At 43.6% G+C, this 55815-nt stretch carries 73 protein-coding genes and 2 other annotated features (1 of these 75 only partly in view); of the genes, 71 read left to right on the top strand and 2 right to left on the bottom strand.

Going from position 1 to position 55815, the window contains the following annotated elements:
• The 70 genes from M4I42_RS06800 to M4I42_RS06455 form a co-directional block, all read left to right on the top strand.
• A protein-coding gene (locus M4I42_RS06800; protein ID WP_268851458.1) for a CtsR family transcriptional regulator crosses the window boundary here: on the top strand, positions 1-34 show its 3' end. 428 nt of this gene lie to the left of the window's left edge; 34 of the gene's 462 nt are visible here — the last part of the coding sequence; the start codon falls outside the window, past its left edge; the stop codon is at positions 32-34.
• 17 nt (positions 35-51) lie between these two features.
• Positions 52-597 carry a UvrB/UvrC motif-containing protein gene (locus M4I42_RS06795; RefSeq protein ID WP_268851457.1) on the top strand — a complete coding sequence of 182 codons (546 nt, stop codon included), beginning with the start codon at positions 52-54 and terminating at the stop codon, positions 595-597.
• Between the two features lie 2 nt (positions 598-599).
• On the top strand, positions 600-1691 hold the full coding sequence (locus M4I42_RS06790; RefSeq protein ID WP_268851456.1) for a protein arginine kinase: 1092 nt from the start codon (positions 600-602) through the stop codon (positions 1689-1691).
• Positions 1688-4120 carry an ATP-dependent protease ATP-binding subunit ClpC gene (clpC, locus tag M4I42_RS06785; protein WP_268851455.1) on the top strand — a complete coding sequence of 811 codons (2433 nt, stop codon included), beginning with the start codon at positions 1688-1690 and terminating at the stop codon, positions 4118-4120. Before M4I42_RS06790 ends, clpC begins: the two co-directional genes overlap by 4 nt.
• Before the next feature lie 78 nt (positions 4121-4198).
• A complete protein-coding gene (radA, locus tag M4I42_RS06780; RefSeq protein ID WP_268851454.1) occupies positions 4199-5578 on the top strand; it encodes a DNA repair protein RadA in 1380 nt (459 codons plus the stop codon).
• A gap of 109 nt (positions 5579-5687) precedes the next feature.
• Positions 5688-6782 (top strand): PIN/TRAM domain-containing protein, encoded by a 1095-nt coding sequence (locus tag M4I42_RS06775; protein ID WP_268851453.1) that lies wholly within the window; start codon positions 5688-5690, stop codon positions 6780-6782.
• A 16-nt stretch (positions 6783-6798) separates the two neighbouring features.
• Positions 6799-7470 carry a 2-C-methyl-D-erythritol 4-phosphate cytidylyltransferase gene (ispD, locus tag M4I42_RS06770; RefSeq protein ID WP_268851452.1) on the top strand — a complete coding sequence of 224 codons (672 nt, stop codon included), beginning with the start codon at positions 6799-6801 and terminating at the stop codon, positions 7468-7470.
• A 17-nt stretch (positions 7471-7487) separates the two neighbouring features.
• Positions 7488-7964, top strand: coding sequence for a 2-C-methyl-D-erythritol 2,4-cyclodiphosphate synthase (ispF, locus tag M4I42_RS06765; RefSeq protein ID WP_268851451.1), 477 nt, complete (start codon positions 7488-7490; stop codon positions 7962-7964).
• A gap of 70 nt (positions 7965-8034) precedes the next feature.
• Positions 8035-9504, top strand: a complete 1470-nt coding sequence (gene gltX, locus M4I42_RS06760) for a glutamate--tRNA ligase (RefSeq protein WP_268851450.1) — start codon at positions 8035-8037, stop codon at positions 9502-9504.
• Positions 9500-9725 (top strand) — a binding site (T-box leader). (Overlaps the previous gene by 5 nt.)
• Before the next feature lie 53 nt (positions 9726-9778).
• Positions 9779-10441 (top strand): serine O-acetyltransferase, encoded by a 663-nt coding sequence (gene cysE, locus M4I42_RS06755; RefSeq protein WP_268851449.1) that lies wholly within the window; start codon positions 9779-9781, stop codon positions 10439-10441.
• On the top strand, positions 10422-11819 hold the full coding sequence (gene cysS / locus M4I42_RS06750; protein WP_268851448.1) for a cysteine--tRNA ligase: 1398 nt from the start codon (positions 10422-10424) through the stop codon (positions 11817-11819). The genes cysE and cysS overlap by 20 nt, the downstream gene beginning before the upstream one ends.
• A 7-nt stretch (positions 11820-11826) precedes the next feature.
• Complete coding sequence (locus M4I42_RS06745; protein ID WP_268851447.1) at positions 11827-12246, top strand: Mini-ribonuclease 3; 420 nt, start codon at positions 11827-11829, stop codon at positions 12244-12246.
• Between the two features lie 2 nt (positions 12247-12248).
• Positions 12249-12986 carry a 23S rRNA (guanosine(2251)-2'-O)-methyltransferase RlmB gene (gene rlmB, locus M4I42_RS06740; protein ID WP_268851446.1) on the top strand — a complete coding sequence of 246 codons (738 nt, stop codon included), beginning with the start codon at positions 12249-12251 and terminating at the stop codon, positions 12984-12986.
• Positions 12987-12991: 5 nt separating this feature from the next.
• The gene (locus M4I42_RS06735) at positions 12992-13501 is read left to right on the top strand and encodes an NYN domain-containing protein (protein ID WP_268851445.1); all 510 of its coding nucleotides are present in this window, start codon (positions 12992-12994) and stop codon (positions 13499-13501) included.
• A 68-nt stretch (positions 13502-13569) separates the two neighbouring features.
• Entirely contained in the window at positions 13570-14220 is a 651-nt protein-coding gene (gene sigH, locus M4I42_RS06730; RefSeq protein ID WP_268851444.1) for an RNA polymerase sporulation sigma factor SigH, read from the top strand.
• Between the two features lie 72 nt (positions 14221-14292).
• A complete protein-coding gene (gene rpmG / locus M4I42_RS06725; RefSeq protein WP_268851443.1) occupies positions 14293-14442 on the top strand; it encodes a 50S ribosomal protein L33 in 150 nt (49 codons plus the stop codon).
• Positions 14443-14492: 50 nt separating this feature from the next.
• Complete coding sequence (gene secE / locus M4I42_RS06720) at positions 14493-14675, top strand: preprotein translocase subunit SecE (RefSeq protein WP_268851442.1); 183 nt, start codon at positions 14493-14495, stop codon at positions 14673-14675.
• Positions 14676-14796: 121 nt separating this feature from the next.
• Complete coding sequence (gene nusG, locus M4I42_RS06715; protein WP_268851441.1) at positions 14797-15330, top strand: transcription termination/antitermination protein NusG; 534 nt, start codon at positions 14797-14799, stop codon at positions 15328-15330.
• Between the two features lie 301 nt (positions 15331-15631).
• Positions 15632-16057, top strand: coding sequence for a 50S ribosomal protein L11 (gene rplK, locus M4I42_RS06710; protein ID WP_027410223.1), 426 nt, complete (start codon positions 15632-15634; stop codon positions 16055-16057).
• A gap of 111 nt (positions 16058-16168) precedes the next feature.
• On the top strand, positions 16169-16870 hold the full coding sequence (rplA, locus tag M4I42_RS06705) for a 50S ribosomal protein L1 (RefSeq protein WP_268851440.1): 702 nt from the start codon (positions 16169-16171) through the stop codon (positions 16868-16870).
• 47 nt (positions 16871-16917) lie between these two features.
• Positions 16918-17067, top strand: a sequence feature (ribosomal protein L10 leader region).
• A 38-nt stretch (positions 17068-17105) separates the two neighbouring features.
• Positions 17106-17606: a 50S ribosomal protein L10 gene (rplJ, locus tag M4I42_RS06700; protein WP_268851439.1), complete on the top strand. Its 501-nt coding sequence runs from the start codon at positions 17106-17108 to the stop codon at positions 17604-17606.
• Between the two features lie 59 nt (positions 17607-17665).
• Positions 17666-18034, top strand: a complete 369-nt coding sequence (rplL, locus tag M4I42_RS06695) for a 50S ribosomal protein L7/L12 (RefSeq protein ID WP_268851438.1) — start codon at positions 17666-17668, stop codon at positions 18032-18034.
• Between the two features lie 95 nt (positions 18035-18129).
• Positions 18130-18762 carry a class I SAM-dependent methyltransferase gene (locus M4I42_RS06690; RefSeq protein WP_268851437.1) on the top strand — a complete coding sequence of 211 codons (633 nt, stop codon included), beginning with the start codon at positions 18130-18132 and terminating at the stop codon, positions 18760-18762.
• Positions 18763-18967: 205 nt separating this feature from the next.
• On the top strand, positions 18968-22525 hold the full coding sequence (rpoB, locus tag M4I42_RS06685; protein ID WP_268851436.1) for a DNA-directed RNA polymerase subunit beta: 3558 nt from the start codon (positions 18968-18970) through the stop codon (positions 22523-22525).
• Positions 22526-22576: 51 nt separating this feature from the next.
• The gene (rpoC, locus tag M4I42_RS06680) at positions 22577-26179 is read left to right on the top strand and encodes a DNA-directed RNA polymerase subunit beta' (protein ID WP_268851435.1); all 3603 of its coding nucleotides are present in this window, start codon (positions 22577-22579) and stop codon (positions 26177-26179) included.
• A gap of 122 nt (positions 26180-26301) precedes the next feature.
• Positions 26302-26550, top strand: coding sequence for a 50S ribosomal protein L7ae-like protein (locus M4I42_RS06675; protein ID WP_268851434.1), 249 nt, complete (start codon positions 26302-26304; stop codon positions 26548-26550).
• A 102-nt stretch (positions 26551-26652) separates the two neighbouring features.
• A complete protein-coding gene (rpsL, locus tag M4I42_RS06670) occupies positions 26653-27075 on the top strand; it encodes a 30S ribosomal protein S12 (protein WP_268851433.1) in 423 nt (140 codons plus the stop codon).
• Between the two features lie 46 nt (positions 27076-27121).
• Entirely contained in the window at positions 27122-27592 is a 471-nt protein-coding gene (gene rpsG / locus M4I42_RS06665) for a 30S ribosomal protein S7 (protein WP_183255689.1), read from the top strand.
• Positions 27593-27744: 152 nt separating this feature from the next.
• Entirely contained in the window at positions 27745-29823 is a 2079-nt protein-coding gene (fusA, locus tag M4I42_RS06660; RefSeq protein WP_183185504.1) for an elongation factor G, read from the top strand.
• 132 nt (positions 29824-29955) lie between these two features.
• On the top strand, positions 29956-31143 hold the full coding sequence (gene tuf, locus M4I42_RS06655; protein ID WP_268851432.1) for an elongation factor Tu: 1188 nt from the start codon (positions 29956-29958) through the stop codon (positions 31141-31143).
• Positions 31144-31419: 276 nt separating this feature from the next.
• Positions 31420-31728, top strand: a complete 309-nt coding sequence (gene rpsJ / locus M4I42_RS06650; protein WP_003247558.1) for a 30S ribosomal protein S10 — start codon at positions 31420-31422, stop codon at positions 31726-31728.
• Between the two features lie 32 nt (positions 31729-31760).
• The gene (gene rplC / locus M4I42_RS06645; protein WP_066322070.1) at positions 31761-32396 is read left to right on the top strand and encodes a 50S ribosomal protein L3; all 636 of its coding nucleotides are present in this window, start codon (positions 31761-31763) and stop codon (positions 32394-32396) included.
• A 27-nt stretch (positions 32397-32423) separates the two neighbouring features.
• A complete protein-coding gene (gene rplD, locus M4I42_RS06640; RefSeq protein WP_268851431.1) occupies positions 32424-33047 on the top strand; it encodes a 50S ribosomal protein L4 in 624 nt (207 codons plus the stop codon).
• Positions 33047-33334 carry a 50S ribosomal protein L23 gene (gene rplW / locus M4I42_RS06635; protein WP_268851430.1) on the top strand — a complete coding sequence of 96 codons (288 nt, stop codon included), beginning with the start codon at positions 33047-33049 and terminating at the stop codon, positions 33332-33334. The genes rplD and rplW overlap by 1 nt, the downstream gene beginning before the upstream one ends.
• A gap of 27 nt (positions 33335-33361) precedes the next feature.
• Positions 33362-34192 (top strand): 50S ribosomal protein L2, encoded by an 831-nt coding sequence (rplB, locus tag M4I42_RS06630; RefSeq protein ID WP_183185508.1) that lies wholly within the window; start codon positions 33362-33364, stop codon positions 34190-34192.
• 57 nt (positions 34193-34249) lie between these two features.
• Entirely contained in the window at positions 34250-34528 is a 279-nt protein-coding gene (gene rpsS, locus M4I42_RS06625; protein ID WP_003397663.1) for a 30S ribosomal protein S19, read from the top strand.
• A 20-nt stretch (positions 34529-34548) separates the two neighbouring features.
• Positions 34549-34890 carry a 50S ribosomal protein L22 gene (gene rplV / locus M4I42_RS06620; RefSeq protein ID WP_066322065.1) on the top strand — a complete coding sequence of 114 codons (342 nt, stop codon included), beginning with the start codon at positions 34549-34551 and terminating at the stop codon, positions 34888-34890.
• 3 nt (positions 34891-34893) lie between these two features.
• A complete protein-coding gene (gene rpsC, locus M4I42_RS06615) occupies positions 34894-35550 on the top strand; it encodes a 30S ribosomal protein S3 (protein ID WP_066322063.1) in 657 nt (218 codons plus the stop codon).
• Positions 35551-35552: 2 nt separating this feature from the next.
• Entirely contained in the window at positions 35553-35987 is a 435-nt protein-coding gene (gene rplP / locus M4I42_RS06610; RefSeq protein WP_066322060.1) for a 50S ribosomal protein L16, read from the top strand.
• Positions 35977-36177, top strand: a complete 201-nt coding sequence (gene rpmC, locus M4I42_RS06605; RefSeq protein WP_268851429.1) for a 50S ribosomal protein L29 — start codon at positions 35977-35979, stop codon at positions 36175-36177. The genes rplP and rpmC overlap by 11 nt, the downstream gene beginning before the upstream one ends.
• A gap of 25 nt (positions 36178-36202) precedes the next feature.
• Positions 36203-36466, top strand: a complete 264-nt coding sequence (rpsQ, locus tag M4I42_RS06600; protein WP_003397674.1) for a 30S ribosomal protein S17 — start codon at positions 36203-36205, stop codon at positions 36464-36466.
• 48 nt (positions 36467-36514) lie between these two features.
• Positions 36515-36883 carry a 50S ribosomal protein L14 gene (gene rplN / locus M4I42_RS06595; protein WP_066322058.1) on the top strand — a complete coding sequence of 123 codons (369 nt, stop codon included), beginning with the start codon at positions 36515-36517 and terminating at the stop codon, positions 36881-36883.
• A 37-nt stretch (positions 36884-36920) separates the two neighbouring features.
• Positions 36921-37232: a 50S ribosomal protein L24 gene (gene rplX / locus M4I42_RS06590; protein ID WP_066322055.1), complete on the top strand. Its 312-nt coding sequence runs from the start codon at positions 36921-36923 to the stop codon at positions 37230-37232.
• A 27-nt stretch (positions 37233-37259) separates the two neighbouring features.
• Entirely contained in the window at positions 37260-37799 is a 540-nt protein-coding gene (rplE, locus tag M4I42_RS06585) for a 50S ribosomal protein L5 (protein ID WP_268851428.1), read from the top strand.
• Positions 37800-37832: 33 nt separating this feature from the next.
• Positions 37833-38018: a 30S ribosomal protein S14 gene (gene rpsN / locus M4I42_RS06580; protein ID WP_003397678.1), complete on the top strand. Its 186-nt coding sequence runs from the start codon at positions 37833-37835 to the stop codon at positions 38016-38018.
• Positions 38019-38051: 33 nt separating this feature from the next.
• Positions 38052-38450 carry a 30S ribosomal protein S8 gene (gene rpsH / locus M4I42_RS06575; protein ID WP_183255665.1) on the top strand — a complete coding sequence of 133 codons (399 nt, stop codon included), beginning with the start codon at positions 38052-38054 and terminating at the stop codon, positions 38448-38450.
• Positions 38451-38480: 30 nt separating this feature from the next.
• Positions 38481-39020, top strand: a complete 540-nt coding sequence (rplF, locus tag M4I42_RS06570; protein ID WP_268851427.1) for a 50S ribosomal protein L6 — start codon at positions 38481-38483, stop codon at positions 39018-39020.
• Between the two features lie 32 nt (positions 39021-39052).
• Positions 39053-39415, top strand: a complete 363-nt coding sequence (gene rplR / locus M4I42_RS06565) for a 50S ribosomal protein L18 (RefSeq protein WP_268851426.1) — start codon at positions 39053-39055, stop codon at positions 39413-39415.
• Positions 39416-39434: 19 nt separating this feature from the next.
• Entirely contained in the window at positions 39435-39935 is a 501-nt protein-coding gene (gene rpsE / locus M4I42_RS06560; protein ID WP_066322042.1) for a 30S ribosomal protein S5, read from the top strand.
• Positions 39936-39948: 13 nt separating this feature from the next.
• Positions 39949-40137, top strand: coding sequence for a 50S ribosomal protein L30 (rpmD, locus tag M4I42_RS06555; RefSeq protein WP_183255659.1), 189 nt, complete (start codon positions 39949-39951; stop codon positions 40135-40137).
• Between the two features lie 23 nt (positions 40138-40160).
• Entirely contained in the window at positions 40161-40601 is a 441-nt protein-coding gene (rplO, locus tag M4I42_RS06550) for a 50S ribosomal protein L15 (protein ID WP_268851425.1), read from the top strand.
• Positions 40601-41893 carry a preprotein translocase subunit SecY gene (secY, locus tag M4I42_RS06545; RefSeq protein ID WP_268851424.1) on the top strand — a complete coding sequence of 431 codons (1293 nt, stop codon included), beginning with the start codon at positions 40601-40603 and terminating at the stop codon, positions 41891-41893. The genes rplO and secY overlap by 1 nt, the downstream gene beginning before the upstream one ends.
• A 58-nt stretch (positions 41894-41951) precedes the next feature.
• Positions 41952-42602, top strand: a complete 651-nt coding sequence (locus M4I42_RS06540; protein ID WP_268851423.1) for an adenylate kinase — start codon at positions 41952-41954, stop codon at positions 42600-42602.
• Positions 42602-43348, top strand: coding sequence for a type I methionyl aminopeptidase (gene map, locus M4I42_RS06535; protein ID WP_268851422.1), 747 nt, complete (start codon positions 42602-42604; stop codon positions 43346-43348). The genes M4I42_RS06540 and map overlap by 1 nt, the downstream gene beginning before the upstream one ends.
• Before the next feature lie 15 nt (positions 43349-43363).
• Positions 43364-43696, top strand: coding sequence for a KOW domain-containing RNA-binding protein (locus tag M4I42_RS06530; protein WP_268851421.1), 333 nt, complete (start codon positions 43364-43366; stop codon positions 43694-43696).
• Positions 43674-43892 (top strand): translation initiation factor IF-1, encoded by a 219-nt coding sequence (gene infA / locus M4I42_RS06525; RefSeq protein WP_003247618.1) that lies wholly within the window; start codon positions 43674-43676, stop codon positions 43890-43892. The genes M4I42_RS06530 and infA overlap by 23 nt, the downstream gene beginning before the upstream one ends.
• Before the next feature lie 33 nt (positions 43893-43925).
• Positions 43926-44039 (top strand): 50S ribosomal protein L36, encoded by a 114-nt coding sequence (rpmJ, locus tag M4I42_RS06520; protein WP_000868344.1) that lies wholly within the window; start codon positions 43926-43928, stop codon positions 44037-44039.
• A 22-nt stretch (positions 44040-44061) separates the two neighbouring features.
• A complete protein-coding gene (gene rpsM / locus M4I42_RS06515) occupies positions 44062-44427 on the top strand; it encodes a 30S ribosomal protein S13 (RefSeq protein WP_044895215.1) in 366 nt (121 codons plus the stop codon).
• Positions 44428-44452: 25 nt separating this feature from the next.
• The gene (rpsK, locus tag M4I42_RS06510; RefSeq protein ID WP_003397692.1) at positions 44453-44842 is read left to right on the top strand and encodes a 30S ribosomal protein S11; all 390 of its coding nucleotides are present in this window, start codon (positions 44453-44455) and stop codon (positions 44840-44842) included.
• Positions 44843-45012: 170 nt separating this feature from the next.
• Positions 45013-45957 carry a DNA-directed RNA polymerase subunit alpha gene (locus M4I42_RS06505; RefSeq protein WP_268851420.1) on the top strand — a complete coding sequence of 315 codons (945 nt, stop codon included), beginning with the start codon at positions 45013-45015 and terminating at the stop codon, positions 45955-45957.
• A 61-nt stretch (positions 45958-46018) separates the two neighbouring features.
• Positions 46019-46381, top strand: coding sequence for a 50S ribosomal protein L17 (gene rplQ, locus M4I42_RS06500; RefSeq protein ID WP_268851419.1), 363 nt, complete (start codon positions 46019-46021; stop codon positions 46379-46381).
• A 249-nt stretch (positions 46382-46630) separates the two neighbouring features.
• Positions 46631-47470: an energy-coupling factor ABC transporter ATP-binding protein gene (locus tag M4I42_RS06495; RefSeq protein WP_268851418.1), complete on the top strand. Its 840-nt coding sequence runs from the start codon at positions 46631-46633 to the stop codon at positions 47468-47470.
• Positions 47446-48312, top strand: a complete 867-nt coding sequence (locus M4I42_RS06490; protein WP_268851417.1) for an energy-coupling factor ABC transporter ATP-binding protein — start codon at positions 47446-47448, stop codon at positions 48310-48312. The genes M4I42_RS06495 and M4I42_RS06490 overlap by 25 nt, the downstream gene beginning before the upstream one ends.
• A complete protein-coding gene (locus M4I42_RS06485; RefSeq protein ID WP_268851416.1) occupies positions 48309-49103 on the top strand; it encodes an energy-coupling factor transporter transmembrane component T family protein in 795 nt (264 codons plus the stop codon). Before M4I42_RS06490 ends, M4I42_RS06485 begins: the two co-directional genes overlap by 4 nt.
• A 13-nt stretch (positions 49104-49116) precedes the next feature.
• Positions 49117-49860 (top strand): tRNA pseudouridine(38-40) synthase TruA, encoded by a 744-nt coding sequence (gene truA, locus M4I42_RS06480; RefSeq protein WP_268851415.1) that lies wholly within the window; start codon positions 49117-49119, stop codon positions 49858-49860.
• A 152-nt stretch (positions 49861-50012) separates the two neighbouring features.
• A complete protein-coding gene (gene rplM, locus M4I42_RS06475; RefSeq protein ID WP_183255637.1) occupies positions 50013-50450 on the top strand; it encodes a 50S ribosomal protein L13 in 438 nt (145 codons plus the stop codon).
• Positions 50451-50471: 21 nt separating this feature from the next.
• Positions 50472-50864, top strand: a complete 393-nt coding sequence (gene rpsI / locus M4I42_RS06470) for a 30S ribosomal protein S9 (RefSeq protein ID WP_268851414.1) — start codon at positions 50472-50474, stop codon at positions 50862-50864.
• 119 nt (positions 50865-50983) lie between these two features.
• Entirely contained in the window at positions 50984-51424 is a 441-nt protein-coding gene (locus M4I42_RS06465) for a DUF2521 family protein (protein ID WP_268851413.1), read from the top strand.
• Positions 51425-51488: 64 nt separating this feature from the next.
• A complete protein-coding gene (cwlD, locus tag M4I42_RS06460; protein ID WP_268851412.1) occupies positions 51489-52196 on the top strand; it encodes an N-acetylmuramoyl-L-alanine amidase CwlD in 708 nt (235 codons plus the stop codon).
• A gap of 103 nt (positions 52197-52299) precedes the next feature.
• Complete coding sequence (locus M4I42_RS06455; RefSeq protein WP_268851411.1) at positions 52300-53316, top strand: Mrp/NBP35 family ATP-binding protein; 1017 nt, start codon at positions 52300-52302, stop codon at positions 53314-53316.
• A 75-nt stretch (positions 53317-53391) separates the two neighbouring features.
• Here M4I42_RS06455 and gerD read toward each other — a convergent pair whose 3' ends face one another.
• A complete protein-coding gene (gerD, locus tag M4I42_RS06450; RefSeq protein WP_268851410.1) occupies positions 53392-54000 on the bottom strand; it encodes a spore germination lipoprotein GerD in 609 nt (202 codons plus the stop codon).
• 151 nt (positions 54001-54151) lie between these two features.
• On the opposite strand from gerD, the gene M4I42_RS06445 reads away from it, so the two are divergent.
• A complete protein-coding gene (locus M4I42_RS06445) occupies positions 54152-54751 on the top strand; it encodes a KinB-signaling pathway activation protein (RefSeq protein ID WP_268851409.1) in 600 nt (199 codons plus the stop codon).
• 32 nt (positions 54752-54783) lie between these two features.
• Here the strand turns inward: M4I42_RS06445 and pdaB are convergent, their stop codons facing one another.
• Complete coding sequence (pdaB, locus tag M4I42_RS06440; RefSeq protein WP_268851408.1) at positions 54784-55545, bottom strand: polysaccharide deacetylase family sporulation protein PdaB; 762 nt, start codon at positions 55543-55545, stop codon at positions 54784-54786.
• Positions 55546-55815: the final 270 nt, after the last annotated feature.

The following is a 55815-nucleotide window of genomic DNA, read 5'->3' as shown; positions in this document are numbered from 1 at the left end:
AAAAGCGATGTTGATCTCGCTAAAATATAAATAAAGGAAGAGGTGAATCACTTGATATGTCAAGAATGTAAGCAACGACCGGCCACGATGCATTTTACGAAAATCATTAATGGCGAAAAAACAGAAATTCATCTTTGCGAACATTGCGCCCAAGAACACGGAAATGTTTTTATGTTCCCTGAGAACTCAGGTTTTTCCATTCATAATTTATTATCCGGTTTATTGAACTTTGAATCTCCAATAAAAGAAACAATGCCCAATGCATTTCAAGGCATGGATCTTTTACAGTGTGAACGTTGCAATATGACGTATCATCAGTTCACTAAAATTGGCCGGTTTGGCTGTTCGCATTGTTATCACGCCTTTGCTAAACAGTTGCAGCCGATATTGAAACGGCTTCATAGCGGTAATACTATTCATGCAGGAAAGATCCCGAAGCGAATTGGCGGCACTATTCATGTTCGCAAACAAATTGAGCAGTTAAAGCAACGGCTTCAAGAACTGATCATGAAAGAAGAATTTGAAAAAGCGGCTGAAGTTCGCGACCAAATCCGCTCGCTTGAAGCGCAATTAAGCGAACATGGAGAGGGGGAATGAACATGTCGCTTGAAAAATTTTTGAACAGAGCAGTGAGTTCGTGGATGAGCCAAGAAGGTCCGGATTCAGATATTGTATTAAGCAGCCGAATTCGCTTGGCGCGCAATATTGTCGACTATGAGTTCCCGACGGTCTTCAGCAATGAGGAAGCGCAACAAATTGTGAACATCTTTGAACAACACTTTTCTCAGCAATCATGCCGCTCGCTTGGCCGGTTTGAGCTATTGAAAATGAACGAACTTCAGCCGATTGAAAAAAGGGTATTAGTCGAGAAGCATTTGATTAGCCCTCATTTAGCAGAAGATTGCCCATTTGGCGCATGCTTGCTTTCGGAAAATGAAGAAGTAAGCATTATGATTAACGAGGAAGACCATATTCGCATTCAATGTTTATTTCCAGGATTCCAATTAACAGAAGCGTTAGAAATGGCGAATGAGCTTGATGATTGGATTGAGTGGTATGTGAATTATGCGTTTGACGAAAAAAGAGGATATTTAACAAGCTGCCCGACAAATGTCGGAACTGGATTGCGGGCATCTGTCATGATGCATCTTCCGGCGCTGATTTTAACACAACAAATGAATCGGATTATCCCAGCCATTAACCAACTCGGGCTTGTTGTGAGGGGAACATATGGAGAAGGAAGCGAAGCGCTAGGGAACATATTCCAAATTTCTAACCAAATTACGTTGGGTAAGTCAGAAGAAGACATTGTAGAAGATTTAAAGAGCGTTGTGCAGCAATTAATTGCGCAGGAAAGAATGGCAAGAGAGGCATTAGTCAAAACTTTAAACATACAATTAGAAGACAGAGTCTTCCGTTCCTACGGAATATTAGCGAATAGCCGTGTGATTGAATCGAAAGAAGCTGCCCAATGTTTATCGGATGTCCGTCTAGGAATTGACTTAGGATACATCCGAAATATTTCGCGCAATATTTTAAATGAGTTAATGATTCTAACACAACCAGGCTTTTTGCAACAATACGCCGGTGGAGCGTTACGACCAAATGAGCGGGATGTTCTTCGGGCTAGATTGATTCGAGAACGTTTAAAAATGGAAGAAAGAAAAGCAATGGAGGGTGATGAAGCATGATGTTCGGTAGATTTACGGAACGGGCGCAAAAAGTGTTGGCGTTAGCTCAAGAAGAAGCTGTGCGCCTCGGTCATAATAATATTGGAACAGAACATATTTTGCTCGGACTTATTCGCGAAGGAGAAGGAATTGCCGCTAAAGCATTAATTGCGTTAGGGTTAGGACCAGATAAAATTCAGAAGGAAGTGGAAACGTTAATTGGTCGAGGACATGAGTCTTCGCAAACGATCCATTATACACCGCGTGCGAAAAAAGTGATCGAACTTTCGATGGATGAAGCAAGAAAGCTTGGACATTCGTATGTAGGAACAGAACATATTTTGCTCGGACTTATTCGCGAAGGAGAAGGAGTGGCAGCTCGCGTTCTCAATAACTTAGGAGTGAGCTTGAATAAAGCGCGGCAACAAGTGTTGCAATTATTGGGAAGCAACGAGTCCATTTCCGGACATCAAGGGAGTTCTTCCCACGTCAGCACGCCAACGCTAGACAGCCTCGCTCGCGATTTAACAGCGATTGCCCGTGAAGGTAGCTTAGATCCGGTGATTGGAAGAAGCAAAGAAATTCAACGTGTGATTGAAGTATTAAGCCGCCGTACGAAAAATAACCCTGTTTTAATCGGGGAACCGGGTGTCGGCAAAACAGCAATCGCGGAAGGATTGGCACAGCAAATTGTCAATAATGAAGTTCCAGAAACGCTTCGCGATAAACGAGTGATGACGCTTGACATGGGAACGGTAGTCGCAGGAACGAAATACCGCGGTGAATTTGAAGATCGTTTGAAAAAAGTGATGGATGAAATTCGGCAAGCCGGAAATATTATTTTATTCATCGACGAACTTCATACATTGATTGGTGCAGGTGGCGCGGAAGGAGCTATTGATGCTTCCAATATTTTGAAGCCATCGCTTGCCCGCGGGGAATTACAATGTATTGGAGCGACGACATTAGATGAATATCGAAAATATATCGAAAAAGATGCTGCATTAGAACGTCGCTTTCAGCCGATTTATGTCGATGAACCAACTGTCGAGGAATCCATTCAAATTTTAAAAGGATTGCGTGACCGATATGAAGCGCATCATCGCGTATCGATTTCTGACGAAGCGATTATTCAAGCGGTGAAGTTGTCAGACCGTTACATTACCGACCGTTTTCTTCCAGATAAAGCGATTGACTTAATTGATGAAGCTTGTTCGAAAGTTCGCCTTCGTTCTTTCACAACGCCGCCAAACTTAAAAGAATTAGAACAAAAATTAGAAGAGGTTCGCAAAGAAAAAGATGCGGCGGTGCAAAGTCAAGAGTTTGAAAAAGCGGCGTCTTTGCGCGATACGGAGCAGCGATTGCGCGAGCAGCTAGAGGAAACGAAACGAGCATGGAAAGAAAAGCAAGGAAAAGAAAACTCTGAAGTGACGGTTGAAGATATTGCTATGGTTGTATCGAGCTGGACGGGAATTCCGGTTTCGAAGCTGGCGCAAACGGAAACAGAACGGCTATTGAAACTTGAAGAAATATTGCATTCGCGCGTCATCGGGCAAGAAGAGGCAGTGAAAGCAGTAGCGAAAGCGGTGCGCCGTGCTCGTGCAGGACTGAAAGATCCGAAACGCCCGATCGGTTCGTTTATTTTCCTAGGTCCAACAGGTGTCGGAAAAACAGAGTTGGCGCGGGCGTTAGCGGAAGCGATGTTTGGCGATGAAGATGCTTTGATTCGTATCGACATGTCGGAATATATGGAGAAACATTCTACTTCTCGTCTTGTTGGCTCACCTCCTGGATATGTCGGATATGAAGAAGGGGGCCAATTAACGGAAAAAGTACGCCGCAAACCGTATTCGGTTGTTTTATTAGATGAGATGGAAAAAGCGCATCCGGACGTCTTTAATATTTTATTGCAAGTGTTGGAGGATGGACGTTTAACGGATTCAAAAGGAAGAACGGTTGATTTTCGTAATACGATTGTCATTATGACATCAAACGTTGGGGCGGATGCGTTGAAACGCAACAAATATGTTGGTTTTAACGTCCAAGACGAAGGAGAAAAATATAAAGACATGAAAGGTAAAGTAATGGATGAGCTGAAAAAAGCGTTCCGTCCAGAGTTTTTGAACCGTATTGATGAAATCATCGTCTTCCATGCGCTTGAAAAACAACATTTAGCACAAATTGTGAATTTAATGGCGGAACAGCTTGTAAAACGATTAAAAGAACAAGATATCGACCTAGAATTGACGCAAGCAGCGATCCAAAAAATTGCTGAAGAAGGATACGATCCAGAATACGGTGCGCGTCCATTGCGCCGAGCGTTGCAAAAACATATCGAAGACCGTTTATCAGAGGAGTTGTTGAAAGGAACAATTGCAAAAGGACAAAAAGTCGTTGTTGATGTGAAAGACGGAGAATTCGTCGTATTATCGGAACAAACCGTTCAGTAAAAATAAGGCAACAAGGTATGCGGCGACCGTTAGGCGCATACCTTGTTTTGCATTTGTTTGGAGAAAGGAATTTACGATATGAAGAAAAAAACGAAATTTGTTTGCCAAGAATGTGGATACGAATCCGCCAAATGGATGGGAAAATGTCCCGGATGCCAAGCGTGGAACACGATGGTAGAAGAAACGGAGCGGACGAAACCGGCGACAAGAGGGGTGTTTGTTCACTCTTCTCCTAGCACCATTTCTAAACCTGTATCCATTACGACGATTACGACAGCGCAAGAACCGAGAATTACGACAGATCTTTCCGAGTTTAATCGAGTATTAGGTGGAGGAATTGTTAAAGGTTCGCTTGTATTAATCGGCGGTGATCCTGGGATCGGGAAATCAACGCTTCTTTTGCAGGTGTCGTCGCAACTAGCCGCAAAGCATCATAAAGTGTTGTATATTTCTGGGGAAGAATCGGTGAAACAAACGAAATTGCGGGCAGATCGCCTTGGCGTTTCTGCTCACGATTTATACGTCTTATCAGAAACAGATTTAGAATATATTCACCAAGCGATTGAAGAAATTCAACCCCATTTCGTCGTCATCGATTCGATTCAAACGATTTACCGCGCGGAAATTACGTCCGCACCAGGAAGCGTTTCTCAAGTAAGAGAATGTACGGGAGAATTGATGAGAATTGCGAAAACAAAAGGTATTGCCATTTTCATCGTCGGGCATGTTACAAAAGAAGGATCGATTGCTGGCCCGAGAATTTTAGAACATATGGTAGATACCGTTCTTTATTTTGAAGGAGAACGGCATCATACGTACCGGATTTTACGAGCAGTGAAAAATCGGTTCGGGTCGACGAATGAAATCGGCATTTTTGAAATGAGAGAGTCCGGCTTGTTGGAAGTTGAAAATCCATCAGAAGTATTTTTAGAAGAACGGTCTGGTGGAGTTGCCGGCTCAACGGTTGTCGCTTCCATGGAAGGAACGAGACCTGTGCTAGTTGAAATTCAAGCGTTAATTTCGCCAACAAGTTTTGGAAACCCACGACGAATGGCAACGGGAATCGATCACAATCGGGTGTCGTTGTTAATGGCGGTGCTGGAAAAACGGGTCGGCCTGCTTTTACAAAACCAAGATGCGTATTTAAAAGTGGCGGGCGGCGTGAAGCTAGACGAACCAGCCATTGATTTGGCGGTAGCGGTGAGCATTGCTTCTAGTTTTCGCGATCAGCCGACGAACCCATCGGATGTGATCATTGGCGAAGTAGGACTGACAGGGGAAGTACGTCGCGTTTCTCGCATCGAACAACGGGTACAAGAAGCGGTTAAGCTCGGATTCCAACGCATTATCCTTCCGAAAAATAATCTCGGCGGATGGAGTGTGCCAAAAGGAATTGAAGTTATTGGTGTGTCTCATGTGGCGGAAGCGCTGGAGTACACGCTAGGGCGTCAAAAATAACAGGAACGTTACAAATATGTATCAAATTTTTTAAAAAGATTAAAAACTGTGTTATGATTGGTTTCAAACATTGGAAACTGTTTATAATGATAATAGAGGAGGTGAAAGAATGTTAAAAAGAATCGTTCAATTGTTTTTTTTAGTGATCGGAGGAACGCTTGGGATTATGTTTCTTCCTGATTTGCTTGCGTTAATGAAGGTGGAGCATCTTTCTATTTTAAATAATCCATATATGTTGGCGATTGTTGGGGCACTTATTTTCTTTATTATGACTTTTTGGGCTGTAGATTACGTTGTCGATGTCATTCGCTGGATGGAAGAATCGCTTGTGAAAGCGCCTGTGACAGATATTTTGTTCGGTAGTTTAGGCCTTATTTTTGGCCTGGTTGTTGCTTTTTTAGTCGTTATGCCGCTAAAGGCTTTTCAGTTTCAAGTGGTGAACACGGTGTTACCGGTCTTTTTAACGATTTTGCTCGGCTATTTAGGGTTTCAAGTAGGGTTTAAAAAACGGCATGAGCTAATGAGTTTATTTTCGATCTCTAATCGGATGGCGAAGAAAAAAGGAAACGAAGAAGAAAATGAAAGCCAAAAAGGCCGTGCCTTAAAAATTTTGGATACAAGTGTCATTATTGATGGACGGATTGCGGACATTTGCCAAACGGGCTTTTTAGAAGGGACAATTGTCATTCCGCGATTCGTATTAGAGGAGTTGCAGCATATTGCGGATTCTTCGGATGTATTGAAAAGAAACCGCGGCCGTCGAGGATTAGATATTTTAAATCGCATTCAAAAAGAATTGGAAATGAAAGTAGAAATTTATGAAGGCGATTTCGATGACATTCAAGAAGTGGACAGTAAATTAGTAAAGCTAGCAAAATTAACATCAGGCGTCGTTGTCACGAATGATTTTAATTTAAACAAAGTATGCGAACTGCAAAATGTGCGGGTGCTCAATATTAACGATTTAGCCAATGCCGTGAAACCAGTCGTTCTTCCGGGGGAAGAGCTAAATGTCCAAGTGATTAAAGACGGAAAAGAGCATAATCAAGGCGTGGCTTATTTAGACGACGGGACGATGATTGTCGTTGAGGACGGAAAAGAATATATCGGCAAACGTGTTGACGTACTCGTCACAAGCGTGTTACAAACATCTGCGGGGAGAATGATTTTTGCGAAATTAAAACTTCTTCAAAAGGCGCTATAGTTAAGGGGAATTTACGATGGTTTATCAAGTTGTTATTCCTGCGGCAGGGCAAGGAAAACGGATGAAAGCTGGCATCAACAAACAGCTGCTCGAACTTTGCGGCCAGCCAGTGATCATCCATACGTTAAAAGTGTTTGAACAAGACGGTTGGTGTCAAGGCATCATCATCGTTATTAACGAAGCGGAACGGGAACGATTTTACGAATTACTCGAAAAGTTTCAAATCAAAAAAGTGGTTTCCGTCGTCAGCGGTGGTGCAGAACGGCAGCATAGCGTTTACAATGGACTTAAAGCGGTAAGTAGCGAGCTTGTTTTGATCCATGATGGTGCCCGCCCATTCATTACGACTGAAAAAGTTCATGAATTAGTAAAAGAAGCAAACGAGCATGGCGCAGCGGTTCCCGCTGTGCCAATGAAAGACACCGTCAAACGCGTTCGGCAAGGATTTGTCGAGGAAACGGTGGATCGCTCTAGCTTGTGGGCGGTACAAACTCCACAAGCTTTTCGTGTTTCGCTTATTTTAAAAGCCCATGAACAAGCAAAACAGGAAGGCTATCTTGGCACGGACGATGCGAGTCTTGTGGAGCGCATGGGGAAAAAAGTTAAAATAATCGAAGGGGATTATCGCAATATTAAGCTAACGACCCCGGATGATTTATTATTTGCGGCAGCGATTTTATCGTCATAAGAAAGAAAGGTGACTATATGTTTCGAATTGGACAAGGGTTTGACGTTCATCAGTTCGTCGAAGGCCGTCCGTTGATCATCGGCGGCATTGAAATTCCGTACGAAAAAGGGTTGCTTGGCCATTCGGATGCAGACGTATTATTGCATGCGGTGGCAGATGCTTGTTTAGGCGCAATTGGTGCCGGCGATATCGGCAAACATTTTCCAGATACCGATCCACAATATAAAAACGCTGATTCGGCGTTGCTTCTACAACACGTATGGAATCTTGTCAAAAACGAAGGATATCAGCTCGTTAACGTTGATTGTACGATCATTGCACAAAAGCCGAAAATGGCGCCGTATATTGAAAGCATGAAAGAAACAATTGCGCGGTTATTAGAAGGAGATCCATCCCAAGTAAACGTGAAGGCGACGACGACGGAGCGGCTCGGATTTACTGGACGAGAAGAGGGGATTGCTGCTCAAGCAATCGTATTACTGCAAAAGCAATAATCGTTTTGAACTTTATAACCGAATCATTTAAAATAACAAGTACACAGTACAAATTGATGGAGGTTGTTGTATGTCGTATGAAGTAAGGGTGCGTTATGCGCCGAGCCCGACCGGCCATTTACATATCGGCGGCGCTCGCACAGCGCTGTTCAACTATTTGTTTGCCCGCCATCATAACGGGAAATTTATTGTTCGTATTGAAGATACAGATATTGAACGGAATGTAGAAGGCGGAGAACAATCTCAGCTGGAAAATTTAAAATGGCTTGGCATCGAATATGATGAATCGGTCGATAAAGATGGAGGATATGGACCGTACCGCCAAACAGAGCGGCTTGATATATATCGTCAATATACAAATGAATTGTTAGAAAAAGGATATGCGTATAAATGTTTTTGTACGCCGGAAGAGTTGGAGCAGGAGCGTGAGGCGCAAAAAGCAGCTGGCATCGCTGCGCCACAATATAGCGGAAAATGCCGTCATTTGACGCCGGAACAAATCAAGCAGCTTGAAGCGGAAGGAAAACCGTATACGATCCGCGTTAAAGTGCCAGAAGGAAAAGTGTATGAATTCGAAGACATGGTTCGCGGCCGCGTATCGTTTGAATCAAAAGATATTGGCGATTGGGTTATTGTGAAAGCGAACGGCATTCCGACTTATAACTTTGCGGTCGTCATTGACGATCACTTAATGAAAATTACGCATGTATTTCGCGGCGAAGAACATTTATCGAATACGCCGAAACAGCTGATGATTTATGAATATTTCGGTTGGGAAGCACCGCAGTACGCGCATTTGACGCTCATTGTAAATGAAAATCGAAAAAAATTATCGAAGCGCGATGAATCGATTATTCAATTTGTATCCCAGTATAAAGAACTCGGATATTTACCAGAGGCGATGTTTAACTTCTTTGCTTTATTAGGATGGTCACCAGAAGGGGAAGAAGAAATTTTCACAAAAGAGGAACTGATTCGGATTTTTGACGTTTCTCGTTTATCGAAATCGCCGTCGATGTTTGATAAACAAAAGTTGACATGGATGAATAATCAATATATTAAGAAGCTCGATTTAGATCGGCTTGTGGAATTATCCCTTCCTCATTTAGTAAAGGCAGGGCGCTTACCGGAGCAAATGAGCGAAGAACAAAAAGACTGGGCGCGTCATTTAATCGCGTTATATCAAGAACAAATGAGCTATGGCGCTGAAATTGTCGAGTTGTCAGAGTTGTTCTTTAAAGAAGAGATTGAGTATAATGAGGAAGCGAGAGAAGTGCTTTCTGAAGAACAAGTGCCGGAAGTGCTCCGTGCGTTTTTAGAAGAAATCAACCAGCTAGAATCATTTACAGCTGATGCGATTAAAGCGTCCATTAAATCTGTACAAAAAACAACGGGACAAAAAGGGAAAAAGCTATTTATGCCGATTCGTGTGGCAACAACGGGACAAACGCACGGTCCAGAATTGCCGTTAGCCATTCAATTGCTAGGCAAAGAAAAAGTCGTTCAACGGTTAGGCAAAGCGATTCATTCTATAAGTTAAAGCGTAGACGAGGAGAAGTAAAAAACATTGGCATGACAGAGAGAGTCACCTTGGCTGGAAGTGACTTATGTTCGATGTTTTTGAAATGCCCCTCGGAGCCTCCTTTCGAACCAGAGACGTTCTGTAGTAGAGTGGAGCGGATTCTCTTCCGTTATAAGAGTTGAGTGAGCTAACTTTTTCGTTGGCTAAACAGAGTGGAACCGCGCTTCGGCGTCTCTGTGTGAGGAGCACAGGGACGCTTTTTTATTATATTGAGAAACTGGAGGGAGGACCATTGTTTAAAACATTAAAAGAAGATATCGAAGTGATTTTTGAGCAAGACCCAGCGGCAAGAAGTTATTTGGAAGTCATTTTAACGTATTCTGGGCTGCATGCGATTTGGGCGCATCGAATTGCTCATGCGTTTTATAAACGGAAATTTTATTTTATCGCTAGACTGATTTCACAAATTAGCCGCTTTTTCACAGGCATCGAGATTCATCCAGGGGCAAAAATCGGCCGGCGTTTTTTTATCGACCACGGCATGGGGGTTGTCATTGGGGAAACGTGCGAAATTGGCGATAACGTGACCGTATATCAAGGAGTTACGTTAGGTGGAACAGGAAAAGAGAAAGGGAAGCGCCATCCGACGATTAAAGACAACTGTTTAATCGCTACCGGCGCGAAAGTGCTCGGCTCCATTACGGTTGGCGAGAACTCGAAAATCGGGGCAGGATCGGTCGTATTAAAAGATGTACCACCAAATTCGACCGTTGTCGGCATCCCTGGCAAAGTCGTTGTGCGCAACGGGGTAAAAGTAAAAGACTTAAACCATACCGATTTACCGGATCCGATTGCCGATCGACTAAAGGAATTGGAAGAAGAAATTGAAAAATTGCGGACGGAATTAAAAGAATTAAAAGAAAGGAAGACAAACCATGAGCATTCGGCTTTATAATACACTTACACGGAAAAAGGAAGTATTTGAACCGCTCGAACCGAATAAAGTCAAAATGTACGTATGCGGTCCGACCGTGTATAACTATATTCATATCGGAAACGCCCGCCCGGCTATCGTCTTTGATACGATCCGCCGCTATTTAGAATTTCGTGGCTATAACGTTCAATACGTCTCTAACTTTACGGATGTAGACGATAAGCTCATTAAGGCAGCACGGGAATTGGGCGAAGACGTTCCAACGATCGCCGAACGTTTTATTGCTGCGTATTTTGAAGATATTGCTGCTTTAGGATGCAAAAGAGCGAACGTTCATCCGCGCGTGACGGAAAATATTGACGTGATTATCGAATTTATTGAACAGCTCATCCAAAAAGGGTATGCATACGAAGTCGATGGCGATGTATATTACAAAACGAGAAATTTTGCAGAGTATGGGAAACTGTCGCATCAATCGATTGATGAACTGCGTGCCGGCGCGCGCATCGAAGTAGGCGAAAAAAAACAAGATCCGCTGGACTTCGCTTTATGGAAAGCGGCGAAAGAAGGGGAGATTGCTTGGGATAGTCCGTGGGGAAAAGGGCGGCCGGGCTGGCACATTGAATGCTCGGCGATGGCGCGCAAATATTTAGGCGATACGATTGATATTCATGCCGGCGGACAAGATTTGACGTTCCCGCATCACGAAAACGAAATTGCCCAGTCGGAAGCATTGACAGGAAGAACGTTTGCGAAATATTGGCTGCATAACGGTTATATTAACATTAATAACGAAAAAATGTCGAAATCGCTTGGCAACTTCGTGCTTGTGCATGATATCGTGAAACAAATTGATCCGCAAGTGTTGCGTTTCTTTATGCTTTCGGTGCATTACCGCCATCCGATTAACTATAGCGAAGAGCTATTAGAAAGCACAAAAAACGGATTAGAGCGGTTAAAAACCTCGTATTTCAATTTAAAACATCGCCTAGCAAGCAGCAGCAATTTAACCGATGATGATGAGCAATGGCTCAAGCAAATTAATGAATGCCGCAATGCCTTTATTCGAGAGATGGACGATGATTTCAATACGGCCAACGCCATTGCCGCGTTATTTGAACTATCGAAACAAGCCAATGTATATTTGCTTGAAAAGAACACATCAGAAACGGTAATTCACGCCTTTTTGCAGACGTTTGAACAATTGCTTGACGTATTAGGCATTTTTTTAAAAGAGGAACTTTTGCTTGATGAGGAAATTGAAGCGCTTATCCAAAAACGGAATGAAGCTCGGAAGAATCGCGATTTTGCGTTAGCGGACCAAATTCGCGAGGAATTAAAGGCGAAAAATATTATTTTAGAAGACACACCGCAAGGAACAAGATGGAAAAGAGGCTAAACGGACGATGAATTTCTTGCCGGAAATTAAAGACGTGAAGCAATTAAATGGCCTTGCTCTCGCCTATATCGGGGATGCCGTCTACGAACTGTATGTACGGCATCGCCTTCTTGCGAAAGGAAACGTCAAACCGAATCAGTTGCATCGACAAGCCATTCGCTATGTATCAGCGAAAGCACAGGCAAAAGTCGTTTTGGCATTGTTGGAGCAAGCGGTATTAACAGAGGAGGAGCAAGCGATCATTCGTCGCGGTCGCAATGCCAAGTCGGTGACGACTCCGAAAAATACAGATGTCCAAACATACCGATATAGCACGGCATTTGAAGCATTGATCGGCTATCATTTCCTGGGAAATAATGAAGAGCGAATGGAAGAACTCATCGCCTATTCGTTTGACATTGTCGAAAGTCAAGAAAGGAAGTTGTAACAATGGACCTTATTATCGGGAAAAATCCTGTCATGGAAGCATTAAAATCGGACAGAGAAGTCAATAAAATTTGGATTGCTGACGGATCGCAACGGGGAACGATGCAGTCGATTATTCAGTTGGCGAAACAACGAAATGTGCTTGTACAATACGTACCAAAACAAAAGCTTGACCAAATGACGAATGGAAATCATCAAGGAGTGGTGGCACAAGTAGCTGCTTATCACTATTACGACGTCGACGAATTATTTCGCCGTGCAGCGGAAAGAAACGAGCAACCTTTTCTCTTGTTGTTGGACGAGTTAGAAGATCCTCATAATTTAGGATCCATTATGAGAACAGCGGATGCAGTAGGTGCACACGGCATCATTATTCCGAAGCGCCGTTCGGTCGGTTTGACGCAAACGGTAGCTAAAGCTTCGACAGGGGCGATTGAGCATATTCCGGTTGCACGCGTCACCAACTTGGCGAGAACGATCGATGAGTTGAAAGAAAGAGGTGTGTGGATTGTTGGTACAGATCCGAAAGGTCAAGATGACTATCGCCAACTGGACGGAACGATGCCGCTAGCGCTTGTCATTGGTAGCGAAGGAAAAGGAATTGGTCGGTTGATGTTGGAGAAATGTGACTTTTTAATTAAACTGCCGATGCGAGGGCACGTCACTTCTTTAAACGCATCTGTTGCGGCGAGCTTATTAATGTATGAGGTGTATCGTAAACGATATCCTTTGGGAGAATAATTTCGATGGATATTTTAATTGTAGATGGTTACAACATTATTGGCGCTTGGCCGGAGCTGCGCAAGTTAAAAGAGCATGACTTGGCGTCAGCACGGGATTTATTAATCGCGAAAATGGCCGAGTATCAAGGGTTTACCGGCAATAAAGTCATTATCGTTTTCGATGCACACCTCGTACAAGGAATCGAGAAGAAGTATACGAACCACCAAGTCGATGTCATTTTTACAAGAGAACATGAAACCGCGGACGAACGAATCGAAAAATTAGCGAAACAATTGATTAATGTTCGCACAAAAGTTTATGTGGCGACATCTGATTACACCGAACAATGGACGATTTTTGGGCAAGGTGCATTGCGGAAATCCGCACGGGAACTGTTAGTGGAGATGGAGGCAATTGAGCGGAGCATTGCGAAAAAAGTCGAAAAAATTCATGAGCAGAAGCCGTTGTCCAGAATTCCTCTGACAGATGAAATCGCAAAAATTTTCGAAAAATGGAGAAGAGGCGAAAAATGAATGGTTGACGCTGTAAAAATTTGTGTTGTATAATAATTCTAGCGATTTGTGCGGTCGGGGGGATCGGCGTGGGCGAAGGCTTCAAAAGTAAGCACGACAGAAAATTGGAGCAGTTGGAAGATGAAGAGTTGGTTGAACGTGTTCATCAAGGGGACAGCGATGCTCTGGATTTTTTAATTCATAAGTATCAAAATTTCGTGCGGGCGAAAGCGCGTTCTTATTTTTTAGTAGGCGCAGATCGCGAGGATATCGTTCAAGAAGGAATGATTGGGCTATATAAAGCGATCCGTGATTTTAAAGAGGACAAGCTGACTTCGTTTAAGGCGTTTGCAGAATTGTGTATTACACGGCAAATGATTACCGCCATCAAAACGGCAACGAGGCAAAAGCATATCCCGCTCAACTCCTATGTTTCCCTTGACAAACCGATTTATGATGAGGAATCAGATCGGACATTAATGGACGTCATTTCGGGAGCGAAAGCAACCGATCCAGAAGAGCTTATTATTAACCGTGAAGAAGTAGATGATATCGAAGTCAAAATGGCCGAATTATTGAGCGATCTAGAACGAAAAGTTCTCGTGTTATATTTAGATGGCCGGTCGTACCAAGAAATTTCTGAAGAGCTCAACCGTCACGTCAAATCGATTGATAATGCTTTGCAGCGGGTCAAACGAAAGTTAGAGAAGTATTTAGAGCTTCGGGAGATCAGTTTGTAATATGAAGTCATTGACAGCGAAATATTGGTATGATAAATTTTTATGGACATCTTGTAGAACGGTGGGACAGCGATGCGCAAAAAAGTAGTACTAGCTTGCAGTCAATGCAACAGCCGCAATTACTCGACGATGAAAAATGTCGTTGCTACTCAAGAGCGCTTGGAGATGAAGAAATTTTGTAAAGTATGCAATGACCATACACTCCACCGTGAAACGAAGTAAAAACGGGAATAGAAAGTATAGGCAGCTCGAAGTAGTTGGAGGTTACTATCATGCAACGAGTCGTGAAATTTTTTAATGAAGTCGCACGGGAAATGAAACGGGTCAGTTGGCCAAAACGTAAAGAATTAGTGAACTATACGATTACAGTATTAGCCACTGTTGCGTTTATGACTGTCTTTTTCGCTGTTGTCGATCTAGGAATTTCTTCTTTAATTCGTTTTGTGCTTGAATAACGATCATTTTCGTATGGTATAATGAAAGAGAATAAGGTAGACGATCGAAAGCCCGGAAACGGGTTTTTGTTTTGTTTATAAAATGTTGTCTAGGGAGGGAAGGACGTTTAAGTCCCAGCTGATGGAGAAAAACTGGTATGTCATTCATACGTATTCAGGATATGAAAATAAAGTAAAAGCCAACTTGGAAAAAAGAGTGGAATCAATGGGGATGCAAGATAAAATTTTTCGAGTGGTTGTTCCGGAAGAAGAAGAAACGGATATGAAAAACGGAAAGAAAAAAGTAACGAAACGAAAAGTATTTCCAGGATATGTATTAGTCGAAATGATCATGACGGACGATTCGTGGTACGTCGTACGGAACACGCCAGGGGTTACAGGATTTGTCGGATCGAGCGGAGCAGGATCGAAGCCGACGCCGCTTCTTGAGGAAGAAGTTCACGTTATTTTAAAACGCATGGGCGTGTCGTTAACAGAGATTGACTTTGATTATGAATTGAAAGAAACGGTGCGAGTGAAAGAAGGACCGTTTACTAATTTCACAGGCACGATTGAAGAATTTGATATGGATAAACGGAAAGTGAAAGTTCATGTCAATATGTTCGGGCGCGAAACGCCGGTCGAACTAGACTTTTCCCAAATTGAAAAAATATAAGATGAAATAACTTGCAATCAAAAAGGAAAAGTGATACTATTTTATAGTCAGTATACCTCGTGATAGAGGCTGATATCATTCAACCGTTTATAAACCGATAAATACAATTTTCTATTCACGTAGCAATGAACTTATACGCTATGGAAGCGTCATGAGGGAGCTTTCGGAATAGAGAAGCGTTCTCCTATGCCGAAATTAGGAGAAAACAGGGGGAGGTTACGCCCTTGCATTTGCTCGTAACCTAATCGAGTGGGAGGGGAAATCCCTAATACCACATCACGGACTTAAGGAGGTGTGTCTCGTGGCTAAAAAAGTAATCAAAGTCGTGAAGCTACAAATCCCTGCAGGTAAAGCGAACCCGGCACCACCAGTTGGTCCAGCGTTAGGTCAAGCTGGTGTTAACATTATGGGATTCTGTAAAGAATTCAATGCTCGTACAGCTGACCAAGCAGGTTTGATCATTCCTGTTGAAATTACGGTATACGAGGACCGTTCATTTACATTCATTACGAAAACTCCGCCTGCTGCTGTATTACTTAAAAAAGCAGCTGGTATCGAGTCAGGTTCCGGCGAACCAAACCGTAATAAAGTAGCGACAATCAAACGCGACAAAGTGCGTGAGATTGCTGAGACGAAAATGCCAGACTTAAATGCAGCGAGCATTGAAGCTGCAATGCGCATGGTTGAAGGTACAGCCCGCAGCATGGGCATTGTTATCGAAGACTAATGTGACAATAAGCTGGCTAGGGAAGGTTGCGACTACAAGGATTTGTTCCTTTTCGCAACCTTTATTCGTGGGAGGTTATTCCGCTAAAACCACAATGAGGAGGAAATTCAAATGGCTAAAAGAGGAAAAAAATATGTAGAAGCGGCGAAATTAGTAGACCGCTTTAAAGCGTACTCTGTCACAGAAGCAATCGAGCTTGTAAAGAAAACAAGCATCGCGAAATTTGATGCAACGGTTGAAGTTGCGTTCCGCTTAGGAGTAGATCCGAAGAAAGCAGACCAACAAATCCGTGGTGCTGTTGTATTGCCGCACGGTACAGGTAAAGTACAACGTGTGCTCGTATTTGCAAAAGGCGAAAAAGCGAAAGAAGCAGAAGCTGCAGGCGCTGATTATGTTGGCGATACGGATTACATCAATAAAATCCAACAAGGTTGGTTTGATTTTGATGTCATCGTTGCTACTCCGGACATGATGGGTGAGGTAGGTAAATTAGGTCGTATTTTAGGTCCTAAAGGCTTAATGCCAAACCCGAAAACAGGTACAGTTACGTTTGACGTAGCAAAAGCTGTAAAAGAAATCAAAGCTGGTAAAGTGGAATACCGCGTTGATAAGGCAGGTAACATCCACGTTCCAATCGGAAAAATTTCATTTGACAGCGAAAAGCTTGTTGACAACTTCACAACGATTTACGAAACAATCTTAAAAGTAAAACCAGCTGCAGCGAAAGGTACGTACGTGAAAAACGTAACGGTTACTTCGACAATGGGACCTGGAATTAAAGTAGATCCTTCAACATTTGCTGTAGCACGATAAACGGTTGACTTTTTAAGTTCCGTTTAGTATGATATACATTGTTTGAAAAACGAATATCATTTGTACCGTAGACAGTAGGTGCTCCTAAAGAGCTTAATTTCCTACCGAGGTGTTACTGAAATAGAAAAAGTGCCGTATATAGGCGCTTTTAAGGTACCTCCATGTCTACGTTGGCATGGAGGTTTTTTGCGGTATAAGTGGTGTCGGATTTTTATGATCTACAGGAGGTGTAAGGATGAGCAGCGCAATCGAACTCAAAAAGCAAGTGGTAGCGGAAATTGCTGATAAATTCCGCGCAAGCAAATCGACAATCATCGTAGACTATCGCGGTCTAAACGTGGCGGAAGTAACAGAGCTCCGCAAACAGCTTCGTGAAGCAGGCATCGAGTTCAAAGTGTACAAAAACACGTTAACTCGCCGTGCGCTTGCAGAAGTTGGGTTAGAAGGATTAGACGAAGTGCTTACAGGACCAAATGCGATCGCGTTCAGCAACGATGATGTGGTTGCGCCTGCGAAAATTTTAAATGACTTCGCAAAAACGCACGAAGCATTAGAAATTAAAGCAGGTGTCATCGAAGGAAACGTTGCGACGGTCGAGGAAGTAAAAGCACTTGCAAACCTTCCTTCTCGCGAAGGCTTGCTTTCTATGTTGCTTAGCGTTCTTCAAGCACCAATCCGCAACTTCGCGCTTGTTACAAAAGCAGTTGCTGAGAAGAAAGAAGAACAAGGTGCATAAAGCGTCTGGATTTTAACTTTCACTACAATGGAAAATCATATTAAGGGAGGAATATTACAATGACTAAAGAACAAATCATTGAAGCGGTTAAGAATATGACTGTTTTAGAATTAAACGACTTAGTAAAAGCAATTGAAGAAGAGTTCGGTGTAACTGCTGCTGCTCCTGTAGTAGTTGCTGGCGGTGCTGCTGCTGGCGGCGAAGCTGTTGCGGAAAAAACAGAATTCGATGTTATCCTTACAGATGGCGGCGCACAAAAAATCAAAGTTATCAAAGTTGTGCGTGAACTTACTGGCCTCGGCTTAAAAGAAGCAAAAGATTTAGTAGACAACACTCCAAAGCCAGTTAAAGAAGGCGTTTCTAAAGAAGAAGCTGAAGAAATCAAAGCTAAACTTGAAGAAGCTGGCGCTAGCGTAGAAGTGAAGTAATCTCGCCTAGACGAAAAAAGCTCGCTAATTATAGCGGGCTTTTTTACTATTATTGAAAATTGGGTACGATGATAAAAAAGGAAAGGGTGATGTCATTGAGTGAACATTATTATTCCAAAACGCCTTCTTCTTCACATAACCCGCAAACATGGAACTTTACATTAAGAGGAAATGAACTGACGTTTACAACCGACAACGGTGTTTTTTCTAAGCGAGAAGTTGATTTCGGTTCACGGCTATTAATCGAAACATTTGCAGAGCCAGCGATCGATGGCGCTATTTTAGATGTCGGTTGCGGCTACGGGCCGATTGGGTTGGCAGTGGCTAAGTCGTTTCCGAACCGTCAAGTGGAAATGATCGATATTAACGAACGAGCAATTGAATTAGCGAACAAAAATAAACAAATCAACCGGATCAGTAACGCGGTTGTTTATGAAAGTGATTTATTTGGAAACGTAGGAGATAAAACGTTCGCTGCGATTTTAACGAATCCACCGATTCGCGCGGGGAAAAAGATCGTTTATTCGATTTTTGAACAAAGTGTGCACCACCTTCTTCCACAAGGGGAATTGTGGGTCGTCATCCAAAAGAAGCAAGGGGCGCCGTCTGCGTTGGAAAAACTGCAATCATTGTTTACAGACGTAGAAGTGGTGGCAAAGAAAAAAGGGTATTATATCATAAAGGCAAAAAAAGATGGACAGTTTTTTTTACCTATGATAGCATTATAAAATGCCAAATATGTAACCTTATTCGGTTATTCGATGTATAATTTTATTTTCGATGGGAAAAATTATAAAATCAATAAATAGGTGAAAATGTGGTTTTCTTATTATAGAAACCATTTTTCTTTTGTCTGATAGTAAGGCAAATATTTCTTGTTTAGAAAAGCTGCCTTCTATTTTCATCAATGCTTGAATTTGAGGGGTGAATCAGTTGACAGGTCAACTAGTTCAATATGGACGACACCGCCAACGAAGAAGTTACGCGCGTATCAGTGAAGTACTCGAGTTACCAAACCTTATCGAAATTCAGACCTCCTCTTACCAATGGTTTCTTGATGAAGGTCTGAGAGAAATGTTCAAAGAAATTTCTCCGATCGAAGACTTTTCCGGAAATCTTTCCCTTGAATTTGTTGATTATAGTCTGGGGGAACCGAAATATTCGGTGGAAGAATCAAAAGAACGCGATGTGACATATGCAGCACCGCTTCGCGTGAAAGTACGCCTAATTAATAAAGAAACAGGCGAAGTGAAAGAACAAGATGTATTCATGGGAGACTTCCCTCTCATGACGGAAACGGGGACGTTCATCATCAACGGTGCAGAACGTGTCATTGTTTCTCAGCTTGTCCGCTCCCCGAGCGTATATTATAGCGGAAAAATAGATAAAAACGGGAAACGTGGATTTTCCGCGACTGTCATTCCGAACCGCGGCGCATGGCTAGAGTATGAAACGGATGCGAAAGATGTTGTATACGTTCGCATTGACCGCACCCGCAAATTGCCTGTTACCGTCCTTTTACGTGCGCTTGGATTCGGCTCTGACCAAGAAATTATTGATGTAATCGGTGAAAACGAATATCTTCGCAACACGTTAGAAAAAGACAATACAGAAAGCACAGAAAAAGCGTTGCTTGAAATTTACGAACGCTTGCGTCCGGGCGAGCCACCGACAGTGGAAAACGCCAAAAGTTTGTTGATTTCTCGTTTCTTTGATCCGAAACGTTATGATTTAGCAAGCGTAGGACGTTATAAAATTAACAAAAAACTCCACATTAAAAATCGACTTTTCAATCAACGTCTTGCAGAAACGCTCGTCCACCCTGAAACAGGCGAAATTATTGCCGAAAAGGGAGCGCTGATTGATCGCCGGACGTTAGACCGGATTTTGCCTTATTTAGAAAACGGCATTGGCTTTCGTACATATAAGCCTGCCGGTGGTGTAATAGATGAAGAGTTTACGTTGCAATCGATTAAAATTTATGCGCCGAATGATCCGGAAGGCGAGCAAGTGATCCATGTCATTGGCAACGGATACATTGCGGAAGACGTCAAACACATTACACCGAGCGATATCATCGCCTCGATCAGCTACTTCTTTAACCTTCTTCACGGAGTAGGCGATACAGATGATATCGACCATCTAGGCAACCGTCGCCTTCGTTCGGTCGGCGAGTTGTTGCAAAACCAATTCCGCATCGGTTTATCGCGCATGGAACGCGTTGTTCGTGAGCGCATGTCGATTCAAGATACGAATACGATCACACCACAACAGTTGATTAATATTCGACCGGTGATCGCGGCAATTAAAGAGTTTTTCGGAAGCTCTCAGCTTTCGCAGTTTATGGACCAAACGAACCCGCTTGCAGAATTAACGCATAAACGTCGTCTTTCTGCGCTAGGACCAGGCGGTTTGACTCGCGAACGCGCGGGCTTTGAAGTTCGTGACGTTCACTATTCTCATTATGGACGCATGTGTCCGATTGAAACGCCGGAAGGTCCGAACATCGGGTTAATTAACTCGCTTTCGACATATGCGAAAGTAAACAAATTTGGATTTATTGAAACACCGTACCGTCGCGTCGATCCTGAAACGGGAAAAGTGACAAACCGCATTGACTATTTAACGGCAGATGAAGAAGACAATTACGTGGTTGCACAAGCAAACGCACGAATTGCGGAAGATGGCACGTTCTTGGATGAAGATATTGTGGCGCGTTTCCGCGGAGAAAACATCGTCGTAAAACGCGACCGCGTCGACTATATGGACGTATCGCCAAAACAAGTCGTATCAGCGGCGACTGCGTGCATCCCATTCTTAGAAAACGACGACTCGAACCGCGCGCTCATGGGAGCGAACATGCAGCGCCAAGCTGTTCCGTTATTGCAACCAGAAGCGCCGATTGTCGGAACAGGAATGGAATATGTGTCGGCGAAAGACTCTGGAGCAGCAGTCATTTGCAAGCATCGCGGAATTGTCGAGCGGGTGGAAGCGAAAGAAATTTGGGTTCGCCGCTTAATTGAAGTCGATGGCAAAGAAGTAAAAGGCGATCTTGATAAATACCGCCTCCTGAAATTCGTTCGCTCTAACCAAGGAACGTGTTACAACCAACGCCCGATCGTGAAAAAAGGCGATATCGTGGAAAAAGGTGAAATTCTTGCGGACGGTCCTTCCATGGAAAAAGGCGAACTCGCACTCGGCCGTAATGTGCTTGTTGCCTTCATGACATGGGACGGCTACAACTACGAAGATGCCATTATTATGAGCGAGCGTCTTGTCAAAGACGATGTTTACACATCGATTCATATTGAAGAATACGAATCTGAATCACGCGACACAAAACTTGGACCAGAAGAAATTACACGTGATATCCCGAACGTTGGGGAAGACGCACTACGCAACTTGGACGAACGTGGAATTGTGCGCATCGGTGCGGAAGTGAAAGACGGCGACTTGCTTGTCGGCAAAGTAACACCGAAAGGAGTCACGGAGCTAACGGCAGAAGAGCGTCTATTGCATGCAATCTTTGGTGAAAAAGCTCGCGAAGTGCGGGATACGTCGCTTCGTGTACCGCACGGTGGCGGCGGAATCGTGTTGGATGTAAAAGTCTTTAACCGTGAGGACGGAGATGAGCTTCCTCCTGGCGTGAACCAACTTGTGCGTGTATACATCGTGCAAAAGCGGAAAATTTCCGAAGGCGATAAAATGGCTGGTCGCCACGGGAATAAAGGGGTTATCTCAAGAATCCTTCCGGAAGAAGATATGCCGTTCTTGCCAGATGGTACGCCAGTTGATATCATGTTAAACCCATTAGGCGTTCCGTCGCGGATGAACATCGGACAGGTGCTCGAGCTGCACCTTGGTATGGCAGCGAAGAAGCTTGGCCTTCATGTCGCTTCTCCGGTATTCGATGGCGCTCGTGAAGAAGATGTATGGGCAATTTTAGAAGAAGCTGGGATGGCTCGTGATGCCAAAACCGTTCTATACGACGGTCGGACAGGTGAGCCGTTTGATAACCGTGTATCGGTCGGGATTATGTATATGATCAAACTGGCGCACATGGTAGACGATAAACTTCATGCTCGTTCGACAGGACCGTACTCACTTGTGACGCAACAGCCGCTTGGCGGTAAAGCGCAATTCGGTGGTCAGCGTTTCGGTGAGATGGAGGTATGGGCGCTCGAAGCATACGGCGCAGCATATACATTGCAAGAAATTTTGACCGTCAAATCAGACGACGTCGTCGGTCGTGTGAAAACATACGAAGCGATTGTCAAAGGCGAAAATGTTCCAGAACCTGGAGTTCCGGAATCATTTAAAGTATTGATTAAAGAGCTGCAAAGCTTAGGGATGGATGTCACGATTCTTTCTAGCGACGAGAAAGAAATTAGCATGGAAAACTTCGATGACGATGACGATGTGCAATCAGCTGATGCAATGACAGTTGGCATCGTATCAGAAAAAGAAGAAGAAGCGGTAACAAAAGAATAAGCGATAAGGCAATAAGGGTAAAACCTGGAGATTGAGAGGGAGGTAGGCCCCTTGCTAGATGTAAATAATTTTGAGTATATGAAAATCGGTCTTGCTTCACCAGAAAAAATCCGTTCGTGGTCGTATGGTGAAGTGAAGAAACCGGAAACGATCAACTATCGTACATTAAAACCGGAAAAAGACGGATTGTTCTGCGAGCGCATTTTCGGTCCGACAAAAGACTGGGAATGCCATTGCGGAAAATATAAGCGCGTACGTTATAAAGGTGTCGTTTGCGACCGCTGTGGCGTGGAAGTGACCCGCGCTAAAGTGCGTCGCGAACGCATGGGTCATATTGAACTAGCTGCTCCTGTTTCACATATATGGTACTTTAAAGGAATTCCAAGCCGCATGGGACTTGTTTTAGACATGTCCCCGCGCGCTTTGGAAGAAGTCATTTATTTTGCTTCGTACGTGGTGACAGAGCCGGGAGATACGCCGCTTGAGAAAAAGCAGCTCCTTTCTGAAAAAGAGTACCGGGCTTATCGCGAAAAATACGGCAACTCCTTCCAAGCATCGATGGGAGCAGAAGCGATAAAAAAACTTCTACAAGATATCGACTTGGAAAAAGAAGTAGAAGCGTTAAAAGAAGAATTAAAAACGGCGCAAGGACAACGTCGTGCGCGGGCAATTAAACGGCTAGAAGTGCTTGAAGCGTTCCGTAATTCAGGCAATGATCCTGCATGGATGGTATTGGATGTTCTTCCGGTTATTCCACCGGAATTGCGTCCGATGGTCCAACTAGACGGCGGCCGGTTTGCGACATCGGATTTAAACGATTTGTACCGTCGCGTCATTAACCGAAACAATCGTTTAAAGCGTTTGTTAGATCTCGGTGCACCAAACATTATCGTGCAAAATGAAAAGCGGATGCTTCAAGAAGCGGTGGATGCGTTAATTGATAACGGTCGTCGCGGCCGTCCGGTAACGGGCCCAGGCAACCGCCCATTAAAATCGTTATCGCATATGCTAAAAGGTAAGCAAGGCCGTTTCCGTCAAAACTTGCTCGGAAAACGCGTGGACTACTCTGGCCGTTCGGTAATCGTCGTCGGTCCGAACTTAAAAATGTATCAATGTGGATTGCCGAAAGAAATGGCGCTTGAGCTGTTCAAGCCATTCGTCATGAAAGAGCTAGTGGAACGTGGGTTAGCGCACAATATTAAAAGCGCGAAACGGAAAATTGAGCGCGTGCATCCGGAAGTATGGGACGTATTAGAATCGGTCATTAAAGAACATCCGGTGCTTCTAAACCGCGCCCCAACATTGCATAGACTTGGAATTCAAGCATTCGAACCGACGCTTGTTGAAGGTCGTGCGATTCGCCTGCATCCACTTGTATGTACGGCGTACAACGCTGACTTTGACGGTGACCAGATGGCGGTGCACGTTCCGTTATCGGCGGAAGCGCAAGCAGAAGCTCGGTTATTGATGCTTGCGGCGCAAAACATTTTGAACCCGAAAGACGGCAAACCAGTTGTTACTCCTTCGCAAGACATGGTATTAGGAAACTACTACTTGACAATGGAACGCGAAGGGGCAATTGGCGAGGGAATGATTTTCAAAGATACGGATGAAGCGCTGCTTGCTTACCATAGCGGCTACGTCCATCTCCATACTCGGATTGCGATCCATGCCGGTTCGTTGAAAAACGAAACATTTACAGAAGAACAAAACAACAAATTGCTCATTACAACTGTTGGAAAATTGATTTTTAACGAAATTTTACCGAAATCATTCCCGTACATTAACGAACCGACGCAAGAAAATATTGAAGAAAGAACACCGGATAAATATTTCCTTGATAAAGGCGTAAACGTCAAAGAAGAAATTCGCAAGCGTGAACTTGTTCCGCCGTTCAAAAAGAAAGTGCTTGGAAATATTATCGCGGAAGTGTTCAAGCGTTTCAAAATTACGGAAACATCGAAAATGCTTGATCGCATGAAAGATCTTGGCTTTAAGTATTCGACAAAAGCTGGTATTACGATCGGTGTAGCTGATATCGTCGTCTTGCCAGAAAAACAAGAAATTTTACAAGAAGCGCAAACGAAAGTCGATACGGTCTTAAAGCAGTTTAGACGCGGTTTAATTACCGACGAAGAACGTTATGAGCGCGTCATTTCGATCTGGAGCGCTGCGAAAGATAAAATCCAAAGCAAATTGATGGAATCGTTAGATAAGCGCAACCCGATCTTTATGATGAGCGACTCTGGTGCCCGCGGTAACGCTTCGAACTTTACGCAGCTTGCCGGCATGCGCGGTTTGATGGCGAACCCAGCCGGACGAATTATCGAGTTGCCAATCAAATCGTCGTTCCGTGAAGGGTTGACAGTATTGGAGTACTTCATTTCTACGCACGGTGCGCGTAAAGGGCTAGCAGACACGGCGTTGAAAACAGCAGACTCTGGATACTTAACGCGCCGTCTTGTCGATGTTGCTCAAGACGTGATCGTTCGTGAAGATGATTGCGGTACAGACCGCGGCATGCTTGTTAGAGCGCTGACGGATGGAACAGAAGTCATTGTAAAGCTAGAAGAACGCCTAATCGGCCGTTATGCAAGAAAGACGGTAAAACACCCGGAAACAGGCGAAGTTATCGTTCGCGAAAACGAAATGATTACAGAAGATATCGCCAATGCAATTATTAAAGCAGGCATTGACAAAGTATGGATTCGCTCTGCGTTTACATGTAACACACGTCACGGCGTATGTAAAAAATGTTACGGACGCAACCTTGCGACCGGCGCGGAAGTGGAAGTGGGCGAAGCAGTCGGAATTATCGCTGCGCAGTCGATCGGTGAACCGGGTACGCAGTTGACGATGCGTACATTCCATACAGGCGGGGTAGCCGGAGACGATATTACCCAAGGTTTGCCGCGTGTTCAAGAGTTGTTTGAAGCGCGCAATCCGAAAGGTCAAGCCGTCATTTCCGAAATTGACGGGGTTGTCGTTTCCATTAACGAAACACGCGACCGTCAGCAAGAAATCGTTGTGAAGGGCGAAGTGGAAACTCGCACGTATACGGCTCCGTATAACGCAAGACTAAAAGTTCAAGAAGGCCAACATGTCGAACGCGGTCAAGAGTTGACAGAAGGTTCGATCGACCCGAAAGAACTGCTCAAAATAAAAGACATTACAGCGGTGCAGGAATACTTGTTGCGTGAAGTGCAAAAAGTATACCGGATGCAAGGGGTAGAAATTAGCGATAAGCACATTGAAGTAATGGTTCGTCAAATGCTTCGCAAAGTTCGCGTCATCGATGCTGGGGATACGGACGTGCTTCCGGGGACATTGTTGGATGTTCATCAGTTTACCGATGCGAATGCCAAAGTGTTGCTAGAAGGAAAACGTCCAGCGACAGCCCGTCCAGTACTGCTTGGAATCACGAAAGCATCGCTTGAAACGGATTCGTTCTTGTCTGCTGCTTCGTTCCAAGAAACGACACGCGTCTTGACCGATGCGGCGATTAAAGGAAAACGTGACGAATTGCTTGGCTTAAAAGAAAACGTCATTATCGGTAAGCTCGTCCCTGCAGGAACGGGAATGGCGCGCTATCGGAAAATCAAGCCGGTCGCGAAAAAGCAAGCAAATGAGCAAATGACAACATCCAATAAATAAACACTACGTTACCGGCAAGCAAAAACTTGCCGGTAACAAATTTAACAGTTGACAATGCCATAAGAAAATGTTAATGTAATAAAGGTGTTCCAAAAACCTGGTACTTTGGAGGATATTTTAAGATGTCTTATGAAAAAGTATTACAGGCGCAACAATTTGTAGTCGGAACCAAGCAAACAGTGCGTGCTCTGAGAGAAGGAAACGTACGGGAAGTGATTGTAGCCGAAGATGCCGACCCGGCAATTATCAATAAAATTATCGAAGCGGCAAAAGAGGCGAACGTTCCTATTACGAAAGTAGACTCGATGAAAAAACTTGGGAAAGCGTGCAAAATCCAAGTGGGAGCGGCAGCTGTTGCGATCATTCGTTAAAACTGTTTTTGTGGGTTTACTACAAAAACTTTGTTTTTGCATAAATTATGAGCCACCTGGATGTGTGGGCTTGAACTTATGTGTGAAGGGAGGAAATTTATCATGCCTACAATTAATCAGCTAGTACGCAAAGGCCGTACGAAAAAAGTAGTAAAATCTAAATCCCCTGCTTTAAATAAAGGGTACAACAGCTTCAAAAAAGTACAAACAAACGTTGCGTCTCCACAAAAACGCGGTGTATGTACACGTGTAGGAACAATGACACCGAAGAAGCCAAACTCAGCGCTTCGTAAATATGCTCGTGTACGCTTGTCAAACGGTATCGAGGTAACAGCATACATTCCTGGTATCGGCCACAACTTACAAGAGCACAGCGTTGTATTAATTCGTGGTGGACGTGTAAAAGACTTGCCAGGGGTACGCTATCACATCGTTCGTGGGGCGCTTGACACTGCTGGTGTAGCGAACCGTATGCAAGGTCGCTCGAAGTACGGTGCGAAGAGACCAAAAGCGCCTAAAAAATAATTAATCGTTAAAAATTAGGATTTTTTTCTTGAAGGGAGGAAAAACTATGCCACGTAAAGGTCCGGTTCCAAAAAGAGATGTGTTACCAGATCCGATTTACAACTCTAAACTTGTAACACGTTTGATCAACAAAATTATGATCGACGGCAAAAAAGGAAAAGCGCAAAAAATTCTTTACACAGCATTTGATATTATCCGTGAACGCACTGGCAAAGATCCAATGGAAGTATTCGAGCAAGCATTGAAAAATGTTATGCCTGTTCTTGAGGTGCGCGCTCGCCGTGTAGGTGGTGCGAACTACCAAGTGCCGGTGGAAGTTCGTCCAGATCGCCGTACAACATTAGGTCTTCGCTGGTTAGTCAACTACGCTCGTCTTCGTGGAGAAAAAACGATGGAAGAGCGTTTAGCGAATGAAATTTTAGATGCGGCAAACAATACAGGTGCAGCAGTGAAAAAACGCGAAGATACGCACAAAATGGCGGAGGCAAACAAAGCGTTTGCTCACTATCGTTGGTAATCATTTTTTCACAATGAAGCTATTCTTTTTTATTGTATAATAGGAAATAGGTGAAGGCGGTGGGGCTTCCTGCTGCATGCTCACCTATATTCCTATATTTGCAACCTTTTATCAAACACGATATTTACCTAAAGGAAGGAGAAAAAACCAAGATGGCAAGAGAGTTCTCCTTAGAAAACACTCGCAATATTGGTATCATGGCCCATATTGATGCCGGTAAAACAACAACAACGGAACGTATCCTTTTCTACACAGGACGCGTTCATAAAATCGGTGAAGTCCATGAAGGTGCTGCGACGATGGACTGGATGGAGCAAGAACAAGAGCGCGGGATTACGATCACGTCTGCGGCAACAACAGCGCAATGGAAAGGTCACCGTATTAACATCATCGACACACCAGGACACGTAGACTTCACTGTAGAAGTGGAGCGCTCATTGCGCGTTTTAGACGGTGCGGTAGCGGTACTTGACGCGCAATCTGGGGTAGAGCCGCAAACAGAAACAGTATGGCGTCAAGCGACTACATACGGTGTTCCGCGTATCGTATTCGTCAACAAAATGGATAAGATCGGTGCAGACTTCCTATATTCTGTAAAAACGCTTCATGATCGTTTGCAAGCGAATGCGCACCCGGTTCAATTGCCAATCGGTGCAGAAGATCAATTCTCCGGCATCATTGACCTTGTCGAAATGTGTGCGTATCACTATCATGATGAATTAGGGAAAAACATTGAACGCATCGAAATTCCAGAAGATTATCGCGATATGGCGGAAGAATATCGCGGCAAATTAATCGAAGCAGTTGCAGAGCTTGATGAAGAATTAATGATGAAGTATCTAGAAGGGGAAGAAATTACAAAAGAAGAGCTTAAAGCAGCGATTCGTAAAGCGACAGTTTCTGTTGAATTCTTCCCAGTATTCTGCGGTTCTGCGTTTAAAAACAAAGGTGTTCAATTAATGCTTGACGGCGTCGTCGACTACTTACCTTCTCCAGTAGACATCCCTGCGATTAAAGGGGTTGTTCCAGATACAGAAGAAGAAACAGTACGTGAATCTCGTGACGATGCTCCGTTTGCAGCACTAGCGTTCAAAATTATGACAGACCCTTACGTTGGTAAGTTGACGTTCTTCCGCGTTTATTCCGGTACGTTAGATTCGGGTTCATACGTGTTGAACTCAACAAAACGCAAACGTGAACGGATCGGTCGTATTTTGCAAATGCACGCCAACCACCGTCAAGAAATTTCAAAAGTTTATGCTGGTGATATCGCAGCAGCGGTAGGGTTAAAAGATACAACGACTGGTGACACATTGTGCGATGAAAAAGCTCCTGTCATCCTAGAGTCGATGACATTCCCAGAGCCAGTTATCCAAATCGCAATTGAGCCGAAGTCAAAAGCGGACCAAGACAAAATGAGCACAGCGTTGCAAAAACTTCAAGAAGAAGACCCAACATTCCGCGCATGGACAGACCAAGAAACAGGTCAAACGATCATCGCGGGAATGGGCGAGCTTCACCTTGACATTATCGTTGACCGTATGCGTCGCGAATTTAAAGTCGAAGCAAACGTTGGTGCTCCACAAGTAGCATACCGCGAAACATTCCGTAAATCGGCGCAAGTCGAAGGTAAATTCGTGCGTCAATCTGGTGGTCGCGGTCAATACGGTCACGTTTGGATCGAATTCTCGCCAAATGAAGAAGGAAAAGGATTTGAATTTGAGAACGCGATCGTCGGTGGGGTTGTTCCAAGAGAATACATCCCAGCGATTCAAGCAGGTCTTGAAGATGCGATGCAAAATGGGGTTCTGGCTGGATATCCAGTTGTCGATATTAAAGCAAAACTATTCGATGGTTCTTACCACGATGTCGACTCAAGTGAAATGGCGTTCAAAATTGCTGCTTCGCTTGCATTGAAAAACGCGGCAACAAAATGTGATCCAGTATTGCTCGAACCAATTATGAGAGTCGAAGTCATCGTTCCTGAAGAATATTTAGGTGACATTATGGGTGACATCACATCTCGTCGCGGCCGCGTAGAAGGTATGGAAGCACGCGGTAACGCTCAAGTTGTTCGCGCGATGGTTCCACTGTCTGAAATGTTTGGATATGCAACGTCATTGCGTTCCAACACACAAGGTCGCGGAACATTCACCATGGTGTTCGACCATTATGAAGAAGTTCCGAAGAGCATCGCTGAGGAAATCATCAAAAAAAATAAAGGTGAATAATTGATTTTCCAGCGCTGTTCAAGTATAAATACTTATGTAAGACTTGGAAGCGGACATGCTTGCATGTGCGTTTCCAAGCATCCTATATACTTAATCTAAATATGAAATTTATATTTAAGGAGGATATTTCTAATGGCTAAAGCGAAATTCGAACGCACGAAACCACACGTTAACATTGGTACAATTGGCCACGTTGACCACGGTAAAACAACTTTAACAGCAGCAATCACAACAGTTCTTGCAAAACAAGGGAAAGCAGAAGCGCGTGCTTATGACCAAATCGACGCTGCTCCAGAAGAGCGTGAGCGCGGGATCACAATCTCAACTGCACACGTTGAGTATGAAACTGACGCTCGCCACTATGCACACGTTGACTGCCCAGGCCACGCTGACTACGTGAAAAACATGATCACTGGTGCAGCACAAATGGACGGCGCGATCCTTGTAGTATCTGCAGCTGACGGTCCAATGCCGCAAACTCGCGAGCACATTCTTCTTTCTCGTCAAGTAGGTGTACCATACATCGTTGTATTCTTAAACAAATGCGATATGGTAGACGACGAAGAACTATTAGAGCTTGTTGAAATGGAAGTTCGTGACCTATTGTCTGAATACGACTTCCCTGGCGACGAAGTTCCTGTTATCAAAGGTTCTGCATTAAAAGCACTTGAAGGCGACGCTGAGTGGGAAGCAAAAATCATCGAGCTTATGAACGCTGTTGACGAGTACATTCCAACTCCACAACGCGAAGTTGACAAACCGTTCATGATGCCGGTTGAAGACGTATTCTCTATCACTGGTCGCGGTACAGTTGCAACTGGTCGTGTTGAGCGCGGCGTATTAAAAGTTGGTGACGCAGTTGAGATCATCGGTCTTTCTGAAGAGCCAAAAGCTACAACTGTTACAGGTGTAGAAATGTTCCGTAAACTTCTTGACCAAGCAGAAGCTGGTGACAACATCGGTGCACTTCTTCGCGGGGTATCTCGTGACGAAGTACAACGTGGTCAAGTACTTGCAAAACCAGGTACAATCACACCACACACAAAATTCAAAGCGGAAGTTTACGTATTGTCAAAAGAAGAAGGTGGACGTCATACTCCATTCTTCTCTAACTATCGTCCACAATTCTACTTCCGTACAACGGACGTAACAGGGATCATCACTCTTCCAGAAGGCGTAGAGATGGTAATGCCTGGCGACAACGTTGAAATGACAGTAGAACTAATCGCGCCAATCGCGATCGAAGAAGGTACAAAATTCTCGATCCGTGAAGGCGGTCGTACAGTAGGCGCTGGCGTTGTATCTTCTATCATCGAGTAATGAAAGTAAGCAGGTTTGCCCAGGCAAACCTGCTTTTTAGCGTTTTTGCGGGCGGTTGAAACATCGTGGACAGGTGTGTATAATAAAAGAAGTGTGCAAGTATCCGATATTTTACTTGCATTTTGCTTTTCATATCTGTATAATGTTTAATGTTGGTCTTTGACTGCGATGAAGTGGAAGGTTGCTGACACACCCGGCCGCTTTGCCATGGCGAGTGTGAGGAAATTTCCACGGAGAATGTCTATTTTAAAAATAGGCGAAGAAGGAGGGAAAATAATGGCAAAAGAAAAAATTCGTATCCGTTTAAAAGCTTACGATCATCGAATCCTCGATCAATCTGCTGAAAAAATCGTAGAAACAGCAAAACGTTCTGGTGCAAAAGTATCTGGACCGATCCCATTACCAACGGAAAGAACTGTTTATACGATTTTGCGCGCTGTTCACAAGTATAAAGATTCTCGTGAACAATTCGAAATGCGTACACATAAACGCTTGATCGATATCGTAAACCCAACTCCGCAAACAGTGGACTCACTTATGCGTCTTGATTTGCCATCTGGTGTCGATATTGAAATTAAGCTTTAATTGTCAAAATGAACTTATAGGAGGTGTGACGAATGACCAAAGGAATCTTAGGTAGAAAAATCGGGATGACGCAAGTATTCGCGGAAAACGGTGACTTAATTCCTGTAACGGTAATTGAAGCGACTCCGAACGTCGTGCTTCAAAAGAAAACGGTCGAAAACGACGGTTATGAAGCGATTCAATTAGGGTTTGAAGATAAACGTGAAAAATTAGCAAACAAACCGGAAAAAGGACATGCAGCGAAAGCGAATACTGCGCCTAAGCGCTTCATTCGTGAAATCCGCGGTGCAAATGTAGCGGAATATGAAGTTGGTCAGGAAGTCAAAGTTGATATTTTCGCTGAAGGCGATATCGTTGATGTAACAGGAGTTTCAAAAGGTAAAGGATTCCAAGGTGCAATCAAACGCCATGGCCAATCTCGTGGACCAATGGCACACGGTTCACGTTACCATCGTCGTCCTGGTTCGATGGGTCCAATCGCGCCAAACCGAGTATTCAAATCGAAAGAATTGCCAGGTCGTATGGGTGGCGAACGCGTAACGGTGCAAAACTTAAAAATCGTGAAAGTTGATACGGAACGCAACTTGCTTCTTATCAAAGGAAACGTACCAGGTCCAAACAAAGGGCTTGTAGTCATTAAAAGTGCGGTTAAAGCGAAAGTGAAATAACTTTGTTAAGAAAGGAGGAACTATCCAATGCCAAAAGTAGCATTGTACAACCAAAACGGAGCGACTGTCGGAGAAATCGAATTAAATGATTCCGTATTTGGTATTGAGCCAAACAAACATGTGTTATTTGAAGCAGTGATTATGCAACGTGCTTCTTTGCGTCAAGGAACGCACAAAACGAAAAATCGCGCTGAAGTAAGCGGCGGTGGCCGTAAACCATGGCGTCAAAAAGGTACTGGCCGTGCGCGCCAAGGTTCGATTCGCTCTCCACAATGGCGTGGTGGTGGTACGGTATTCGGTCCGGTTCCGCGCAGCTACAGCTATAAATTACCGAAAAAAGTGCGCCGTTTAGCGATTAAATCGGCGTTATCTTCCAAAGTGCTTGAAAACAACATCGTTGTATTAGACAACTTAGCGCTTGAAGCGCCAAAAACGAAAGAAATGGTGAAAATTTTAAATAATCTTTCTGTTGACCGCAAAGCGCTTATCGTTACAGCAGATCTCAACGAAAACATCTTATTATCTGCGCGTAACATTCCAGGTGTAACAGTCGTTACAGCGAACGGAATTAACGTTCTTGATGTGTTAAACCACGATAAGCTTGTCATCACAAAAGCTGCCGTGGAAAAAGTAGAGGAGGTGCTTGCATAATGAAAGATCCTCGCGATATTATTAAGCGCCCCGTTATCACTGAAAACTCAATGAATTTAGTTGCGCAAAAAAAATACACATTTGAAGTTGATGTGAAAGCGAACAAAACGGAAGTAAAAGACGCTGTAGAAGCGATCTTCGGTGTGAAAGTTGAAAAGGTCAACATCATGAACTATAAAGGTAAATTCAAGCGTGTCGGCCGTTATAGCGGACTTACAAACCGTCGTCGCAAAGCGATTGTGACATTAACGCCAGACAGCAAAGAGATCGAGCTATTTGAAGTATAAGTTTAAAAGTGAAGGAGGGAAACCGACATGGCGATTAAAAAATATAAACCAACGTCAAACGGTCGCCGTGGCATGACAGTTCTTGATTTCTCAGAAATCACAACTGACAAGCCAGAGAAATCATTGCTTGCGCCTTTAAAGAAAAAAGGTGGTCGTAACAACCAAGGTAAATTGACAGTTCGTCACCAAGGTGGCGGTCATAAACGTCAATATCGGATCATCGATTTCAAACGCGACAAAGATGGCATTCCAGGACGCGTTGCTACAATCGAGTACGATCCAAACCGTTCTGCGAACATCGCGTTAATTCATTATGCGGACGGTGAAAAACGCTACATCATCGCTCCGAAAAACTTAGAAGTCGGCATGGAAATCATGTCTGGTCCAGATGCGGACATTAAAGTAGGTAACGCATTACCGCTTGCTAACATTCCAGTTGGTACGTTAGTACACAACATTGAATTAAAACCAGGCAAAGGTGGACAGCTTGTTCGTTCTGCTGGTACATCTGCGCAAGTGCTTGGTAAAGAAGGAAAATACGTACTTGTTCGTTTAGCTTCCGGCGAAGTTCGCATGATTTTGGCAACTTGCCGTGCGACAGTCGGTCAAGTAGGTAACGAACAACATGAACTTGTTAATATCGGTAAAGCTGGACGCGCTCGCTGGTTAGGCATTCGTCCAACGGTTCGCGGTTCAGTTATGAACCCAGTCGATCACCCACACGGTGGTGGTGAAGGTAAAGCACCAATCGGACGCAAGTCGCCAATGACTCCATGGGGCAAACCAACGCTTGGATTCAAAACGCGCAAAAAGAAAAACAAATCGGATAAATTTATCGTACGTCGTCGTAAAAAATAACGGGGTTGAACTACGGTTCTTAAGAACCGTAGAACAATCACGAAGGGAGGTTCATTTATGGGTCGCAGCTTAAAAAAAGGTCCTTTCTGTGATGATCATTTAATGAAAAAAATCGAGAAATTAAATGAGACAGGACAAAAACAAGTAATTAAAACATGGTCTCGTCGTTCAACCATTTTCCCACAATTCATCGGACATACAATCGCTGTGTATGATGGACGCAAACATGTGCCAGTGTACATCACAGAGGATATGGTAGGACATAAGCTTGGCGAATTTGCGCCAACTCGCACATACAAAGGCCATGCTGCTGATGACAAGAAGACAAGACGTTAATATGAGAGGAGGCTTTCATTATGCAAGCTAAAGCTGTTGCTAGAACGGTTCGTATTGCTCCTCGTAAAGCTCGCTTAGTGATTGATTTAATTCGAGGAAAGCAAGTAGGTGAAGCAGTAGCCATTCTTCGCCACACACCAAAAGCTGCTTCTCCAATTATCGAGAAGGTATTAAAATCAGCCGTTGCAAACGCAGAACATAACTACGATATGGATGTTAACAATTTAGTGATTACAGAAGCATACGTGGACGAGGGTCCAACGTTGAAACGTTTCCGTCCGCGCGCAATGGGACGTGCAAGCGCGATTAACAAACGCACAAGCCATATTACAATCGTTGTTTCAGAAAAGAAGGAGGGATAATCAGTGGGTCAAAAGGTAAATCCAGTCGGTCTCCGCATTGGTATTATCCGTGATTGGGAATCAAGATGGTATGCGGAAAAAGATTACGCAGACCTTTTACATGAAGACCTTAAAGTACGTGAGTACATTACGAAACGCTTGAGCGATGCAGCAGTTTCACGCGTAGAAATCGAACGTGCAGCAAATCGCGTGAACATCACGATTCATACTGCAAAACCAGGAATGGTTATCGGTAAAGGCGGTACAGAAGTTGAAGCGCTTCGTAAAGCTCTTAGCCAATTAACTGGTAAACGCGTACACATCAACATTTTAGAAATTAAAAAACCAGACTTAGACGCAAAATTAGTTGCCGAAAACATTGCGCGTCAAATTGAAAACCGCGTATCGTTCCGTCGTGCGCAAAAACAAGCGATTCAACGCACAATGCGCGCAGGAGCAAAAGGAATTAAAACGATGGTATCTGGTCGTCTAGGCGGTGCGGACATCGCTCGCTCTGAACATTATAGTGAAGGAACAGTTCCACTCCACACGCTTCGCGCTGACATCGATTATGCAACTGCAGAAGCAGACACAACATACGGAAAAATCGGTGTGAAAGTATGGATTTATCGTGGAGAGGTCCTTCCGACGAAAAAGAAAACTGAGGAAGGAGGAAATTAATCATGTTAATGCCAAAACGCGTAAAATTCCGTCGTGAACATCGTGGACGCATGAAAGGTCGTGCAAAAGGCGGTACGGAAGTACATTTCGGTGAATACGGCTTACAAGCATTAGAATCTGCTTGGATCACGAACCGCCAAATCGAGGCTGCTCGTCGTGCGATGACTCGTTACATGAGACGTGGCGGTAAAGTATGGATTAAAATTTTCCCTTCAAAACCTTACACGGCAAAACCGTTAGAAGTGCGGATGGGTTCCGGTAAAGGGGCGCCTGAAGGTTGGGTAGCGGTTGTAAAACCTGGTAAAGTAATGTTTGAAATCGCGGGTGTTTCTGAAGAAGTAGCACGTGAAGCATTGCGTCTTGCTTCTCACAAACTTCCGATCAAATGCAAGTTCGTAAAACGTGAAGAAATTGGTGGTGAATCTAATGAAAGCTAAAGAAATCCGTGACCTTACCACTGCCGAGATTGAACAAAAAATTAAATCCTTAAAAGAAGAGTTGTTTAACCTTCGCTTCCAATTAGCAACAGGCCAATTGGAAAACACAGCGCGCATTCGTGAAGTGCGCAAAGCTATCGCACGCATGAAAACTGTTATTCGCGAAAGAGAGATCGCTGCTAATAAATAATTGAAATCGAGGGGAGGTTCGCACAATGAGTGAACGCAACAATCGTAAAGTTCTCGTCGGCCGTGTTGTTTCCGATAAAATGGATAAAACAATTACGGTTCTTGTAGAAACTTATAAAAAGCATCCTCTTTACGGCAAGCGCGTAAAGTATTCGAAAAAATATAAAGCACATGACGAAAACAACGTAGCAAAAGTTGGCGACATCGTGAAAATCATGGAAACTCGCCCGCTTTCTGCAACAAAACGTTTCCGTCTTGTGGAAGTAGTCGAAAAAGCTGTTATTGTTTAATGAATATGTTCGGGATGATAGATACAAATCCGAAAGGAGGTTTCGTCAATGATTCAACAAGAAACTCGTATGAAAGTTGCTGATAACTCTGGTGCACGTGAAGTGCTTGTGATTAAAGTGCTAGGTGGTTCCGGTCGTCGCTATGCGAACATCGGCGATGTTGTGGTTGTGACAGTTAAGGACGCAACACCAGGTGGCGTTGTTAAAAAAGGTCAAGTAGTAAAAGCGGTCGTTGTCCGCACAAAACGCGGTGTACGTCGTTCAGACGGTTCTTACATCCGCTTTGACGAGAATGCATGCGTCATTATCCGTGACGATAAGAGCCCACGCGGAACTCGTATTTTTGGACCTGTTGCGCGTGAATTGCGTGAAAAAGACTTTATGAAAATCGTTTCTTTAGCTCCAGAAGTAATTTAATGAAAAGGGAAAGCCTTTCAAGGAGGTGCGAACTGCGATGCATGTAAAAAAAGGTGATAAAGTACAAGTAATCTCTGGGAAAGACAAAGGGAAACAAGGAGTTATTCTTGCAGCGTTCCCTAAGCAAAACCGAGTGCTTGTCGAAGGTGTGAACATCGTTAAAAAACACGCAAAACCATCTCAAGCAAATCCTCAAGGCGGTATCATTAGCAAAGAGGCGCCAATTCACGTTTCGAACGTAATGCCTTTAGACCCTAAAACAGGAACGCCAACTCGCGTAGGATATAAAGTAGTAGATGGTAAAAAAGTACGTTACGCGAAAAAATCTGGTGAAATTTTAGATAAATAATCGTGATGTGAGAAAGGAGGTACTTACATGAACCGCCTAAAAGAAAAATATGTAAAAGAAGTTACTCCTGCTCTCATGAGCAAGTTTAACTATAAATCCGTAATGCAAGTTCCAAAAATCGAAAAAATCGTCATCAACATGGGTGTTGGTGATGCGGTCCAAAACGCTAAAGCGTTGGACAGCGCTGTTGAAGAATTAGCGCTAATCTCTGGTCAAAAACCAGTGGTTACTCGCGCGAAAAAATCAATCGCTGGCTTCCGTCTTCGTGAGGGTATGCCAATCGGTGCGAAAGTAACATTGCGTGGAGAGCGCATGTATGAGTTTTTAGATAAATTAATTTCTGTTTCGCTTCCGCGCGTTCGTGACTTCCGCGGTGTATCGAAAAAAGCGTTCGATGGCCGTGGGAACTATACGTTAGGGATTAAAGAACAATTAATTTTCCCTGAAATTGACTACGATAAAGTCAACAAAGTTCGCGGTATGGACATCGTAATCGTAACAACAGCGAAAACAGACGAAGAAGCTCGTGAGTTATTAACGTTGCTTGGTATGCCGTTCCAAAAATAATGATCCCATTCGTAAAAAGAGGGAGGCGAAAACGTGGCTAAGAAGTCAATGATCGCGAAACAAAAACGCACGCCAAAGTTTAAAGTACAAGCGTACACTCGTTGCGAACGTTGCGGACGCCCGCACTCTGTGTATCGCAAATTTAAACTTTGCCGTATTTGTTTCCGTGAATTAGCGTATAAAGGTCAAATTCCTGGTGTGAAAAAAGCAAGCTGGTAATCAACCCGTGAATTGGGAAGGAGGTAAAACATAATGGTGATGACAGATCCAATTGCAGATATGCTAACTCGCATTCGTAATGCGAACATGGTACGTCACGAGAAACTAGAAGTTCCGGCTTCTAAAATGAAAAGAGAAATCGCAGAAATTTTAAAACGTGAAGGTTTCATTCGTGATGTCGAATACATTGAAGACAACAAACAAGGTATTCTCCGTATTTTCTTGAAATACGGTCCGAATAACGAGCGCGTGATTACTGGTCTTAAACGCATTAGCAAACCTGGTTTGCGCGTATATGCGAAAGCCCATGAAGTACCTCGCGTATTGAACGGTTTAGGTATTGCAATTCTTTCTACGTCTCAAGGGATTTTAACGGACAAAGAAGCGCGTCAAAAAGGAACTGGCGGCGAAGTGTTAGCATACATTTGGTAATTAGTCTTTTCAAGAATGGAGGTGTCAAGTATGTCACGTGTTGGTAAAAAACCAATTGAAATTCCGGCTGGTGTCACAGTCACAATCAACGGCAACACAGTTACAGTAAAAGGACCGAAAGGCGAATTGACTCGCACTTTCCATCCGGACATGACGATTACGTTAGAAGGTAACACTTTAACGGTTACTCGCCCAAGCGATGAAAAAGAGCATCGTACGCTTCACGGTACGACTCGCAGCTTGCTTGCAAACATGGTGGAAGGTGTTTCGAAAGGATACGAGAGAGGTCTTGAATTAGTAGGGGTCGGTTACCGTGCTTCAAAACAAGGGAAAAAACTTGTGCTTAGCGTCGGTTACTCTCATCCAGTAGAAATTGAACCAGAAGAAGGTCTTGAAATCGAAGTTCCTTCACAAACAAAAATTATCGTTAAAGGTGCGGACAAACAACGCGTTGGTGAATTAGCAGCGAATATTCGTGCGGTACGTGCGCCAGAGCCATATAAAGGAAAAGGGATTCGTTACGAAGGTGAAGTTGTACGTCGCAAAGAGGGTAAAACAGGTAAAAAATAATGCTGCTTAGGTAAATGAAAGGAGTGACGGAAATGATCACTAAGCTTGATAAAAACGCAGTTCGGAAAAAAAGACACGCTCGTGTACGTCGAAAAGTATTTGGAACTGCAGAACGTCCACGCTTAAATGTGTTCCGTTCGAACAAGCACATTTACGCGCAAATTATTGATGATGTTAAAGCAGTGACGATTGTTAGTGCGTCAACGTTAGATAAAGAATTCAACTTAGAATCGACTGGAAACGTAGAAGCAGCTCAAAAAGTAGGCGAATTAGTTGCAAAGCGCGCATTAGAAAAAGGAATTAAAAGCGTCGTATTTGACCGCGGCGGATACTTATATCACGGACGTGTAAAAGCACTTGCAGACGCTGCTCGTGAAGCTGGTCTAGAATTCTAATTATAAAGGAGGGACAAAGATGCGTCGCATTGATCCAAACAAACTTGAACTTGAAGAACGCGTTGTTGCCGTTAACCGCGTAGCAAAAGTAGTAAAAGGTGGACGTCGATTCCGTTTCGCTGCTCTAGTCGTTGTTGGAGACAAGAACGGTCATGTCGGATTTGGAACAGGAAAAGCTCAAGAAGTTCCAGATGCAATTCGCAAAGCAATTGAAGATGCTAAGAAAAATTTAATTACTGTACCAATCGTTGGCACAACAATCCCTCATGAAGTGATCGGACACTTCGGTGCAGGCGAAATCATCTTAAAGCCAGCTTCTGAAGGTACAGGGGTTATCGCCGGTGGTCCTGCTCGTGCCGTATTAGAGTTGGCAGGCGTCAGCGACATTTTATCAAAATCGATCGGTTCGAACACACCAATCAACATGGTACGCGCAACAATCGACGGCTTAAAGCAATTGAAACGTGCAGAAGACGTAGCAAAATTGCGCGGTAAAACAGTTGAGGAACTGTTAGGATAAGGAGGGAAATACAATGGCGAAAAAATTAGCGATTACCCTCACTCGCAGCGTGATTGGTCGTCCGGAAGATCAACGCGTAACGGTTAAAACGTTAGGATTACGGAAATTGCATCAAACAGTTGTTCACAACGACAACCCAGCCATTCGCGGAATGATTAATAAAGTGGCTCATCTTGTAAAAGTTCAAGAATTAGAACAATAATGGATATAAGGAGGTGCCTCGCGATGAAACTTCATGAACTACAACCAGCACCAGGCTCCCGCAAAGAACGTAACCGTGTGGGTCGTGGTATCGGTTCTGGTAACGGTAAAACGTCTGGAAAAGGTCATAAAGGTCAAAACGCTCGCTCCGGTGGCGGTGTACGAATCGGTTTTGAAGGCGGTCAAACTCCGCTATTCCGTCGTCTTCCAAAACGCGGCTTTACAAATATTCATCGTAAAGAATATGCGATCGTCAACCTTGACGCGTTAAACCGTTTTGAAGACGGTACAGAAGTAACACCTGAGCTTTTACTAGAAACAGGCGTAGTTAGCAAGCTAAAAGCTGGTGTGAAAATTCTTGGTAACGGTCAAATCGAGAAAAAATTGACAGTAAAAGCACATAAATTCTCCTCTGCTGCAAAAGAAGCGATTGAAGCTGCTGGCGGTAAAACTGAGGTGATTTAATGTTTCGAACAATCTCCAACTTTATGCGCGTGGGTGATATAAGAAAGAAAATCTTATTTACCCTCCTTATGCTGATCGTATTTCGCATTGGAACGTTCATTCCGGTGCCAAGCGTAAATGCGGAAGTGTTAAAAATACAAGACCAGCTGAATGTGTTCGGTGTTCTTAACACATTCGGAGGAGGGGCTTTAAAAAACTTCTCCATTTTTGCAATGGGGGTTATGCCGTACATTACAGCATCCATCATCGTGCAATTGTTGCAGATGGATGTTGTTCCTAAATTTACGGAATGGTCCAAACAAGGAGAAGTCGGACGGCGTAAATTAGCTCAGTTTACCCGCTATTTTACGATTGTACTTGGCTTTATTCAAGCGTTCGGGATGTCATACGGTTTTAACAATATGACAGGAGGGGTATTAATTAAAAACCCTGGAATCACAACTTACTTACTGATCGCAACGGTATTAACAGCAGGGACGGCATTTTTAATGTGGTTAGGGGAACAAATTACGGCAAAAGGTGTTGGAAACGGTATTTCCATTTTGATCTTTGCTGGTATCGTTTCAGGAATCCCATCCACCCTTAACCAAATTTATGCTCAACAGTTTGAAGGAGCAGGCGATCAATTGTTTTTGCGAATTGTAACGGTACTTTTGATCGTATTAGCGATCATTGCGGTGATTGTTGGAGTCATCTATATCCAACAAGCGTTCCGTAAAATTCCGATTCAATATGCGAAACGGTTAGAGGGTCGTAGTCCGGTAGGTGGACACTCTACCCATTTGCCGTTAAAAGTGAATCCCGCGGGGGTTATTCCTGTTATTTTTGCAGTGTCGTTTATTGTTGCTCCACCGACAATTGCATCGTTTTTCGGCTCGAATGATGTAACAACGTGGATTAAGAAAACGTTTGATTATACACAACCAGTTGGTATGATTATATACGTGGCATTAATTATTGCCTTTACGTATTTCTATGCGTTTGTTCAAGTCAATCCGGAACAAATGGCGGACAATCTCAAAAAACAAGGCGGTTACATTCCAGGCATTCGCCCAGGAAGAAACACACAAGAGTATGTCACAAAAGTTCTTTATCGACTTACGTTCGTCGGTTCAATATTCTTAGCAGTAATCGCTGTTCTTCCTGTCTTCTTTGTCAAGTTTGCTGATTTGCCGGCGTCCGCTCGAATTGGCGGAACGAGCTTGCTCATTGTCGTCGGTGTTGCCTTGGAAACGATGAAGCAGCTCGAAAGCCAATTAGTCAAACGGCATTACAAAGGCTTTATTAAGTAGAGAGGTTGGCGGGGAAGTTCATTCCCTCTGCCTCATCTAGAACTGAGGGGGAACAATTATGAACTTAGTTTTAATGGGGCTGCCGGGTGCTGGGAAAGGTACTCAAGCCGAGAAAATTGTGCAAGAATATGGAATTCCTCATATTTCGACGGGCGACATGTTCCGCGCGGCCATGAAAGAAGGGACAGCGTTAGGATTACAAGCTAAGGCATATATGGACCGCGGCGATCTCGTACCAGATGAGGTGACGATCGGCATTGTTCGTGAACGCTTAAGCAAAGACGACTGCCAAAAAGGATTTTTGCTTGATGGGTTCCCACGAACAGTCGCTCAAGCAGAAGCGTTGGAAACGATGTTAGCTGAGCTTGGTCGCTCGATTGACTACGTCATTAACATTGAAGTCGATAAAGGTATTTTAATGGAACGTTTAACAGGAAGACGTATTTGCAAAGAATGCGGTGCGACGTACCATCTCGTATTTAACCCGCCAGCTAAACCGGGTGTTTGCGATAAATGCGGTGGTGAATTGTATCAACGCGCTGACGATAACGAAGAAACGGTGGCGAACCGTTTGGAAGTTAACATGAAACAAACGCAACCGTTGCTCGATTTTTATCGCACGAAAGGGTATTTGCGCAACATTAACGGGCAACAAGAAATCGAGCAAGTATTTGCGGATATTTGCGAATTGCTTGGGGGCTTAAAATAATGATCATTTGCAAAACCCCGCGTGAAATTGACATTATGCGTGAAGCTGGGCGAATCGTCGCTTTGACTCACCAAGAATTGCAAAAACATATTAAGCCGGGAATTACAACAAAAGAGCTAGATCATATTGCGGAAACTGTGATTCGCCAACATGGGGCAATTCCTTCCTTTAAAGGATATAACGGATTTCCGGGCAGCATTTGTGCTTCTGTGAACGAACAATTAGTTCACGGCATTCCGGGAGACCGTGTATTAAAGGAAGGCGATATCATTAGCATTGATATCGGAGCCCAATATAACGGGTATCACGCGGATTCAGCTTGGACGTATCCGGTCGGCGAAATTGCCGAGGAGACGAAAAAATTGCTTGAAGTAACGGAACAATCGTTATATAAAGGAATACAAGAAGCAAAACCAGGCGCCCGCTTATCGAACATTTCTCACGCGATTCAAACATTTGTCGAAGCGTACAATTTTTCCATCGTGCGTGAGTATGTCGGGCATGGAATTGGTCAAAACTTACATGAAGACCCGCAAATTCCACATTATGGTCCACCGAACAAAGGACCACGTTTAAAACCAGGCATGGTGTTATGCATTGAACCGATGGTCAACGCGGGGAGCCGTTATGTAAGGACCCTTGAAGATGACTGGACCGTGGTGACGGTCGACGGAAAAATGTGCGCTCATTTTGAGCATACGATCGCCATTACAGAGACCGGCTATGAAATTTTAACTACCCTCTAATCGAAGGTGAGGTCATTGCATATAGGCTCACCATGTCAAATTGGACAGATTGTGTTCATCACACATGGTCGTGAAGCAGGACAATATGCTGTCGTTGTTGGAATCGTGGATGAGCGGTTTGTTCTGCTTGCTGATGGAAGTAGGCGGAAGTTTGACGTTCCAAAGCGAAAAAATGTGCAGCACATTCAGGTGTTTGACTACATTTCCGCAGAAGTACAAAACAGCATTATTGAAACTGGTCGTGTGACAAACGGCAAATTGCGTTATGCGTTAACGAAATTTGTCAACGAAAATGTTACTGATTCGAAGAAGGGAGAGCCGATCTATGGCGAAGGACGATGTAATTGAAGTGGAAGGAACGGTCGTTGAGACATTGCCAAACGCCATGTTCCGTGTCGAGCTGGAAAATGGTCATACGGTGTTAGCACACGTTTCAGGTAAAATTCGCATGCACTTCATTCGCATTTTACCTGGAGATAAAGTTACGGTAGAATTATCTCCGTACGATTTAACTCGTGGCAGAATTACGTATCGTTATAAATAATGAGTACTCCGCATGAATAAGGAGGTAAAGATCATGAAAGTCAGACCATCAGTGAAACCGATCTGCGAAAAATGCAAAGTGATTCGCAGACGTGGAAAAGTTATGGTTATTTGTGAAAATCCAAAACATAAACAAAAACAAGGGTAATTTTTAAGGAGGTGTACCAACAATGGCACGTATTGCAGGTGTAGATATTCCTCGTGACAAACGTGTAGTGATTTCTTTAACATACATTTACGGTATCGGTAAACCAACTGCGCAAAAGATTTTAGCAGAAGCAGGTGTTTCGGAAGACACTCGCGTTCGCGATTTAACAGAAGAAGAATTAGGGAAAATCCGTGAAATCGTTGACCGTTTGAAAGTAGAAGGGGACCTTCGTCGCGAAGTATCTTTAAACATCAAACGTTTGATGGAAATTGGCTGCTATCGTGGTCTTCGCCATCGTCGCGGTTTACCAGTTCGCGGTCAAAATACGAAAAACAATGCTCGCACGCGTAAAGGTCCACGCCGTACAGTAGCGAACAAGAAAAAATAATTAAGCAAAGGAGGTACTTGAACGAATGGCACGTAAAACAAATACACGTAAACGCCGCGTAAAAAAGAATATTGAATCCGGTATTGCTCATATTCGTTCTACATTCAACAACACAATCGTGACAATTACTGATGTTCATGGCAATGCAATCTCTTGGTCAAGTGCTGGTGCATTAGGTTTTAAAGGTTCTCGTAAATCGACTCCGTTTGCGGCACAAATGGCTGCAGAAGCAGCAGCAAAAGCTTCTATGGAGCATGGCATGAAAACTGTTGAAGTAAACGTAAAAGGTCCAGGCGCTGGTCGTGAGGCTGCAATCCGTGCGCTTCAAGCTGCAGGATTGGAAATTACAGCAATTAAAGACGTTACTCCTGTTCCACATAATGGATGCCGTCCGCCAAAACGTCGCCGTGTTTAATTTCTCTGTATAGATTTTGTATCCTTGTCAATAATGGGATATGGTATCATTTTTGGCAGAGAAATTTTACTCAGCTACTGCGCACATTCGGGAACTGATTCATGGGGGAATTTCGATTAGGCGTGTATCGTTTGATCGGGGTTTCGACGTTTTGAAGGAGGGTATATATCATGATCGAAATCGAAAAGCCAAAAATCGAGACGGTTGAAATCAGCGAAGATGCCAAATACGGCAAATTCGTCGTTGAACCACTTGAGCGTGGATATGGTACAACTTTGGGTAACTCCTTACGTCGTATCCTATTATCCTCACTCCCTGGTGCCGCTGTGACATCTATTCAAATAGATGGAGTACTGCATGAGTTCTCAACAATTGAAGGCGTCGTAGAAGATGTGACAGCAATCATTTTAAACGTAAAAAAACTTGCGTTAAAAATTTACTCTGACGAAGAAAAGACGCTTGAAATTGATGTACAGGGTGAAGGAGTTGTCACGGCTGCTGATATTACTCACGACAGCGATGTAGAAATATTGAACCCGGACCTTCATATTGCTACGTTGGCTGAAGGCGGCCATCTTCGCATGAGAATGACGGCAAAACGTGGACGTGGGTATACTCCAGCTGATGCCAATAAACGCGAGGATCAGCCAATAGGTGTTATCCCTATCGATTCGATTTATACACCGGTATCGCGCGTAGCTTATCAAGTGGAAAACACTCGTGTCGGTCAAGTCACAAATTACGACAAGTTAACGCTTGATGTGTGGACAGATGGAAGCATCGGTCCGAAAGAAGCGGTTGCGCTTGGAGCGAAAATTTTAACAGAGCACTTAAACATTTTTGTTGGTCTTACAGATGAAGCGCAAAACGCAGAAATCATGATTGAAAAAGAAGAAGACCAAAAAGAAAAAGTGCTAGAAATGACGATCGAAGAGCTCGATTTGTCTGTTCGTTCCTATAACTGCTTAAAGCGCGCGGGTATTAATACCGTCCAAGAACTTGCACAAAAAACAGAAGAAGATATGATGAAAGTACGTAACTTAGGCCGGAAGTCGCTCGAGGAAGTAAAAGCGAAACTTGAGGAGCTCGGATTAGGGTTACGGAAAGATGACTAGTTAACGTTTGATTAACTAGGCATTTTCATGTTACAAGTCATTCAAAAAGGAGGGACATCTCATGTCATACAGAAAATTAGGACGTACAAGCGCTCAACGTAAAGCGTTGCTTCGCGACTTAGCGACGGATTTAATTATTAACGAGCGTATCGAAACAACAGAAGCTCGTGCAAAAGAATTGCGTTCGGTCGTTGAAAAAATGATTACTTTAGGAAAACGCGGCGACTTACACGCTCGTCGTCAAGCAGCTGCGTTTATCCGTCCAGAAGTAGCGAACACAGAAACTGGTCAAGATGCGATTCAAAAATTATTTAGCGATATCGCTCCGCGTTACCAAGACCGTCAAGGCGGTTATACGCGCATTATGAAACTTGGTCCGCGTCGCGGCGATGGCGCACCGATGGTTGTTATTGAACTCGTGTAAAGCGATTCGGTTGACTAACAAGGGCGAGACAGTTTGTTTTAAACTGGATCTATGCCCTTTTTTTATTTGATAAAGTATAAATTTTTGAATCACTGTCTAGATACAAGCGCCATCGGTTTGAGTCGCTCCGCCCCTTCTTTCGGCGGCAAAGCTTCCTAGACGGGCGCCTTGCGCTTTTCTTGATTTCCCTTTTAAACTATTTGTATAGTAGAGTAAAGAGTAGAGACAGCGATGAGAGGAAGAGAATGAGTGAAGGAACTCGCGTTATCGGTGAAAAATCTATCCTTTCAATACCCGAATCAACCGAAGGAAGCAATCCGCAACGTCACGTTTCACGTTTACAAAGGTGAGTGGGTGGCGATTGTCGGACATAACGGCTCTGGTAAATCGACCGTGGCGAAACTACTCATAGGTTTATTGAAACCAAAAAGCGGTGAGATCCGGATGTTTGATACCGTTTTAAACGAGGAAACGGTTTGGGACATTCGCAAACGAACGGGCATTGTTTTCCAAAACCCAGATAATCAATTCGTCGGTACGACCGTTCAAGACGATGTCGCTTTTGGCTTGGAAAACAACGGGGTTCCCCGCGAGCAAATGATCGAGCGGGTAAGAGCGGCCATTCAACAAGTCGGAATGGAAGAATTTTTATTAAAAGAACCCCACTACCTTTCAGGCGGGCAAAAACAGCGGGTAGCGATTGCCGGTGTCATTGCCTTAGAGCCAGATCTCATTATTTTAGATGAAGCGACATCGATGCTTGATCCGAAAGGGAGACGGGAAGTGCTTGCGGTGATCGACGATTTGCGAGCGAAGCAACAGATGACGGTAATTTCCATTACCCACGATTTAGAAGAAGCGGTACGGGCGGATCAAATCATTGTGATGAATGAAGGAGAAATCATCGCGAAAGGGACGCCGCTACACATTTTTTCGCTCGGAGAAAAGCTGGAGGAAATTCGTTTAGACTTGCCATTTGTGATGAAAGTGAGAAAGGAATTGCAAAAGGCAGGACTTCCTTTGTCGTTCAACAGCGTAACATTCGAGGAGTTGGTGGATGAGTTATGGACATTATATTTGAACAAGTAGAACATATTTATCATGCCAACTCACCGTTTGCACAAAGGGCGCTATATGATGTCGATTTATCGATCGCAAGCGGCACTTATATATCTATTATCGGTCATACAGGCTCCGGAAAATCGACATTATTACAACATTTAAATGGATTGCTGCAGCCGACGAATGGAACAGTTACGATCGGGGAATATACGATTACTAATGCGAAGAAGCCAAAACAGTTAAAGCCGCTGCGCCGAAAAGTGGGGATTGTTTTTCAATTTCCTGAACATCAACTGTTTGAAGAAACGGTGGAGAAAGATATTTGCTTTGGGCCGCTTAATTTTGGCGTTCCAGAGGAAGAGGCGAAAAAGAAAGCAAAAGAGGCTCTTTCATTAGTAGGACTTCCTGAGGAAATTTTAAATCAATCTCCCTTTGAATTAAGCGGCGGACAAATGCGTCGAGTGGCGATCGCAGGGATATTAGCAATGGAACCGGACGTTCTCGTTTTAGATGAGCCGACGGCAGGCTTAGATCCGCGCGGTCGTAAAGAGATGATGGAAATGTTTGCTCACCTTCATCGTGAGAAACAGTTGACGACCATTTTAGTCACCCACAGCATGGAAGATGCGGCTAGGTACGCCGATTATCTGATCGTCATGTATCAAGGAACGGTATGGAAAACAGGGACGCCGCAAGCAATTTTTCGCGAAGTAGACGAGTTGTTGCAAATAGGGTTAGATGTACCGGAAACCGTGCTATTCAAACGGAAGCTTGAAGAAAAAATCGGCCGGGAAATTCCGTCGCCATGTTTAACAACGGAACAGCTAATTGACGGAATAAAACAGCTGTTTTTTGGAGGGCGTCCATGATGAATGTAATGATAGGAAGATACGTACCGGGAAATTCCGTGATTCACCGCATGGATCCACGCGCGAAACTGTTGCTTATGTTTATCTATGTCACAATCGTTTTTTTAGCGAACAATAGCATTACTTACGCGATTTTAACGATTTTTGCGCTTGTGCTCCTTCTTTTACTGCAAGTTCCCCTTTCTTTTGTCATCAAAGGGTTGCGGCCGATTCTTTGGCTTGTGCTGTTTACGTTTTTGCTTCATGTTTTTATGACGAAAGAAGGAGCGGTACTTTACCAAATGGGGGAACTAGCGATTTATGAAGAAGGCGTAAGGAAAGGAATATTTATTTCGCTTCGGTTCCTTCTATTTATTGTGATGACAACGTGGCTAACGATTTCCACGACACCGGTGGAAGTCACAGATGCGGTGGAAAGTTTATTCGGCCCTTTGAAACGAGTTCGTGTTCCTGTTCATGAACTAGCGCTTATGATGTCCATTTCGCTTCGCTTTATTCCGACGTTAATGGAAGAAACAGAAAAAATTATGAAAGCGCAAGCAGCGCGAGGAGTGGATTTTTACGGTGGGTCTTTCGGTGAACGGATCAAAGCAATGACGGCGTTACTCGTTCCACTATTTATTCATTCCTTTAAACGCGCAGAGGAATTAGCGATTGCGATGGAAGCGAGAGGGTATCGCGGCGGGGAAGGACGGACGAAATATCGTTTATTAACATGGGGGTGGGCCGATACATGTTTACTTGCTTCAAGCGTGATCGTGACAATTCTTTTACTTTTACTACGATCGTAATGGGGAATGGAACATGACACGATGGAAATGCACGATTGCTTATGATGGAACGTATTTTGCGGGATATCAAATCCAGCCGAATAAACGAACGGTGCAAGGGGAGTTAGAACGAGTGTTAGCGACGATGCATAAAGGCGAAGCTGTCCGCGTGACGGCTTCTGGCCGGACCGATGCAGGGGTGCATGCGTACGGACAGGTGATTCATTTTGACTCTCCTTTATCGCTTTCAGCGGACGGGTGGAAAAAAGCGTTTAATGCGATGTTACCAGACGATTTGACTGTACGGGAAGTTGAACAAGTTGAAGCATCATTTCATGCTCGATACAGTGTCGCTGCAAAAGAGTACCGTTACAAAATTAGAACAGCGGTAGAGCGCAACGTGTTTTCCCGCCATTATGCGTATCATTTTCCGTATCCGCTGGACTATGAGGCGATGAAGCAGGCGTTGTCGTTTGTCAAAGGGACGCATGACTTTACGAGCTTTTGCTCTGCAAAGACGGAAATGGAAAACCGGGTGCGGACGATTTATGAAGCGAATCTTTGCTTGACTGATGACGGAGTCGAGTTTCAATGGATCGGCAACGGGTTTTTATATAATATGGTGCGAATTCTTGTTGGGACGATGTTGGAAATCGGTCAAGGCAAAAGAAGCTCTGATTCCATCCCAGCGATTTTGGCAGGAAAAGACCGGCGGCTTGCTGGGAAGACGGCCCCTGCTCACGGGCTATATTTATGGAAAGTGACTTATGACAACTAATCCTGGTGTAACATTTTCTTGACATTGGTAGTGGAAAGAGATATCATATCATATGGTATGTATTTTAAAACCACGATTAGCCCCGGAAAATAATCGTGTTGAAATAAATATATAACGTTTCGTTCATTTTTTATTTTAGGAGGGAAAAATCAATGCGTACAACTTATATGGCGAAGCCAAACGAAGTAGAACGTAAATGGTACGTTGTAGACGCTGAAGGCAAAACATTAGGGCGTCTTGCTAGTGAAGTAGCGGCGATTTTGCGCGGCAAACATAAACCAACTTATACACCACATGTTGACACTGGTGACCATGTGATCATCATCAACGCGGAAAAAATCGAGTTAACAGGCAAAAAATTAACGGACAAATTATACTATCGCCATAGCTTGCATCCAGGCGGATTAAAAGTAAGAACGGCGCTTGAAATGCGCACAAACTACCCAGAACAAATGCTTGAACGAGCAGTTCGTGGCATGTTGCCAAAAGGTCGTCTTGGCCGTCAAATGTTCAAAAAGTTGCATGTTTATCGAGGAAGCGAACATCCACATCAAGCACAAAAACCAGAAGTTTACGAACTTCGCGGATAATCGATTAAGGAGGGTATTATTTTGGCACAGGTACAATATTACGGCACAGGCCGTCGCAAAAGTTCTGTTGCACGTGTACGCTTAGTTCCTGGTGACGGACGCATCGTCGTCAATAATCGCGATATTCAAGAGTACATTCCATCACAAGCATTAATTGAAGTAGTGAAACAACCGCTCGTATTAACGGAAACGTTAGGAAGCTACGACGTATTAGTAAACGTCCATGGCGGTGGCTTCTCTGGTCAAGCCGGTGCGATTCGCCACGGCATTGCGCGCGCATTATTAGAAGTAGATCCAGAGTATCGTCAAACGTTAAAACGTGCAGGCTTATTAACTCGTGATGCTCGCATGAAAGAGCGTAAGAAATACGGTCTTAAAGGCGCACGTCGTGCACCACAATTCTCTAAACGTTAATATGATACACGGAAAATCCCGGCTGTTATGGCTGGGATTTTTGTTTTTATGGTGCTTGTTTTTCACGCATGTTTGGAAGGAAACGTAAGAAACTACATTCCAAAGGAGCGTGAAAACAAATGAATGTGATCACATCTTTTAAAGAAAAGAAACGGGAAAAAGAAATGAAATACGAACGAAAGATGTTGCGTGATTTATCGTTAGAAAAATTACACAAAAAGGCGAATGAAAGCTTTCGCCTCTTTTATCCTGATGATCGTGCACTACCTTCTGTAGTCGAGGATGGTTGTATGGATATGGCCATTGAAGCTTATTTGCTTGGAGCTAGCTACAGCCGGTTTGGGTATTACGGAGAACCGATGGAGAAAGTGAAAAAACGTTCCGCCCAGCAAGAAAAATATTTAGCGGATGCGCTGTTTGAATTTTTATGTTTTTGGGGCAACCACGGTGATACATCTCGTGCAGAGGTTTTGTATGATACGTGCGAATGTTATATTTCTTATTGGTGGTTGGAAGGATTTGAAAAAGGGAAAAAGCGGTGGCGTTTAAAACTTCATTAAAAAGTTCTATTTTCTCCTCTTGTCCCATATAACATAAATAAGGGGAAACGCAGGAGGAGAAGAAATGAAAATAAAACTATGGGGCGCAATCATTGGTATCGCTTTACTCATCGTTTTTTTTCAATATATGGTTGTTAGTACAAGTTCCACGAAATCGTGGAATCTTCCGCTTTCAGGAAGGATTATTATTTTAGATCCGGGGCATGGAGGACCGGATGGCGGGGCGGTCGGAGAGGATGTGTTAGAAAAGGAAGTTGCTCTACGTGTAGCCGTGAAGTTGCGCGATTATTTGCAGCAACAAGGTGCACTCGTCTTGTTGACGCGCGAAGATGACAGCGACTTAGCGAAGAAAGATACGAGAGGATATAGTCGGCGCAAAGTGGAAGACTTGAAAAAACGCGTTCAAATGATTAACGAATCGGAGGCCGATTTGTTTATTAGCATTCATTTAAACGCCATTCCGTCGCCAAAATGGCGAGGAGCACAAACGTTTTATTACGGATCGCTGATTGAAAATAAGCGGTTGGCGAAATTTATCCAAGCAGAATTACGCCGAAATTTAGAAAATACCGATCGCTCGGCCAAAGTGATCAACACGGTCCATTTATTGAAATATGCTAAAAAACCAGGTGCATTAGTCGAAGTCGGTTTTTTATCGAACCCAGAAGAGCGGGAACTGCTTGCTTCCGACCGCTATCAAACAAAGCTTGCTGCGTCTATTTATAAAGGAATACTTCGCTATTTTTCCGATGAAACAAGTTTGCCGGATTAAAGTTAGGCATGTGTGATCGTCTGCATTCGCGATTAGCAGTCATATATGGTATAGTAAAATTATGAAAACGACTACCTAAAGGTAAAGGGATTGGTGAGAAACGATGTTGACGGAAAAAGACGTGCAGGCGCTGCTAGAAAACATGCAAGACCCATTTTTACATAAACCGTTCAAAGAAACAAACGCGATTCAAGAGATTAAAATTAAAGAAGAGAAAGGACATGTGAGCGTAAAAATTGCGCTTGCGAAAACAGGAACTGCAGAGCAACTGCAAGTTCAAACAGCTGTCGTCCAAACGTTAAAAAACGCCGGAGCAGCGTCGGTTGGTTTACGTTTTACCCAGCTACCAGATGAGGAAATCGCTAAATATCGTGGCGGAGAAAAACAAACGGCATACATTGCAATCGCTAGCGGCAAAGGAGGCGTTGGAAAATCGACCGTTTCCGTGAACCTTGCTGTTTCGCTTGCTCGCCTTGGCAAAAAAGTAGGGCTAGTCGATGCCGATATTTACGGATTTAGCATTCCGGATATGATGGGTATTGTTGAAAGACCTGTTGTGCGCGGTGAAAAAATTATTCCGGTTGAACGATTCGGAGTGAAAGTTATTTCGATGGGCTTTTTCGTGGAAGATAACGCTCCGGTCATTTGGCGCGGTCCGATGCTAGGTAAAATGTTGAACAACTTTTTTAAGGAAGTGGAATGGGGCGAGCTTGATTACTTATTGTTAGATTTACCGCCGGGAACAGGAGATGTCGCTTTAGATGTCCATACGATGCTGCCTTCTTGTAAAGAAATTATCGTCACAACACCACATCCAACTGCAGCGTTTGTCGCCGCGCGTGCAGGAGCAATGGCGCTTCGCACCGAGCATGAAGTAATTGGGGTTATTGAGAATATGTCATATTTTGAAAGCAAGCTGACAGGGGAAAAAGAATATGTGTTCGGCAAAGGTGGCGGCGAGAAATTGGCAAAAGAATTGCAAACGGAACTGTTAGGTCAGTTGCCACTCCAACAGCCAGACTGGAACGACGACGATTTTGCCCCATCGGTATACGGTGAAGATCACCCGATCGGGAAAATATATATGGAGATTGCCCGTAAAATAGTGGAGAAATGTTAACAACAAATGGTGTCCCGAGAAGTGGGACACCATTTGTTTATACGTACTTATCGCGCTCGGTGAGGACGAAGATCATCATTGGCTGCCGCCTTGTTGACCGCCTCCTTCTCCTCCTTCTGATCCACTTTGCTTTTTCGTGCTCTGCATATTTTCGGCTGCTTTTATTAAAAGATCTTGAATTTTTGCTTTAAACAGCGGGCTGTCAAATGTTTCTGTCATCACTTTTTGGAGATGTCCACGAAACTCTTTGCTTTTTAAGACGGTTAAAGCTGCTTTTTCCATTTCAGGATTTTGCAATATATCGATCATCATCCCTTGATATTCAGGATCTTTCATCAATGCTTTAATCGTTTTTTCTTGTTCTGTTTTTAAGCTTTTCGCAAAGCTTTCTGCGAATTTCGGATCTTCAAATGCTTTTTTCCAAAACTCCATCCCTTTTTTCGATGTTAAAATTTGCTCGATCGTTTGTTTGACGACCGTTTGATCCATGATGAGCTGTTGCTTCACTTTATCTTCGGTCATTACATCTTGAATCGCTTTTTTTCCTTCATCGGTTTTTAAAATATCGACAACCATTTTTTTGATTTGGTCGTAGTCTGGTGGAGCTGGACTTTTTTCTTGCGGAGCGCAAGAGCTAAGCATAACGAAACAGCTTAATAAGAGGAGCAATGCCCAATTTTTCATGTATCGATAAGCTCCTTTCTGCAAAAGTTCCTTATCTTTAATATGAATTTCCGACAAAAAAATATACGCTTGTCCCATGAATAAGCTAGCGTTTTTAAAAATGGACTGATAAAATTTTAAAGGAATAAGAAAAATAATGGAGGTTTCAGGTGTGAACAGCCGTAAATGGGTTCGGTTATTTTTCACAACGTTAGCAATTGGCGGGATCACGACCGCTATCACAGGAATGGTGACAGGATGGAATAAATACGAAAAACTTTTTGTTCAGGCACATATTGGGGAACTTTTAGCGGTATTCGCATGGTTTATCGGATTTGGCTTTATTTTTAGCGTCATCAGTCAAATGGGTTTTTTTGCTTATTTAACGGTTCACCGGTTCGGGCTAGGGATTTTTCGTTCCGTTTCCCTCTGGAATTCCGTCCAACTCGTCCTCATTTCGTTTGTGTTGTTTGATTTAGTTTATTTCCGCTACGAAGCATTTGCGGAAAAAGGTGAATCGATCGTAAGTTACATATTAGTGGCGTTGTTTATTTTGTTTGTAGGACTAGTAGTTGCCGCTCTGAAGAAAAAAGCAACAAATAAAGAAGCGTTTATTCCGGCTTTGTTCTTTATGACGGTTGTGACGGTGATCGAGTGGTTTCCAGCGTTGCGAATTAACGATGAAAATTGGCTCTATTTAATGCTCATTCCGCTGTTAGTATGTAACGCGTATCAGCTTCTTATTCTTCATAAATTAACAGGAACGAAATAAAGAGAGGCTCTCTACGCAGGAGGCCTCTTTTTCTAATTGATTTCTTTATTCGAAGTTTCCCCGTTTTGAATCAGTTCTGAAATGCTGACGTTGCGATAACCATTTTGTTTCATTGTTCGGATAATTTGTGGCAACGCTTTTGCTGTTTGTTTCGCTGAATCAGAAGCGTGCAGCAAAATAATATCGCCTGCCCCCATCTCACGAACGACGTTATTTATAATGGCGTTAACTCCGGGATTTAACCAATCTTTTGAATCAATGCTCCAATGAACAACGGTATAGCCTAGTGAATCGGCGATTTTTAAAACTTTTGGGTTGAATTTTCCACCTGGTGGCCGGAGCAACGTCACCTGTTTAATGCCAAGCGTATCAAATACTTTTTCCGCTTGCATTAAATCTCGCCTGATTTTTGCATCTTCTAATTGCGTATAGTCGGTAAAATTGTATCCCATGCTGCCGATTTCATGCCCGTCTTCTTTTATTCGCTTGACGATTTGTGGATGCCGTTCTGCCCAGGAAGCGGATAGAAAGAACGTAGCGTTTTTAATGCTATTTTTCTTCAGCACATCAAGGATGGGCAGGGCGTTTTCGTCTCCCCAGCTAATATCAAATGTTAAGGCCACTTCACGTTTACTTTTTTCCGCTTTATAAATCGCTTTTGGACCGCTTGGTGTGGAGAAGACAGGATGATACACTTTTTGTACGTATAAAATAAAAGCAGTAAAAAACGCCGCAAACATAATAATAAGTCCTTTTTTCAAAGAACGGCCGTTTAAGGCGTAGAAAAAACGCAATATGTCCGCCCCCTTTGTCCGATAGAGTATGTTTATGACCATCTTATGCTTGTCAGGCAGAATTATGAAGCATATTTTTATCCGTTGATTCCGCTTTCCCACTTGCGGAACATTGCACGAGTTGAGGAAGAAAAAACTGCACAAAAGATGTTGACAAAAAAACAGGACGATGTTATATTAATAAGCGTCGTCGGGAAAGTTAAATAAAAAAACAGTATTGACAAGCTTGTGCTTGTCATGCTAGTATAAAAAAGCCGTCGATAAGACAAG

Origin of the sequence: Anoxybacillus sp. J5B_2022 (assembly GCF_026847645.1) — a bacterium.
GTDB lineage: Bacteria > Bacillota > Bacilli > Bacillales > Anoxybacillaceae > Anoxybacteroides.
The sequence above is the reverse complement of the archived record's forward strand: the minus strand, read 5'-3'. Positions and strand labels throughout refer to the sequence as shown.

What these genes read in the sequence shown, in the direction of transcription:
- M4I42_RS06790 (WP_268851456.1), top strand. Translation starts at nt 600, where the DNA reads ATGTCGCTTGAAAAATTTTTGAACAGAGCAGTGAGTTCGTGGATGAGC.
- clpC (WP_268851455.1), top strand. Translation starts at nt 1,688, where the DNA reads ATGATGTTCGGTAGATTTACGGAACGGGCGCAAAAAGTGTTGGCGTTA.
- radA (WP_268851454.1), top strand. Translation starts at nt 4,199, where the DNA reads ATGAAGAAAAAAACGAAATTTGTTTGCCAAGAATGTGGATACGAATCC.
- M4I42_RS06775 (WP_268851453.1), top strand. Translation starts at nt 5,688, where the DNA reads ATGTTAAAAAGAATCGTTCAATTGTTTTTTTTAGTGATCGGAGGAACG.
- ispD (WP_268851452.1), top strand. Translation starts at nt 6,799, where the DNA reads ATGGTTTATCAAGTTGTTATTCCTGCGGCAGGGCAAGGAAAACGGATG.
- ispF (WP_268851451.1), top strand. Translation starts at nt 7,488, where the DNA reads ATGTTTCGAATTGGACAAGGGTTTGACGTTCATCAGTTCGTCGAAGGC.
- gltX (WP_268851450.1), top strand. Translation starts at nt 8,035, where the DNA reads ATGTCGTATGAAGTAAGGGTGCGTTATGCGCCGAGCCCGACCGGCCAT.
- cysS (WP_268851448.1), top strand. Translation starts at nt 10,422, where the DNA reads ATGAGCATTCGGCTTTATAATACACTTACACGGAAAAAGGAAGTATTT.
- M4I42_RS06745 (WP_268851447.1), top strand. Translation starts at nt 11,827, where the DNA reads ATGAATTTCTTGCCGGAAATTAAAGACGTGAAGCAATTAAATGGCCTT.
- rlmB (WP_268851446.1), top strand. Translation starts at nt 12,249, where the DNA reads ATGGACCTTATTATCGGGAAAAATCCTGTCATGGAAGCATTAAAATCG.
- M4I42_RS06735 (WP_268851445.1), top strand. Translation starts at nt 12,992, where the DNA reads ATGGATATTTTAATTGTAGATGGTTACAACATTATTGGCGCTTGGCCG.
- rpmG (WP_268851443.1), top strand. Translation starts at nt 14,293, where the DNA reads ATGCGCAAAAAAGTAGTACTAGCTTGCAGTCAATGCAACAGCCGCAAT.
- secE (WP_268851442.1), top strand. Translation starts at nt 14,493, where the DNA reads ATGCAACGAGTCGTGAAATTTTTTAATGAAGTCGCACGGGAAATGAAA.
- nusG (WP_268851441.1), top strand. Translation starts at nt 14,797, where the DNA reads ATGGAGAAAAACTGGTATGTCATTCATACGTATTCAGGATATGAAAAT.
- rplA (WP_268851440.1), top strand. Translation starts at nt 16,169, where the DNA reads ATGGCTAAAAGAGGAAAAAAATATGTAGAAGCGGCGAAATTAGTAGAC.
- rplJ (WP_268851439.1), top strand. Translation starts at nt 17,106, where the DNA reads ATGAGCAGCGCAATCGAACTCAAAAAGCAAGTGGTAGCGGAAATTGCT.
- rplL (WP_268851438.1), top strand. Translation starts at nt 17,666, where the DNA reads ATGACTAAAGAACAAATCATTGAAGCGGTTAAGAATATGACTGTTTTA.
- M4I42_RS06675 (WP_268851434.1), top strand. Translation starts at nt 26,302, where the DNA reads ATGTCTTATGAAAAAGTATTACAGGCGCAACAATTTGTAGTCGGAACC.
- rpsL (WP_268851433.1), top strand. Translation starts at nt 26,653, where the DNA reads ATGCCTACAATTAATCAGCTAGTACGCAAAGGCCGTACGAAAAAAGTA.
- rpsG (WP_183255689.1), top strand. Translation starts at nt 27,122, where the DNA reads ATGCCACGTAAAGGTCCGGTTCCAAAAAGAGATGTGTTACCAGATCCG.
- fusA (WP_183185504.1), top strand. Translation starts at nt 27,745, where the DNA reads ATGGCAAGAGAGTTCTCCTTAGAAAACACTCGCAATATTGGTATCATG.
- tuf (WP_268851432.1), top strand. Translation starts at nt 29,956, where the DNA reads ATGGCTAAAGCGAAATTCGAACGCACGAAACCACACGTTAACATTGGT.
- rpsJ (WP_003247558.1), top strand. Translation starts at nt 31,420, where the DNA reads ATGGCAAAAGAAAAAATTCGTATCCGTTTAAAAGCTTACGATCATCGA.
- rplC (WP_066322070.1), top strand. Translation starts at nt 31,761, where the DNA reads ATGACCAAAGGAATCTTAGGTAGAAAAATCGGGATGACGCAAGTATTC.
- rplD (WP_268851431.1), top strand. Translation starts at nt 32,424, where the DNA reads ATGCCAAAAGTAGCATTGTACAACCAAAACGGAGCGACTGTCGGAGAA.
- rplW (WP_268851430.1), top strand. Translation starts at nt 33,047, where the DNA reads ATGAAAGATCCTCGCGATATTATTAAGCGCCCCGTTATCACTGAAAAC.
- rplB (WP_183185508.1), top strand. Translation starts at nt 33,362, where the DNA reads ATGGCGATTAAAAAATATAAACCAACGTCAAACGGTCGCCGTGGCATG.
- rpsS (WP_003397663.1), top strand. Translation starts at nt 34,250, where the DNA reads ATGGGTCGCAGCTTAAAAAAAGGTCCTTTCTGTGATGATCATTTAATG.
- rplV (WP_066322065.1), top strand. Translation starts at nt 34,549, where the DNA reads ATGCAAGCTAAAGCTGTTGCTAGAACGGTTCGTATTGCTCCTCGTAAA.
- rplP (WP_066322060.1), top strand. Translation starts at nt 35,553, where the DNA reads ATGTTAATGCCAAAACGCGTAAAATTCCGTCGTGAACATCGTGGACGC.
- rpmC (WP_268851429.1), top strand. Translation starts at nt 35,977, where the DNA reads ATGAAAGCTAAAGAAATCCGTGACCTTACCACTGCCGAGATTGAACAA.
- rpsQ (WP_003397674.1), top strand. Translation starts at nt 36,203, where the DNA reads ATGAGTGAACGCAACAATCGTAAAGTTCTCGTCGGCCGTGTTGTTTCC.
- rplN (WP_066322058.1), top strand. Translation starts at nt 36,515, where the DNA reads ATGATTCAACAAGAAACTCGTATGAAAGTTGCTGATAACTCTGGTGCA.
- rplX (WP_066322055.1), top strand. Translation starts at nt 36,921, where the DNA reads ATGCATGTAAAAAAAGGTGATAAAGTACAAGTAATCTCTGGGAAAGAC.
- rplE (WP_268851428.1), top strand. Translation starts at nt 37,260, where the DNA reads ATGAACCGCCTAAAAGAAAAATATGTAAAAGAAGTTACTCCTGCTCTC.
- rpsH (WP_183255665.1), top strand. Translation starts at nt 38,052, where the DNA reads ATGGTGATGACAGATCCAATTGCAGATATGCTAACTCGCATTCGTAAT.
- rplF (WP_268851427.1), top strand. Translation starts at nt 38,481, where the DNA reads ATGTCACGTGTTGGTAAAAAACCAATTGAAATTCCGGCTGGTGTCACA.
- rplR (WP_268851426.1), top strand. Translation starts at nt 39,053, where the DNA reads ATGATCACTAAGCTTGATAAAAACGCAGTTCGGAAAAAAAGACACGCT.
- rpsE (WP_066322042.1), top strand. Translation starts at nt 39,435, where the DNA reads ATGCGTCGCATTGATCCAAACAAACTTGAACTTGAAGAACGCGTTGTT.
- rpmD (WP_183255659.1), top strand. Translation starts at nt 39,949, where the DNA reads ATGGCGAAAAAATTAGCGATTACCCTCACTCGCAGCGTGATTGGTCGT.
- rplO (WP_268851425.1), top strand. Translation starts at nt 40,161, where the DNA reads ATGAAACTTCATGAACTACAACCAGCACCAGGCTCCCGCAAAGAACGT.
- secY (WP_268851424.1), top strand. Translation starts at nt 40,601, where the DNA reads ATGTTTCGAACAATCTCCAACTTTATGCGCGTGGGTGATATAAGAAAG.
- M4I42_RS06540 (WP_268851423.1), top strand. Translation starts at nt 41,952, where the DNA reads ATGAACTTAGTTTTAATGGGGCTGCCGGGTGCTGGGAAAGGTACTCAA.
- map (WP_268851422.1), top strand. Translation starts at nt 42,602, where the DNA reads ATGATCATTTGCAAAACCCCGCGTGAAATTGACATTATGCGTGAAGCT.
- infA (WP_003247618.1), top strand. Translation starts at nt 43,674, where the DNA reads ATGGCGAAGGACGATGTAATTGAAGTGGAAGGAACGGTCGTTGAGACA.
- rpmJ (WP_000868344.1), top strand. Translation starts at nt 43,926, where the DNA reads ATGAAAGTCAGACCATCAGTGAAACCGATCTGCGAAAAATGCAAAGTG.
- rpsM (WP_044895215.1), top strand. Translation starts at nt 44,062, where the DNA reads ATGGCACGTATTGCAGGTGTAGATATTCCTCGTGACAAACGTGTAGTG.
- rpsK (WP_003397692.1), top strand. Translation starts at nt 44,453, where the DNA reads ATGGCACGTAAAACAAATACACGTAAACGCCGCGTAAAAAAGAATATT.
- M4I42_RS06505 (WP_268851420.1), top strand. Translation starts at nt 45,013, where the DNA reads ATGATCGAAATCGAAAAGCCAAAAATCGAGACGGTTGAAATCAGCGAA.
- rplQ (WP_268851419.1), top strand. Translation starts at nt 46,019, where the DNA reads ATGTCATACAGAAAATTAGGACGTACAAGCGCTCAACGTAAAGCGTTG.
- M4I42_RS06490 (WP_268851417.1), top strand. Translation starts at nt 47,446, where the DNA reads ATGGACATTATATTTGAACAAGTAGAACATATTTATCATGCCAACTCA.
- M4I42_RS06485 (WP_268851416.1), top strand. Translation starts at nt 48,309, where the DNA reads ATGATGAATGTAATGATAGGAAGATACGTACCGGGAAATTCCGTGATT.
- truA (WP_268851415.1), top strand. Translation starts at nt 49,117, where the DNA reads ATGACACGATGGAAATGCACGATTGCTTATGATGGAACGTATTTTGCG.
- rplM (WP_183255637.1), top strand. Translation starts at nt 50,013, where the DNA reads ATGCGTACAACTTATATGGCGAAGCCAAACGAAGTAGAACGTAAATGG.
- M4I42_RS06465 (WP_268851413.1), top strand. Translation starts at nt 50,984, where the DNA reads ATGAATGTGATCACATCTTTTAAAGAAAAGAAACGGGAAAAAGAAATG.
- cwlD (WP_268851412.1), top strand. Translation starts at nt 51,489, where the DNA reads ATGAAAATAAAACTATGGGGCGCAATCATTGGTATCGCTTTACTCATC.
- M4I42_RS06455 (WP_268851411.1), top strand. Translation starts at nt 52,300, where the DNA reads ATGTTGACGGAAAAAGACGTGCAGGCGCTGCTAGAAAACATGCAAGAC.
- gerD (WP_268851410.1), bottom strand. Translation starts at nt 54,000, where the DNA reads ATGAAAAATTGGGCATTGCTCCTCTTATTAAGCTGTTTCGTTATGCTT.